This window comes from Novosphingobium sp. KN65.2 (genome assembly GCF_001368935.1).
Lineage (GTDB): Bacteria > Pseudomonadota > Alphaproteobacteria > Sphingomonadales > Sphingomonadaceae > Novosphingobium > Novosphingobium mathurense.
Genome location: NZ_CCBH010000079.1, coordinates 1 through 53804 on the forward strand (window position 1 = coordinate 1; position 53804 = coordinate 53804).

Below are 53804 nucleotides of genomic sequence, written 5' to 3' on the forward strand. Positions count from 1 at the left end.
CCCCCCCCCCCGCCGTTTTTCTTTGCGCTTCCCACAACGGCAGGAAACCGGGACGTAAGGCTCAGCGGCCCGCCATCTTCTTGACTGCGGGCAGGTAGGTCCGGCCGATCCGCAAGGTTTCACCGTCGCCGGTTTCTGCCGACCACACGCCCAGCCCCTCATGCTTGAGACCCATCACGAAATCGCGGCGCAGGATGCAGCTGCGGTGGATGCGGATAAAGTGCTCCGGATCGAGCTTCTGCTCGAGGCTGGTGATGGTCTGTAGCAGCAGGTAACTCTGCCCCGGCACATGCAGGCGCACGTAGTCGCGCTCTGCATCGATGCGCTGCACGTCGCTTGCCGGGATCCGCACCAGTTCGGAGCGGTGAGGCACCCAGAATTCCTCGAGCCACTCGCTCGGCGGGGCATTGCGTTCACCGCGCCTTGCCATGACCCGCCCGATGGCGCGTTGCAGCCGATCGGGCGCAACCGGCTTGAGCACGTAGTCGACCGCATCGAGATCGAAGGCCTCGACCGCAAACTCGTCATGCGCGGTCACGAAGATCACCGCAGGCGCGTCCGCCTTGCCCGACAGCCTGCGGGCGACGGTGAGGCCATCGGTTTCCGGCATCGTCAGGTCCAGCAGCACGAGATCGGGCCTGAGCGCCTCGATCAGACGCAGCGCGGCTTCGCCATCGCTGGCCGTACCGGTCACGGTAATCCCGTCCATGCGCGCACAGATCACCTGCATGCGCTCTACCGCGAGAGGTTCATCATCGACGATCAGCGTTTTCAGTGGGCCTTGCGCAGCGCCGTTGCCCGCATCCATTTCAGCCACGGCGATGCTCCAGCGGCATTCTCAGGACCGTGGCGAAGCCGCCATCGGCCGTCTTTCCGAAATCGATGCTGCCCGCGCTGCCATAGCGGGCCCGCAGCCTGTCACGGACATTACCCAGGCCGATTCCGCAGCCTTGCGTCTTGCCCGCTTCGATGCCGGGACCGTCGTCGCTTACCGAAATCACCAGTTCTTCCCCTTCCCGATGCGCAGCGATGGCGATCGTCACCGGCTTCTGCGTGGCGGCGACCGCGTACTTGACCGAGTTTTCGACCAGCGGCTGGAGGATCATGCCCGGCACCTTCGCATCGACGACGGCATCGTCAATATCGATCTTCGTCAGCAAACGATTGGGAAAACGCACCGCCTCGATGGCGAAGTATAGCTGCTGCAGCTCGATCTCTTCAGCCAGCGGCAGATCGCCGGTCGGATCGCCCGACAGGGTGCGCCGGTAAAACGTGGAAAGCGTCTGGATCATCGTTTCGGCATCATCCTGCCTGCCGGTCATGACCAGCGCCGAAAGCGAGTTGAGCGTGTTGAACAGGAAGTGCGGATTGACCTGATAGCGCAGCGAGCGCAGCTCCGCCGCCTCTGCCGCGCGGCGATATTCACCCTCGCGCCGCTCGGCCGCGCGGGCTTCCTCCGCCTTGGCCAGCGCGAAGTACAGCGCTGCCCAGGCAAGGACGAGGAAATAGCGCCCGAATGCGGTGTCGGCGATCCCGGCCCAGCGCTTGAACGCAGCATCCTTGGGCATTTCGGTGTGAATGGTGATGGCGGATTCGCCGTTATCGCGCCGGGTGGGGTGCACCTGCACATCGGGGACCGCCTCTTCTCCCGCGGCCCCGGTGCCCTCGTCCCCGGGCCCGCCGGTTTCGCGCAGGTTTGGCAGGTCGACCAGGATGTTTCCGGCCTCGTCCCGCGAAATGCGCACGTTGCCCTTTTGCGTCGTCACCGACGTCTCGTGCTTGCCGCCCTGGTCCTCGTCATATTCGATGTCGGAGAAGATCGTGTTGTTGATCAGGCTGAGGACCAGCGACAGGGGCAGGGCACCCACCAACACCACGGCCAGCCGCACCCCCGCGGACTTGCGGTCGAGCATCTGCAGCAGCGGCCACACCGCCACCATGACCAGCATGGACAGAATGCAGATCGTCAGCCGGCGCGAGATGATCGGCCATACGAAATCGAAGCCGATCACCACGCCGCGCAGCGTCGCGACAGTGAAGTAGCACGCCCAAAGGGCCGCCAGCGACAGCAGCACGAGCCGCGCCGGAACCCGGGGTTCGTTGGAAAGATCCGTCATAACCGATCGGAATAGCGCGAAAGTTCCCTTTCGCGCCAGTTCCCCGATCGGATCCGGTGCGCCGTTCGTCGATGCACCGGATCCGGGGGCCTTTGCCTGCCGGAGATCAGTCGGCGAGCAGATGCTCCTTGGCGATCTTTTCCTTCCAGACCAGCGGGGCCAGCTGGTGGACGTTCTTGCCTTCGGAATCGACCGCAACGGTCACCGGCATGTCCTTGACGGTGAATTCGTAGATCGCTTCCATGCCGAGGTCGGCGAAGCCGACGACCTTGGCTTCCTTGATCGCGCGGGCGACGAGGTAGGCAGCGCCGCCGACGGCCATGAGGTAGGCCGACTTGTGCTTGGCGATGGACTCGGTGGCGGCAGGGCCGCGCTCCGACTTGCCGATGCTGGCGAGCAGGCCCTGGCCCAGCATCATGTCCATGAACTTGTCCATGCGGGTGGCGGTGGTGGGACCGGCCGGACCGACCACTTCCTCGCGCACCGGATCGACGGGGCCGACGTAGTAGATCACGCGGCCCTTGAACTCGACCGGCAGTTCCTCGCCCTTGGCCAGCATGTCCTGGATGCGCTTGTGCGCGGCATCGCGGCCGGTGAGCATCTTGCCGTTGAGCAGCAGGCGGTCGCCCTGCTTCCAGCTCTGGACGATTTCCGGGGTGAGCGTGTCGAGGTCGATGCGCTTTGCGCCGGCATCGGGAGCCCATTCGACCTTCGGCCAGTCGTCGAGGTTCGGCGTCTCGAGGAAGCTCGGCCCCGAACCGTCCAGCGTGAAGTGCGCGTGGCGAGTGGCGGCACAGTTCGGAATCATGGCGACGGGCTTGCCGGCGGCATGGCACGGCCAGTCCATGATCTTGACGTCGAGGATGGTGGCAAGGCCGCCAAGGCCCTGCGCGCCGATGCCCAGCGCGTTCACCTTGTCGAAGATCTCGATGCGCAGCGCCTCGATGTCGTTCTGGGGCCCGCGAGCCTTGAGCTGGGCCATGTCGATCGGCTCCATCAGGCTCTGCTTGGCAAGCTTGACGCAGTGTTCCGCGGTTCCGCCGATGCCGATGCCCAGCATGCCGGGCGGGCACCAGCCGGCACCCATCTGCGGAAGCATCTCGATCACCCAGTCGACGATGGAATCGCTGGGATTCATCATCTTGAACTTCGACTTGTTTTCAGAGCCGCCACCCTTGGCGGCAACGTCGACCGAGACCTTCGAGCCCGGGACCATGCTGACCGACAGAACCGAGGGGGTGTTGTCCTTGGTATTACGGCGGGTGAAGGCAGGATCCGCCAGCACCGAGGCGCGCAGCTTGTTCTCGGCATTGTTGTAGGCGCGGCGCACACCTTCATCGACCACTTCCTGCAAGCTGCGGTCGGATTCGAGGCGGCAGTTCTGGCCCCACTCGATGAAGACGTTGACGATGCCGGTGTCCTGGCAGATCGGGCGATGCCCTTCCGCGCACATGCGGCTGTTGGTCAGGATCTGCGCGATGGCGTCCTTTGCCGCGGGGCCCTGCTCCGCCTCGTAGGCGTCGCCCAGCGCGCGGATGTAGTCCATCGGGTGGAAGTAACTGATGTACTGGAGGGCGTCGGCAACACTCTCGATGAGGTCGTCTTCGCGGATTGTCACCATATCTGCCATGGAATTGCGCTCCCGGTTCGCGGAAATCGTGGATTTGCCGGTCCCCATACGGCGGGACGGGGTGATCGTCAAAGCGCTACGACAACTCGACGAGCGTATTGTCAAAGCGCTTGGCCTCGCAGGCGCCTTGTCCTAGAAGGCGCCCCACAAATGCCGAATTTGCAACCCATGCAAATGGCACGCATCGGCCCTGCAAGTATCGAGGGAACAGCACGAAATGACCTTGACCGAGGATCGGTCCGCCCCGTCCGCCCAGAATTCCGTGAGCGCGGCCCGTCGCGCCATGATCACCAGCCAGCTGCGCACCAGCGGCGTCAACGAGCCCTGGGTGCTCGCGGCGATGGCCGGCGTTGCCCGCGAGGACTTCGTTCCCGAAGCCATGCGCGATGCCGCTTATATCGACCGTGCGATCCCGCTGGGCAACGGCCGCTCACTGGCCGCACCGCTCGTCCAGGCCAAGATGCTGGCCGAAGCCGAACCGACCGCGCAGGACAAGGCCCTGCTCGTCGGCGATGGCGCCGGCTACCTCGCCGCGCTGCTGCGTCCGCTGGTCGGCACGCTCGATGCCGTGGATCCCGCCGAAGCCGGCGCCATGGCAGGTGAGGGTGGCTACACGCTCGTCGTGATCGACGGCGCAATCGAGCAACTGCCCGCAAATGTCGCCGCCCAGCTCGGCGAAGACGGACGCATCGTCACCGGCCTGATGACCCGTGGCGTTTCGCGTCTCGCTTCCGGCCGCAAGGCTGCAGGCGTGGTGTCGCTGCTCCCGCTTGCCGAGATCGGCATTCCTGCACTTCCCGAATTGGCGGCTCCGAAACGCTGGAGCTTCTGACCATGACCCGGTTCGTGTGGGGGCGCGCCGGGCTACTGTCGGGAATAGCCTGCATCGCAGCGATGCAGGCTCCGTCTGCGCGCGCCGACACGCTGCGTGAGGCTCTCGTCCTTGCCTATCAGACCAACCCGACGCTGCAGGCGGCCCGCGCCCAGCAGCGCGGCGTTGACGAAGGCGTGCCGATCGCCCGGGCCGCAGGCTTGCCGAGTGTCAGCGCGGATGGCCGCTACACCGAATTCGTGAAGCAGAGCAGCACGGCGTTCAACGCCCCGGACCGGGCGGTCAACGCCAACACGAACCTCAATGTGCCGATCTACTCCGGTGGCCTGGTCAAGAACCAGATCAAGGCCGCCAAGATCCGCGTTGAGGCCGGGCAGGCTTCCTTGCGCGGCTCTGAAAGTTCGGTCTTCTCCTCGGTGGTCGCGGCCTACATGGACGTCATCCGCAACGAGGCCATCGTGGGGCTGAACCATAACCAGGTCGACGTGCTCAAGGTCAATCTGCAGGCGACCAGCGACCGCTACGAGATCGGCGATCTGACGCGCACCGACGTCGCCCAGTCACAGTCGCGACTGGCCCTGGCGCAAAGCGACGCCCGCACGGCCGAAGCCAACCTCGCCGCCGCGCGCGAGACGTATATCCAGCTCGTCGGCAAGGCTCCGGAAGCGCTGGAGACGCCGCCGCCACTGCCGAACCTGCCTGACAGCCCGCAGACCGCGGTCGATCAGGCGCTGGAGCACAATCCGGACCTGATCGCCGCCCGCGAACGCACGCTCGCGGCGGAAAAGGACATTGACGTCGCCGGCGCCGGACGCTTGCCGAAGGTCAGCCTGTTCACCTCCGGTGCCTACAACAATTATCTCGGCACGCTGGTCAGCGGGGGGCAAGGTGGCGGCAGCGCAAGGCAGGCCGAAACGACTGCGCAGGCAGGCGCTTCGATCTCGATTCCGCTGTTCCAAGGCGGCCTGCCTGCCGCCCAGAGGCGCCAGGCGCAGGCCTCGGCCTCGACCGCGCTCGAGAACGAGATCGCCATCGAGCGCCAGGTCATCGCGCAAGTACGCTCCGCCTACACCTCGTGGATTGCCTCGAAGGACCTGATCCGTTCGACCCAGGTCGCCGTCGATGCGGCGAAGCTCAGCCTCGAAGGCGTGCGCGCCGAGAACACGGTCGGCAATCGCACGATCCTGGACATCCTCAATGCCGAACAGGAACTGCTCAATGCGGAAGTCCAGTTCGTCACTGCCAGGCGCAACGCCTATGTCGCCGGATTCTCCCTGCTTGCCGCGATGGGCCGCGCCGAAGCGCGCGATCTGAACCTCGACGGCGGGATTCTCTATGACCCCGACGTCAACTACGAACGGGTCAAGGGCAAGATCTTCGACTGGGAGAACGATCCCGCTCCGGTCGCCCAATCGACACGAACCGTTGACACGCCGCTGCAGGACGGTGAAATTCCACAGAATTAAGCATGCGCGGCGAATCGGGGCCAAAGTGATTCGGCCGCGCGTGTGTCTGCCTTTGTCCTAAGGCATGCTAAGGGGCCTATACGATGCGTCAGAACGGTGAACCCTCGGTCGAGGAGATCCTGCAGTCGATCAAGCAGGTGATCGCGCGCGACAACCGCGCGGGCGCCAAGGTCGAACGCACGCGTCGCGCCACCGCCGGCGTCATCGAGCTTGAGGAAGAAGAGGACGAGGACCTCGAAGACGTCCTCGAGCTGCAGGAAACCGCCGAGCTGGAGCCCGATATGGACGAGGATGACGAGGAACCTTCGCTGATTCAGGACAATGTCCGCGCCTCGATGCGCGAATCCCTGGCAGCCCTGGCGATGCTTTCCGAACCCAGCGCCCCGCCGCAGATCGTGCGTTCGGGCGAAACCTCGCTGGAATCGCTGACCCGCGAACTGCTGCGCCCCGCACTTGCCGAATGGCTGGACAAGAACCTGCCTCCGCTCGTGGAGCGGATGGTTGCGGCCGAAATTTCGCGGATCGTCGGCAAGAAGGGCTGACGCTAAAGGTTCGATGCGACGACGCTCGCACTGGACCTGCGCCCCTTCGGTGCCTACTTGCCGTCCATGAGCAAGCACCGCCACGAACTCGAGAAGGCCGAAGAAGCCCTCGCCAAGGCGGGTGGCAATTCCATCGAACGCCACATCTTCATCTGCGCCGAACCGCAGAAAGGTGAATGCTGCAGCCCGGAAAAGGGCCAGGCGAGCTGGAAGTACCTGAAGAAACGCCTCAAGCAGCTGGGCCTCGACGGCCCAAAGACGACCGAGGGCGGGGGCGTCGCGCGTACCAAGGCGGACTGCCTGCGCATCTGTTCATCAGGCCCGGTTGCCGTCGTCTGGCCGGACGGGGTCTGGTATCACTCCTGCGATGAGGACGTGCTGGAACGGATCATCCAGGAACATCTCATCGGCGGCACACCGGTCGAGGACTATCGCCTGCGTCCTGCGGCAAACTGATCGACTGACTCAGAGATCGGTTTCGTCTTCGAGCGGGTTGACGATCGATTCATCGTGGCCGGTTCCACTGGACAGGAAAACGAGCCCCATCAGCGCCGAAGCCAGCAGCATCGTGAATCCGATTCCCAGCGCGGTCGCAATGTAAAGGTGGACCGAGACCATGCCGTTCGACCGGTAGAGGACAATCACCGAGCCCAGAACGAGGCCGACCGTGATCGTCATCATCCAGCGCATGATACGCCTGAACCGGTTCCAGGCGTGCGCCGCGTTGACCGGATCTTCGAGGGGGGAGCGTGGTATCATTGCGTCTCATTTGCGCCTTGTGGGCCCCTGTCGCAAGGGCCTCGTGACACGCAGCGCGATCTGTCTGTCGAAGTGGCTAGTCCCCGAAACCTGTGGTATTCTGCGCCTGCAAAGCAAAACGGGGAGAATACGACGATGACGATCGGGCGCATTATCGAAGGCCGCGATACTGTTCTTACCTGCCAGGTCAGCAACACGGTGCGCGAAGCCGTGGAAATACTGGCCGAACGTCGTATCGGTGCCTTGCCGGTCCTGGATGGCGAAAGCCTTGCCGGCATGTTCTCCGAACGCGACGTCATCTACCGCTTGCGCGAATTCGGTCCCAGCGTTCTCGACAAACCGGTCAGCGACGTCATGACGGCGCCTGCCGTCACCGTGGAATCCCTGACCTCGGTGATGACGGCACTGGCCATGATGACCCGGCGGCGCATCCGCCACCTGCCGGTCATGGACGGAGAGCGCATGATCGGCATGGTTTCGATCGGCGACCTCGTGAAATATCGCATCGACAAGGTGGAATCCGAAGCCGCGGCGATGCGCGACTATATCCAGATGGCCTGATCGCCGCCCAAACCGGACGATCAGCCGCAATTCCCTGTCCTGAGGCGCCGCGTCGGCTCTGCCCCGACGCCTTGCCGCACGGGGCAGGGACGCCTACATGCGGCATATGGACCAGCAGAATCTCACTCTCAGCCCTTCCGCCGCCGCGCGCGTGGCCACGATTGCCGCCAAGCAGGGCAAGGCCGCGATCCTGCGCCTTTCGGTCGAAGGCGGAGGGTGCTCCGGGTTCCAGTACAAGTTCGGCCTCGCCGATGCTCCCGAGAGCGAAGATTCGGTGACCGAAACCGACGGCGTGAAGCTGGTCGTAGATCCCGTCAGCCTCGATCTCGTCAGCGGCTGCATCGTCGATTACGTGGAATCCTTGGGTGGAGCGGCTTTCCGGGTGGAGAATCCCAACGCCGCCGCCGGATGCGGATGCGGATCGAGCTTCAGTATCTGAGCTTGACGAACCGGCGCCTGACTGCCGAGAAGGCGCCATGAAAATCGCAACCTTCAATATCAACGGCGTCAAGGCGCGCCTGCCCCGTCTGCTCGAATGGCTCGAGGAAACCCGCCCGGCTGTCGCCTGCCTGCAGGAAATCAAGTCACAGGACGAAGGCTTCCCGATCGCCGAGTTCGAGAAGCTGGGCTACAAGGGCATCTGGCATGGCCAGAAGAGCTTCAACGGCGTGGCCATCCTTGCCGACGGCGAAGCGCCGGTCGAAGTCCAGCGCGGCCTCGACGGGGAGCCCGAGGACGATCATTCGCGCTATCTGGAAGCCGATGTCTTCGGCATCAGGATCGTGTGCATCTACTTGCCCAACGGCAACCCGGTGCCCGGTCCCAAGTTCGACTACAAGCTGCGCTGGATGAAGCGCCTGCGGGAACGCATGGCCGCAATCAAGGCCGAGGAAGTCCCCGCCATCGTCACCGGCGACTTCAACGTCATTCCGCACGACCGCGATATCTGGTCGCCGCCGGCCATGGCCGCGGACGCCCTCATGCAGCCGGAATCGCGCGATGCCTACTTCCGCCTGCTCGGCGACGGCTGGACCGACGCAATCGCCACCCACAACCCGCGCGGAGGCGTCTGGACCTACTGGGATTACCAGGCCGGGGCCTGGCAGCGCGACCACGGCTTTCGCATCGACCATGCCCTACTTTCGCCCGAACTGGCCGATCGTCTGGTCGCCTGCGGCGTCGACAAGGCGCATCGCGGCCGGGAGAAGGCCAGCGACCATGCACCGGTGTGGGTCGAACTGCGGAAGTGATGCGCGGGGCCCGCCCGAAGGGGCGGGCCGTCCGTCAGCGATAGAAGATGTGGTTGTCGACCTGAGCGAGGCGCTTGAGACGCCAGTTCGGCGACACGCGGGCGGCGTGGAAGAACAGCGCACCTTTGGCCGGGCTTTTCCAACTGCCGTCGATCGCGATGGTGGCGATGGCCAGCGCCCGGCGCCAGTCCTTTGAACGCTCACGGATCTTTGGCATGCGGTTGCCGCGCACGAAGGAAAACTGCGAGCGCTGGAACACGACGTCGCAGAAGTTGTCGGGAAAACGATCCGATTTGGTGCGATTGACGATCACCCGTCCGACGGCAAGCTGCCCTTCGAGCGATTCACCGCGCGATTCGAAATAGATCGCACCGGCAAGGCAACGCAGCTGCCTGCCGACTGCATCGGGCATGCTCTGCTCTGCAACAAGTTGCGCGAGAGTGTCGGCCTCGATGACCTGATCGTCGCTGTCGTCTTCCACTTCGATCCCGTCATCTTCGGACGGAAACGCCTGAATTACCGGTTCGGAGACGAAATTCACCTGGGGTTCCGGTTTCGCCAGGATCGGAACGATGTCCGACGTGGCTGCGCCCGACCCCTGGGCGCTGAACAATGCGGTAAACACCGTTGCGGTCAGCGCTATAGCGCTGGCCCACTGCAATTTAGTTCGCATCAAGCCTTGGTCTAAAGCGGTGGACCCATCTGATACAGGCTGAAACAGAATGCCGTTTCGGGCATTGAAGTTCTGTCAGCGCCTGCCGACGATCCCCCGGCTGCGTGCTAGCTGGTGTGGCCGAAATGCCTCCCGCGCCGCCTTCGCGTTTGCGGCCCCATTACCTTGCATTCCTTGCAAGTCAACCGGATTCGTTACCCGATTCCGATGAAACGCTCACCATCCGCGATATCAAGCTCTACAACCCAGATATCCGGGTCCTGTTCGGCCCTACGAGTGATAAACTCTGAAATTTCCCATGGCTTTTCAGTGTCTTGTCTCTTTGAACAAGTCCACTGGCGGGTTCCATCCAATTGCGGCATGCGCTCGTAAGCGCGTGTATTCGCTCCGTTTTCGGTAAGGACGACCATGATCGTTCCAGCGTCGCGTTCACCTTTATTGATAACGGTTGCGAAACCACCTTCGGCCTGGACCCGACGAATCAGACCCGAAACCTCGAGGTGTGCAGGCAGGCGCGCTTCCATCGGTCAGGCCGGGGCCGTGAAGGCGGCGGAATATCCGGGAAGGCCGGAGAGAGGAATGCGCGAGCGCATGAAGGTGCCGGTCCCGCGTCCCACCTCGTCGCCTTCCTCGTCGATCAATCGCGATTCCGCCACGAGCACGCGGCGGCGGCCGCTGACCCAGCGCCCTTCGGCACGGACAGTCCCTCCCTTGATCGGCTTGCTGAGCAAGAGGTTGAACGAGGTGGTAAGCAGGAAGCGATCGGTGATCAGCGTGTTCGCGGCATAGAAGGCCGCGTCGTCGAGCATCTTGAAATAGATCGTGCCATGCGCGGCTCCGGCTGCGTGAAAACAATCGGGCCCGACATCGAACGTGATGCACGAATGCCCTTCACCGGTGATCTGGAGAACCGAACGAAACTTCTCGTTGATGGCGGCTGAAGCATAGAGGCTTTCCAGGGCCCGCCAGTGAAGGTTCGCACCGGCTGCGTCGGCGTTGTCAGCCTCGGTCATGTCAGGCAGCGTCGCGGTCGATGACGTTGCTCAGGAGGCTGTAGAGAACTTCCGGCCCCGGGGCTTCGATCAGGTCGTCGTGCATGCGCTCATCGCGCATCATGCGCGAGATCGCGGCGAGGGCATGAAGGTGCGCGGCGCCGGCGCCGTCCGGGGACAGCAGGCCGAAAACCAGATCGATCGGCATGCCGTCGGCGGAATCGAACTCTACGGGAGCTTCAAGCCGCATGAACGCAGCAACCGGACGCTTGAGGCCGGAAATGCGGGCGTGCGGGATCGCAATACGGCGACCGAAGCCGGTACTGCCCAATTCCTCACGTTCGAGCATGCGTTCCAGCACCTCATCGCGCTGAAGGTCATAGACCTGCGCAAAAAGGCCGGCGAGCTCGCTGAGAATAAGATCCTTGCTGTCTGCGACAGTCGTAACGACGGCCTCAGGCAGAAGAGTAAAAAGACCATTCATGCCAAATCTGATTCTAGTCTTGACCGGTTGCCATTTATTATACGCTCATAACCCCCGGAATATCCGGGGGTTACGTCCTCTCCTCCGATCAGGAATTCAAACGCCTGGTGACGTCACTGCTCGGCGTCAGTGAGGTTCGACCCAGCCGATCGAACCGTCGCCGCGGCGGTAAACCATATTATGCCGACCAGTACCAGCGTTTTTGAAGAACAAAGCCGTGGTATTGCGCAGGTCAAGCATCATGACCGCATCGGAAACGGTTGCTTCGGGAACGTCCACACGAGTCTCGGCGATGACCAGCGGCGCATCGGCCTCGATCTCGTCGTCGTTCTCGACCGGCGTTTCCTCGAAGATGGTGTAGGCCGCTTCCTCGGCAGCCATCGCATGGGCAGACTGCTCGTGGCGATCCTTCAGACGGCGCTTGTAACGGCGCAGCTGCTTGTCGATCTTTTCCGCAGCCTGGTCGAGAGCAAGGTGCGCATCATGGGCAAGGCCGGTGGCCTTGAGAACCAGGTTCTGCATGACATGCATGATGATATCGCACCGGAAAGCGCCGGCAGGCGCTCGGCCGAAGGTCACGTGCGAGGACAAGGCCCGACTGAAATACTTCTCGATGATCGCCGTAAGACGTTCACCGGCGTGGACCTGAAGGGCCTCGCCAGTATCGACCTGGTGACCGGAGACGCGGATATCCATGGGCGTATTCTCCTCTTGCTAGAGTTTAGGCACCCCAGAGCGGGGTATCGACCGACTTGAGAAATTCCGCATGTGCTGCGAGTTCCTCTTCGGTGGCCGCGTGGGAACGCGGCTGACGGAAAGGTCGATCCCTTCGTGTGAGGATCTTCGTTTCCATCACGATCTCGGTGATTTCGGCTCCCAGCTCGAGGCCAATCTGGCGGCCTCCGCGGAGCTCGACATAGACCTGTGCCAGCAGCTCGGCGTCAAGCAGCGCGCCGTGCTTCGTGCGGTGGCTGCGATCGATGCCATAGCGTGTGCACAGCGCATCGAGCGAGAGCTTCGCGCCGGGATGGCGAACCTTGGCCAGGGCCACGGTATCGACCATCCGGTCGCGGCTGACTTCCGGATGACCGCAGGTCTGCAATTCGAAATTGATGAAGTTGAAGTCGAACCCGGCGTTGTGCGCCACCATCGGGCTGTCTTCGATGAAATCGAGGAACTCGTGCGCACGCTCTGCGAACAGCGGCTTGTCGGCAAGGAAAGCATCGGAAAGACCGTGCACGGCTTCGGCCTCGGCCGGCATCGACCGTTCGGGATTGAAGTAGGCGTGGAAGGTGCGCCCAGTGAGCACTCGGTTGACCATTTCAATGCAACCGATTTCGACCATCCGGTCACCGTTTTTGGGGTCGAACCCCGTCGTTTCGGTATCGAAGATGATCTCTCTCATCACTTCCCATATCTGCCTGCTGAGCCCGGTGTGCAAGGGGCTGACGAAGGAAATTATGCGCTACCCAACGCAGCAACCAATCGGGCGACCTGTTCGCGCGTTTCGGCAAGGCTCGTACCGGTTTCGATGACATGATCGGCCCGCGCGCGCTTTTCAGCGTCGGGTACCTGCAGGGACAGGATCTGCTCGAACTTTTCCTCGGTCATGCCCGGCCTCGCGAGGACCCGCTCGCGCTGGGCCTCGGCCGGGGCGGAAACGACGGCAACGGCATCGACCCCTTGCGCCCCGCCTTTTTCATAAAGGAGAGGGATATCGAAAACGATCAATGCCTTGCCTGCATTCTTCTGCAGGAAATCCTGTCGCATTTCGGCCACGGCGGGATGCACGATGGCTTCCAGCCGGGCCAGCTTTTCCCTGTCCCCGAAGACTGCGGCGCCCAGTTTCGGCCGGTCCACGCCCTGCGCCCCGGTGGTTCCGGGGAAGGCTTCCTCGATCGCCGGAAGCAGGCGACCGCCCGGACCCTGCAGTTCGTGCACCGCGGCGTCCGCATCGAACACGGGAACGCCCAGGTCGCGCAGCATCTGCGCCACTGTCGACTTGCCCATGCCGATCGAGCCGGTCAGACCGAGAATCCGGGGTCGAGTCGCAATCACTTGAGCAGGATCTCCCGAAGCTCGCCGTCCGAGTCGCGCGGTGGAAAGGTGCCGAAGAACTTCTCGAAGGCGAATGCAGCCTGGCCGATCAGCATGGACAGCCCGTCCACCGTCTCGAACCCGGCCTCGCGCGCCTCCTTCAGAAAAGGAGTCTCCAGCGGGCTGGTAACGATGTCATAGATGACGCTGCCGGGCGGGACATGACTGAAATCAAATTCCAGTGCAGCCTGTCCGGTCATCCCCAAAGGGCTGGCATTGACGACCAGATCCATGATGCCCTTGCGATCGTCAAAGGCAAAATCGGTGGCTTGGGCGAAATGGGCGAGATCGATCGCGTGGTGATCGTCCCCCGTCGCCAGTTCGTCGAGCAGTCCGCGCGCCTTATCGGGGTTGCGACCGGCCAGGACGAGCACGAAGCCCTTGCGCGACAGCGCGGCGACGATCGCACGCGCAGCTCCACCGGTGCCGAGGATACGCGCCATGCGGAACAGGTGTTGCTGGTCGAGCCGATCCTGAAGCGGTTCGAGAAAGCCGGGGGCATCGGTATTGTAGCCGACCAGCGTTCCATCCTCTTCACGCACGACGGTGTTGACCGCGCCGATGGTCTGCGCAAGCGGATCGAGCCGGTCGAGCAGCGGAATGATGTCCTGCTTGTGCGGCATGGTGACGTTGCAACCGCGCCACCCGGTATCGGCGCGACGGGCCGCCAGATATTCGGGCAAGCCGCCAGGTGCCACGCGGCAGGCTTCATAGCGCGCATCGATGCCCAGCTTGCCGAGCCAGAAATTGTGGATCGCCGGAGACTTCGACTGGGCAATGGGATCGCCGATGACTTCGGCATAGGGTTGGTCCCGGGTGAACGAGGTCATTTCTTCATCACTCCCAGTTCGCGCAGTGCCGCCTGTACCTTGAGCAGCGGCATGCCGAGAATGGTAAAGTAGTCGCCTTCGACCTTCTCGAACAATTGCACGCCGCGGCCTTCGAACCGGAAGACGCCAACGCAGCCCGACACTTCGGGCCATTCAGCCTCCAGGTAATCGGCAATGAAGCCATCGGACATGGCGATCACGTGCAGTTCGGCAAGACCGCCATCGGCCCAGACCACTTCGCCATCGCGGGCAAGGGCAGCAGCGCTGTGGAGCTTCATCACCTTGCCGGAAAAGAAGCGGAGATGTTCGGTCGCCGCCTCGCGCGTTCCCGGTTTGTCGAACCGGAAGCCGTCGCAGGTAACGAGAGAGTCGCTGCCCAGCACCAGCGTGCAGGGTGCATTCTGCGATACCGCAAGGGCCTTGGCCTTCGCGAGGGCAAGAGCGACTTCGCCGGCCGGAACTGCGCCGAGCTCAGCCTCGATCGCCCGTTCGTCGACATGGGCAGGCTGTGTGCAGAAGGGAATCTGGGCAGCTTCCAGCATCGCGCGACGCGATGCACTCTTGGATGCGAGAACGATCATTGTCTTTGCTGTGCTTCCCGAAAAATCAGATCGGCTTGGGTCCGACCGGGCCCTTGATGCCCGAGGCCTTGCGCTCGTTGTAGAGGTTGATGATCGCCGCTGCCGTTTCCTCGATCGAGCGGCGGGTAACATCGATGACCGGCCACGAATTGTCGGCGAACATGCGACGTGCGTATTTGACCTCGCTCTCGACCTTTTCCGCCTGCACATAGTCGGTATCGGGCGACTGGCTCAGGGAGAGCAGCCGGTTGCGGCGCACCTGGATCAGGCGCTCCGGCGCCGTCGTCAGGCCCACCACCATCGGCCGGCGCAGACCGAACAGGGCCTGGGGCGGCGGACTTTCCACGACGATGGGGATATTCGCGACCTTGTAACCGCGATTGGCAAGATAGATGCTCGTCGGAGTCTTAGACGTGCGCGACACGCCCGCGAGGATAATGTCGGCGTCTTCCCAGTCTTCCCATGCGATCCCGTCATCGTGGGCGATGGTGAACTGGATCGCATCGACCCGCGCGAAATAGGCATCGTCGAGGCGGTGCTGACGGCCGGGACGCCCTTTCGCCTCCTGCCCCAGATGCGCCTCAAGCGCATCGGTCACGTTATCGAGCACCGCAAGCGCGGGGAGCCCCAGCGAGTGGCACCGCTCTTCCAGCCTCCCGCGCGTCTCCTCATTCACCAGCGTAAAAAAGACGAGACCGGGATTGGCGGCGATTTCCCCCATGATGCGGTCGAGGTGCTGCTGTGAGCGGACCATCGGCCAGAAATGGCGCAAGACGTCGCTGTCATCGAACTGGGCCAGCGCCGCCTTGGCAATCATTTCCAGCGTCTCGCCGGTGGAGTCCGAAAGCAGATGTAGGTGAAATCGCGCCATGAATGCGGTCTCGCGAGGTCCTTGTGGCGGCCTGTGGATATGTAGCGGCATAAACCACGGGAGCGTTCCGGTGACAACTCGCGAGGCCGATTCCGTCCCCATCCTCCAGATTCCACAGGGGGTACTTGTGGACAGTCTGGAGAGTCATTCCACAGGCTGGGGATAAGGGGCAAAACGATTCATTGACTCTGAACCGAGCGAGAGTCGCATCGGCGACTTCACCCTGTTCAATCCGGGACAAATCGGGCAAGGGACGCCCGTCCCCGATATCCACAGGGCCAACAGACTCCATCATCCCTTTATAAAATCTTTTATTTTTTTGATCGGATCCGAAACGCGATGCCAGGCCTCCTTCTGAACACGCTCCGTGGCGAAAATTCCGGCAAGCGGCCGATCTGGCTCATGCGCCAGGCTGGACGCTACCTTCCGGAGTATCGGGCCTTGCGTGCAGAGAAGGGCGGATTCCTCGCGCTGGTCTACGATACCGACGCCGCGGCCGAGATTACCCTGCAACCGATCCGCCGGTTCGGTTTCGATGGAGCGATCCTCTTTTCCGACATCCTCATCGTGCCTTACGCGATGGGACAGAATCTCGAGTTCCTGGCAGGCGAAGGCCCGAAACTGAGTCCGCGCCTTGTCGATCATGCGCTTGAAGGACTCACTGCAGTGCCCGAACGGCTTTCCCCGATCTACGACACGGTCGCCAAAGTTCGGGCCTCGCTCGATACCGACAAGACGATGTTGGGCTTTGCAGGGAGCCCCTGGACCGTCGCGACGTACATGGTCGCAGGCGAAGGGAGTCGGGACCAGCATGAGACCCGGGCCATGGCCTATCGCGATCCTGCGGCCTTTCAGGCGATCATCGACGGTATCGTCGACGTAACGGTCGAATATCTCAGCGGCCAGATCGCGGCCGGCGCCGAAGCTGTCCAGCTGTTCGATTCATGGTCGGGCAGTCTTGCCCCCGCACAGTTCGAAAAATGGGTCGTGGCGCCCAATGCGCGCATCGTCGAGCGGGTCAGGGCCCTGCACCCGCAGACCCCGATCATCGGCTTCCCAAAGGGTGCTGGCGAGAAGCTGGCCGCCTATGCGCGCGAGACCGGAGTCGATGCCGTGGGTGTCGACGAGACGATAGACCCGATCTGGGCCGCGCGCGAATTGCCGGAAGGCATGCCGGTGCAGGGCAATCTCGATCCGCTGCTGCTGCTTTCGGGCGGCGCGGAACTCGAAAAGCAGGTCCACGCGGTTCTTGATGCCTTTGCCGCGCGTCCCCACGTGTTCAACCTCGGCCACGGGATCGGCCAGCACACGCCGATCGCGCACGTCGAAGACCTGCTGCGGGTCGTTCGTACCTGGCAGCGCCAAGCGTAAGTGTAGAAGGAAGGAGGGCGCGGCTTTCACGCGCCAGAGGTGACTCATGGAGCAGATTTTGCAGACCACCTACCTTTGGCTGAAAGCCGGCCACATCATCTTCGTGATCTTCTGGATGGCAGGGCTCTTCATGCTGCCGCGCTACTACGTCTACCATCAGGAATCGGCGCCCGGCTCCGACGAAGAGGCGAAGTGGATCGATCGCGAAGCCAAGCTGCGCAAGATCATTCTCACCCCCTCGCTCATCATGGTCTGGCTCCTGGGCCTGGCGCTGGCCAGCTCGATCGGGGCATGGAGCCAAGGTTGGCTGCACACCAAGTTGCTCTTCGTCGTGGCGCTGAGCGGCTATCACGGCTGGCTGGTCGGCTACGGCAAGAAGCTGGCGCGCGGCGAGCGGACCCTGTCGGGCAAGGCCCTGCGCCTGCTCAACGAGATTCCCGGGCTGGCGGCCGCGATCATTGTCGTCCTCGTGGTCGTCAAGCCGTTCTGAATCGCATTTCCGAATGATGGTCCGGCGTGCAGGCGAGGCAGTTTGTCCCGCTTGCGCAGCCGCACAGAAGTGTGCCGTTGACCGGGGGCCGCGCAGGCCTTATCTGGACAGACCACCGGCATTGGGCCGCGACGCCCGTCCGCAAGCCCGGATCTGCTTTCCCCAAGCCCCTCGATCAGCCGGCCATATCCAAACTTTTCCATTCGGAAACCAAGCAAGATGCATCTGAAAGAACTGAAGAGAAAGACCCCGGCCGAGCTCGTGGAGATGGCCGAGGAAATGGGAGTAGAAGGCGCTTCGACGATGCGCCGCCAGGACCTGATGTTCGGCATTCTCAAGGAAGTCGCCGAAGACGGGGAAGAAATCATCGGCCAGGGCACGATCGAAGTGCTGCCGGACGGTTTCGGCTTCCTGCGCAGCCCCGAAGCGAATTACCTCGCCGGCCCGGACGATATCTACGTCTCGCCAAACCAGGTCCGCAAGTGGGGCCTGCGCACCGGCGATACCGTGGAAGGTGAGATCCGCGCTCCCAAGGACGGTGAGCGTTACTTCGCCATTACCAAGCTCATGAGCGTCAACTACGACGATCCCGACGTGGTTCGTCATCGCGTCAACTTCGACAACCTGACGCCGCTCTATCCTGACGAACGCCTCAAGCTCGACAGCCTCGACCCGACGGTCAAGGACAAGTCGGCCCGCGTGATCGACCTGATCAGCCCGCAGGGCAAGGGCCAGCGCGCGCTGATCGTAGCGCCGCCGCGGACCGGCAAGACCGTGCTGCTGCAGAACATCGCCAAGGCGATCACCGACAACCATCCGGAAGTCTTCCTGCTGGTGCTGCTCGTCGACGAGCGCCCGGAAGAAGTTACCGACATGCAGCGCTCGGTGAAGGGCGAGGTCATCTCCTCGACCTTCGACGAACCGGCCCAGCGCCACGTGCAGGTCGCGGAAATGGTGATCGAGAAGGCCAAGCGTCTCGTCGAACACAAGCGCGACGTAGTCATCCTGCTCGACTCCATCACCCGCCTCGGCCGCGCCTACAACACCGTAGTGCCCAGTTCGGGCAAGGTGTTGACGGGCGGTGTCGATGCGAACGCCCTGCAGCGCCCCAAGCGCTTCTTCGGCGCCGCTCGCAACATCGAGGAGGGCGGATCGCTCTCGATCATCGCCACGGCCCTGATCGATACCGGCAGCCGCATGGACGAAGTCATCTTCGAAGAGTTCAAGGGCACCGGTAACTCGGAAATCGTCCTCGATCGCAAGGTGGCCGACAAGCGCATCTTCCCGGCGCTGGACGTCGGCAAGTCCGGCACCCGCAAGGAAGAGCTGCTGGTTCCCAAGGACCAGCTCTCCAAGATGTGGGTCCTGCGTCGCATCCTGATGCAGATGGGTACTGTCGATGCGATGGAATTCCTTCTCGACAAGATGAAGGATTCCAAGACCAACGAAGACTTCTTCGCGACGATGAACCAGTAAGACCGTCGAAGGGGGCTATCCGTGAGTATCCTGATGACTCTTGTCGCCAGCGGTTCGATCGGTGGACCGGCCGAGATCTGGCAACATATCGTCAACGACTTCTCGAACATCACCGAGGCGGCAGCCCTTGCCGCCTTCGGCCAGGTACTGATGATCGACCTGCTGCTGGCCGGCGACAATGCCATCGTTGTCGGCGCGCTGGCGGCGGGCCTTCCTGCGGCTGATCGCAAGAAGGTGATCCTTATCGGCATCGGCGCTGCGCTCGTTCTGCGCATCGCCTTTGCGCTGGCGGTGACGTGGCTGCTCGGCATTGTCGGGTTGATTTTCGCAGGCGGCCTGCTCCTCCTCTGGGTTGCCTGGAAGTTCTGGCGCGAATTGCGGGACGGTGCCGGTGAAAGCGGCGGCTCTCCCGAGATCGAGGGTGACGAGCACAGTGGCCTGCGCTCGGCCAAGAGCTTTGCGGGCGCCGCCTGGGCGGTTGCCATCGCCGACGTATCGATGAGCCTCGACAATGTGCTTGCCGTAGCCGGTGCGGCACGGGAGCATCCCGGCATCCTGATTGTCGGCCTGCTGCTCTCCGTCGTCCTGATGGGCGTCGCGGCCAACATCATTGCCCGCTACATCGAGCGTTACCGCTGGATCGGCTATGTCGGCCTGGCCGTCATCCTCTACGTTGCGCTCAAGATGATCTACGAGGGCTGGATCGACCCGCACCTCGGCATCGTCTCTCTCGTCTGAGAACCGTTTTGCCTTAGCCTTCAGGGAAGGAGGACCGTCGACCCCGTCGTCGCGCGGCTCTCCAGCGCCCTGTGGGCTTGGGCGGCATCGCTCAGGGCGAAACGCGCTCCGATCTGCGGCTTGAGAACGCCGCTGCTGATGCGGCTGAACAGCTTGGCTGCATTGGTGGCCAGCATCTCCGGCGTGGCGATGTAGTCAGCCAGTGTGGGACGGGTGAGATAGAGCGAGCCTCCCTTCATCAGGTCCAGCACGGCAATCGGCGGCACTGCACCCGATGCATTGCCATAACTCACCATCATCCCGCGTCGGCGCAGGCAGGCCAGTGAGGCGGACCAGCTGGCAGCGCCGACACCGTCATAGACGACATCGCACATCCTTCCCGCGGTCAGTTCCCGTACCGCCTCCGGCAATGCACTGAAGGCGCAAGAGAGCTTGTGTTCACCCGGAACACTTGCTGCCTTTTCAGGCGAACCGGCGTGGGCGATCACGATGACGCCTTTTTCGAGCAGCCAGGGCACCAGTAGCGAACCCACGCCGCCCGCAGCGGAATGGACCAGAGCAATTTCACCAGCCTTGGCTGGATAGGTGTCCTCAGCCAGATAACAGGCAGTCAGACCTTTCAACATTACCGCGGCGGCGATCTGCGGATCGATGTCCGAAGGCACCGGAATGGCCTTGGATGCGGCAATGATGCGATGGGTGGCATAGGCGCCGCCGTTTTGCGTGCACCCGATGCGATCGCCGATGGAGAACCCGGTGACTCCGTCCCCTAGTGCGATGATCCGCCCGACGCTTTCCGAACCCAGGGTAATCGGCAAGGGATCGTCGTAGAGTCCCTTGCGGTAATAAGTGTCGATGAAATTGAGACCGACGGCTTCGGTCTCGATCAACACTTCCTCCGGGCCGGGCGAGGGGACTTCGAAGTCCTCCCGCGCGATGACTTCAGGGCCGCCATGGGCGGGAACGATCATCCGGTAGCCGATTGTCTTTGTCCTGATCCTCGGATCGACTTCAGAAGACGCGGCGGAACGTGTCCGCGCGGGCAACGCGCCAGGCGTGAGCGTATTGGGTGGAATCGGGATCTTCGACAAGCTGGCCGGGCTTCAGGAAACCGTAGACTTCATCGAGAGGACCGGCCTTGGCACTGTCGATACGTTGGTACATGTCATGCTGGGTGAGTTCCCAGGGGCTCTCGTACCCCATGGCGACGACGATCTCGCGAAGGGCCTTGAGAGTCTCGCTCTGGAAGCGTGCGACGCGTTCGGCCTTGTCATCCACCACGAGCCCGCGCTGGCGCCAGGGTACCTGCGTCGCGACACCGGTAGGGCATTCGCCGGTATGGCACTTCATCGATTGCACGCAGCCGAGTGAGAACATGAAGGCGCGTGCGGCATTGCACCAGTCGGCACCGAGCGCGAAGGAACGGGCCATGCCGGCTCCGCTATGGACCTTGCCCGAGGCGCCGACGCGGATGCGGTGCTTTAGGTTGGCGCCGACGAGGGCATTGCGCATGAGGATCAAGCCTTCGCGCAGGGGCATGCCGACGTTGTCGGTCAGTTCCTGCGGCGCCGCCCCGGTTCCGCCTTCTGCGCCATCGACGACAATGAAGTCCGGGGTGATGTCGGTCTCGATCATCGCCTTGACGATTGCCATGACTTCGTGCGGCTGACCGACGCAGAGTTTGAAACCGGCAGGCTTCCCACCCGAGAGTTCGCGCAATTGCGCCACCCATTCGAGCAGTTCGATCGGCGTCGAAAACGTCGAATGACCTGCGGGCGAGATGCAGTCCTCGCCAATCTCCACCTTGCGTGCTTCGGCGATCTCCGGGGTGACCTTCGCCCCGGGAAGCATGCCGCCGTGTCCGGGCTTGGCGCCCTGGCTCAACTTGATCTCGACCATCTTGACCTGATCGTCCTGAGCCTGTTCGGCGAACAGGTCAGGATTGAAATTGCCGTCCCTGGTGCGGCAGCCGAAGTAGCCGCTACCCAGTTCCCAGATCAGGTCGCCGCCGTGCTTGCGGTGATAACGGCTGATGGAGCCTTCGCCGGTGTCATGGGCGAAGCCGCCAAGCGCCGCGCCCTTGTTGAGCGCTTCGATGGCATTGGCGGACAAGGAGCCGAAACTCATTGCCGATATGTTGAGCAGGGCGCTGTCATAAGGCTTGGCGCAAGAGTCGGCTCCGATGCGGACATGCCAGCTCTTTGGTGCTTCCTCATTCGGAGCGATCGAGTGGCCGAGCCATTCGTATTCGTCGGAATAGACGTCGAGCTCGGTCCCCATTGGGTGGGTGGAGATATCGCCCTTGGCCCGTGCATAGACCAGGCTGCGCTCGTCGATAGTGAAGGGCCTTCCTTCCCGGTCGCTTTCGACGATGTAAGTACGAAGGTAAGGCCGCAGGTCTTCGAACAGCCAGCGGATGCGCGCGATGAGGGGATAGTTTCGCCTCAAGGCATGCCGGTTCTGACCGAAGTCCCACAAGGTCAGCAGCAGCACTGGCACCATGACCGCAAGGGCCCAGTGCAGCGGATGAATCAGCCAGCAGGCGGCTGTGACGACCACGACCGCCAATGGCACGAAATAGCGAGGTGCCAGGTGCATGCCGAGCTGACGCGCGATCAGCCGATATGCGCCGCGAAAAATGCGACGGTTCTTTCGTCCGCAAGCTTGGCGCCGGCCTCGTCGCGGCGTGAGCCGATCTCGGCAGCGAAGCCGTGGTCGAGGCCTTCATAGTCATGGAGGGTGACCTTGGGGTGATCGTCGAGGGCTTCGTGGATGGTTTTTTGCGCTTCGGGCGGAACGAAGCCGTCGGCGGTCGGAATGTGCAGCATGAGGGGGCGGGCGATCGCGTGCTTCTCGTTGAGCATCTGGTCGATCATCACGCCGTAGTAACCGACCGAGGCATCGATGTCCGTGCGCGCGGCAGCCATATAGGCGATGCGGCCACCCATGCAGTAGCCTACCAGTCCGACCTTGGGCACGCCCGCTTCGCGGCGGATCCAGTGGATCACGGCCTCGATGTCGCGAATGCCGAGGTCGAAATCGTGGTTCGACATGTATTGGATGGCCTGCTGGAATTCTTCCGGTTTGTCGGCATCCAGCTCGACCCCCGGCTTCTGGCGCCAGAAGGTGTCGGGCGCGACAGCGAGATAGCCCTTGCTGGCCCAGCTGTCGGCCTTCTTGCGGATTCCGGCGTCGACGCCGAAGATCTCCTGCTGGACGATGATCGCGCCGCGGGGTGTGCCCTCGGGCTTGGCCACGTAGGCCGGAATCATGCCGTCGCCGTCGAGTGCGGGAATTTCGGTGTTGGTCGTTGTCATGGAGACTCTCCTCGTGGGCGGTTCTTTGGGAGGAGTTAGGCACGGGCAATGGACTTTGCCAAGCGTATGTGTCAGCTAGGGCAAGTAAAATTCAAGCGGGAGACGCGCATGAAGGTCAATGTCGAGGTGGAATGCTCCCCCGAAGAGGCGCGGCGTTTCCTGGGTCTTCCAGACGTTACGAAGGCCAACGAAGTCTATGTCGATGCCATCACCAATGCCATGCAGGGTGTCGGCAGTTTCGATCAGCTCAACGAGATGGCCAAGCAGATCGCTCCCATGGGTCAGTTCGGACTCAAGCTGTTCCAGCAGCTGCTTGAGAGTGGGGCGCAAATGGCGATGAGTGGATCTGGCCAGAACAAGCCGAAGAAGGACGGCTGATCTAGCCTCTTCCCTCGCTCCGCCTGACGGGGCATGGGCCTTTCATGACCGATACGATTTTTGCGCTTTCGAGTGGTTCGCCGCCGGCGGCCATTGGGGTCCTGCGTGTGAGTGGGCCACAAGCCGGTGAAGCCATTGCAGCGCTGGCCGGTTCCGTTCCGCCCGCGCGCCGCGCCAGCTATCGCAAGTTGCGCGATGGCGAGGGCGCCATTCTCGATCACGCGCTGGTGCTCTGGTTTCCCGGGCCGAATACGGCAACCGGCGAAGACCTTGCGGAATTTCATTTGCATGGGGGCAGGGCAGTCGTGACCGCGGTGGAATCCGCACTGTCCCAAATGGCAAAGTTGCGCCGCGCAACTCCGGGTGAATTTACCCGACGTGCCTTCGCCAATGGCCGAATCGATCTGGCGGAGGCGGAGGGCCTCGCCGACCTGCTTTCGGCCGAGACGGAGCTGCAGCGCCGGAGTGCGCTGGCCATGGCCGATGGGGCCTTCTCCCGCCAGGTCGAGACCTGGCGCGATCGTGTTCTGGCGGCTTCGGCTGCCGTCGAGGCGATCCTCGATTTCGGGGACGAAGACGATGTCGCGGACTTGCCCGAGGATTTCCTCGCTGGCCTTGACAGGTTCCACGTGGAACTCACCGAATGGCTCATGCGTCCCCGCGCCGAACGATTGAAGGATGGATTCCGCGTCGTGTTGGCCGGGCCGCCCAATGCCGGCAAGAGCACCTTGTTCAATGCGCTTGTCGAGGACGAGGCTGCGATCACGGCACCGCTTGCCGGAACGACCCGGGATGTCCTCACGCGTGCGGTCGCCATCGGCGGCGTACCCTTCGTCTTCGCGGACACTGCCGGACTGCGCGATCAAACCGGAGACGAGATCGAAGCGATCGGTATTGCCCGGGCGCGCGCGGCCCTTGACGGTGCGGATCTCGTTCTCTGGCTTGGGCCTGAAGGGGAGGGCCCTACCGGTGCGTGGGAGATTGCTGCGCAGTGTGACCGTTCGGATATCGCAGACAAGTACGCCCCGCGTCATCGGGTCTCTGCCGTAACAGGATCGGGACTGGATGAGATCCGGCGCGACCTGATCGAGACCGCGCGAAGGAGGATGCCTCGGCCCGGTGACGCGGCGCTCAATCGCCGACAGCATTTGCTCGTCAGCGAGGCGGCGTTGGCCATTGCCGCTGCAGGGCAAGAGAGCGATCCTCTGCTGGTAGCTGAGGCCTTGCGTCTTGCCCGCGTCGCTTTTGACGGATTGATCGGCCGCACTACGACCGAGGACATGCTCGATGCGCTGTTCGGACGTTTCTGCATTGGCAAATAGCCCATGTTTCACGTGAAACAGTGCAAGTCGCTTTGACGCGAATCCCGCATTCGAGTAAGCGCATCGCCATGCGTGCATTCGATGTGATTGTGATTGGCGGCGGCCATGCCGGCTGCGAGGCGGCTGCCGTTGCCGCGCGCATGGGCGCGCGCGTTGCGCTCGTCAGTTTCGATCTCGACGCTGTCGGTGCAATGAGCTGCAACCCGGCGATCGGTGGGTTGGGCAAGGGCCACCTCGTGCGCGAAGTCGATGCCTTCGATGGTCTGATTGCGCGCGCAGCCGATGCAGCAGCCATCCACTATCGTATGCTCAATCGATCAAAGGGCAGCGCGGTGCAAGGGCCGCGGATCCAGGCTGATCGTCGCCTTTTCAAAGCAGCGATTCATCGTCTGCTTGGAGAGCAGGGTGATCTGGCTCTGGTCGCCGGCGAAGCAGCGGCGCTGGTCTTCGATGGTGAGCGTGTGGTCGGCATCGAGCTTGCCGATGGTGAGCGACTGATGGCTCGCGCCGTCATTCTGTGCACTGGCACCTTTCTCGGCGGGACCTTGTTCCGCGGAGAGGAACGGATCGTCGGGGGGCGGATCGGAGAAGCATCGGCCCAGAAGCTGGCCGTGCAGATGCGCGAGGCTGACTTGCCGATGGCCCGGCTCAAGACCGGGACGCCGCCGCGGCTCGATGGCCGCACGATCGATTGGTCTCGTCTGGATGAACAGCCATCGGATGGCGAGTTCTGGACGATGTCGGCAATGGGGGATCGGCGTCTTAATCCTCAGGTGTTCTGCGCTATCACCCGGACCAATGCGCGCAGTCACGATGTCATTCGCGAAAATCTCCATCGCTCACCGTTGTTCTCGGGGGCGATCGGGGCCTTGGGTCCGCGCTACTGTCCGTCGATCGAGGACAAGATTCACCGCTTCGCAGATCGCGATGGTCATCAGATCTTCCTCGAACCGGAAGGGCTGGGGACTCACCTTGTCTATCCCAACGGGATCAGCACCTCGCTTCCGGCCGAAGTGCAGCTTGAGATGCTCCGCACGATGGAAGGTCTTGAGACGGTCGAGATGGTCGTGCCCGGCTATGCCGTCGAATACGATCACATCGATCCGCGTGCCTTGCGTTCAAGTCTGGAGCTGCGCGACATGCCCGGGCTCTACTGCGCAGGCCAGATCAATGGAACGACGGGTTATGAGGAAGCGGCCGCCCAGGGGCTCGTGGCAGGTATGCATGCCGCTGCCGTTGTCCTGGATCGGGAAGCGCCGGGGCTCGATCGTGCCAACAGCTACTTGGCGGTGATGATCGACGACCTGACCCTCCACGGGGTCAGCGAACCTTACCGGATGCTCACCGCGCGCGCGGAGTATCGCTTGCGCCTGCGGGCGAACAATGCCTCGACCCGCCTGACGCCGCTAGGTCTTGCCGTCGGTGCGATCGGTGAGTTGCGGCGCGACTGGTTCGCGCGGCGCGAGGAGGCGAGGGCGGCCCTCAACGACGCCATGGACCAGAAGCCCTCGGCTTCGGAACTCGTGGCTGCGGGCCTGCCGGTTCGCAGCGATGGCGGGCGCATGCCGATCCGGGAGTGGCTGCGCTTCGATGGCGTGGAGATAACCGGACTGTCCGACTGGGTCGATCCCGCGCTGCTGGACGACCTGTCGCTTCTTGAGGAAGTCACCGAGGATGCGGCCTATGCCCCGTATCTCGAACGGCAAGAGCGCGAACTGCGCGAGCTGCGGGCAAGCGATGCCCTGCCGCTGCCCGAAGATTTTCCTTATGCTGAAATTCCCGGGCTATCCCGCGAGATGGTCGAGCGCCTGACGCGTGCCCGTCCAGAGAGCTTGGCCGCGGCTGGACGCATACCTGGAATTACCCCTGCAGCACTGGCTGCTCTGCTTGTTCATGCCCGTCGGGAGGCTGCTTGATTACCACGGAAGACGAGGCGCGCGCGTGGTTGCGTGCGCTGCCCGAGTGCGACGAAGCGGCGATGGCCCGGCTCGAGAAGCTGGTCGAGATGCTCGCGGAGGAGAACCAGCGACAGAATCTCGTTTCGGCGGCCAGTCTCGATCATGTCTGGTTGCGGCATATTGTCGATAGCGCGCAGTTGCTGCCGCATGTTCCACGTGGAACATCGCTGCCATGGATGGACCTGGGAACAGGTGCGGGTTTCCCCGGTCTCGTCATCGCTGCCCTTCGACCTGAGCTTGAAGTGCTGATGGTCGAATCGCGGGCGCGCCGAATCGAGTGGCTCGATCGTGCGCGAATCGCGATGGGTCTGGAGCGCGCACGCATCGTCGGTCAGCGCCTCGAAATGGTCGAGACATGTGAGGTCGGTGTCATTTCCGCGCGTGCATTCGCACCTTTGGACCGACTTCTGACATTATCCGCGCGATTTTCCACAAGTGACACGATCTGGCTGTTGCCCAAAGGGCGGTCTGCACAGCAAGAATTGGATGACCTTCGCAAGTGGCGGCATGTGTTCCACGTGGAACAGTCTCTTACGGACCCGCAGGCGGGCATTATTGTCGGAAATTTGGCCGGCAGGAAGGGTAAGACCAAGTGATCCGTATCGCGATTGCCAACCAGAAGGGCGGCGTCGGCAAGACGACCACAGCGATCAATGTGTCGACTGCGCTGGCGGCCACGGGCTGGAAGACCCTGCTTATCGACCTCGATCCGCAGGGCAATGCATCGACTGGTGTCGGCATTTCAGCATCCGAGCGGGACGCATCGACTTATGATGTGCTGGTCGACAAGGCCCCGGTTGAAAATTGCGTCATTCCCACGCGTATTCCGGGCCTCGATCTCTTGCCCGCGACGGTCGATCTGTCGGGTGCCGAAGTCGAGTTGGTCGGCGCCGAGGATCGCGCTCACCGCCTCCAGCACGCGCTGCGCAAGGATATCGGCTACGACGTCTGCCTTATCGACTGCCCGCCCTCGCTGGGGCTGCTGACGCTCAATGCGTTGACGGCGGCCGATACCCTGCTGGTTCCCCTGCAGTGCGAATTCTTTGCGCTCGAAGGCTTGAGCCAGTTGCTCCAGACGGTTGAGCGGGTTCAGCAGCGTTTCAATCCCGATCTCGGGATCATCGGCATTGCCCTGACCATGTTCGACCGCCGCAATCGCCTGACCGAGCAGGTCTCCGACGACGTGCGTTCTTGCCTTGGTCAACTGGTGTTCGAGACGACGATCCCGCGGAATGTCCGTCTGTCTGAAGCGCCCAGCCATGGCGTTCCTGCCCTGATTTACGATCACGCCTGTGCCGGCAGTCGGGCCTACATGGCGCTGGCCCGGGAACTGATCACCCGACTGCCCGAGAAGAGGAAAGCGGCATGAGCGAAGAATCTGTTGTCCGTATGAGCGTTCCCCAGGGATTGAGCTCCGTCGGAGCCAAGCCGGTGAAGCAGAAGCCGAAGGGGCTTGGCCGCGGTCTGGGCGCCTTGCTGGGCGAGACGCGCCGCGAGGAACCGCTGGCGCATCCGGATGAAGCGGGCGGTTCTGCTGTGGACACGCCGCGCGTCGGGGGCCTCGCCACGCTCTCGATTTCCGATATCATTCCGCATCCGGATCAGCCGCGCCGCATCTTCGAGGAAGAAGCGCTGGAGGAACTGGCTGCGTCGATCGCCCAGCGCGGGGTGATCCAACCGATCATCGTGCGGCCGATGGACAACGGCCGTTACCAGCTCGTTGCCGGTGAACGTCGCTGGCGTGCGGCGCAGAAGGCGCAACTGCACGAAATCCCGGCGCTGATTCGCGATCTGACCGAGCGCGAAGTCATGGCCTTGGCCCTGATCGAAAACCTCCAGCGCGAGGATCTGAATCCGATCGAAGAGGCACGTGCCTACAATCGCCTGTCCGAGATGGAAGGCATGACGCAGGCCGAGATCGCCCGCATGGTCGACAAGAGCCGCAGCCATGTCGCCAACTTCCAGCGTTTGCTCGCACTGCCGGACGATGTGATCGTCATGGTCGAGAAGGGTGATCTGTCGATGGGTCACGCGCGTGCCCTGATCGGATGCGAAGGTGCTGCCGAGATTGCAGAGGCAGCGATTGCCAAGCAGATGTCGGTGCGCGAAGTCGAAAAGCTGGTGCGCAAGAAGGCTCGCGGCGATGCCGCACCGCGCCGGGTCCGCACTGCCCGCAGCGCTTCGGAAGATGCCGACATTGCTGCCGTGCAGAATCATCTCGAGGAATTCCTCGGTCTGCCGGTGAAAATCAACGCCGATGCCGATCCCAAGTCGGGCACGGTGACGATCAAGTATGCAACGCTCGATCAGCTCGATCTGATTTGCCAGCGTTTGACCGGCGGTTCGATCTGACGGTCTTGCTGCCGGCCGTGGCAGGCCGTGATTTGTTGTAATTAAGTTCCTGAATTTATTAAGAACCATGCGGGATCGGATTGTGTATCCGGTCCCGCCTTTTTCTCGTGCCTTCAGTTACTTGATCGGAACGCGCTTGTCGGGAACGATCTTGATGCGCTTATCCGGGGCATGACGCGGGATATACCGCTTCCGGGGCGCGGGGCGCTCCGGCACGTCTTCATAGACATATTCGATCGTCTCGGTGCATTCCGGTTCCGGCCGGGACATCGGTGCGACATAAGTTGCCGGCCCATAGCCGTAGCCGGGTGAATAGTTAGCGCTCCGGGTATACCAGGCGTAGTAGTCGTCGAGGTAGGCTTCGCATTCGTCCCGGTAGCGGCCTGCATCTTCCGCCTTGTCGATTGCGGCTCCGACAGCGGCGCCAACCACTGCACCGGCGATTGTCCCGACGGTCCGGTTGCCGCTCCCCGCAATGCGATTGCCGGCCAGACCGCCGACCGCACCGCCGATCAGCGCGCCGCCCACGCCGGAATCCCGGCGCGATACCCGGCTGCGGCAATCGGCTAGCCAGGCATCGCGTGCGGCTGGATCGAATGCGTATCGCGGCCCGTCCGGACGGGCATGATGCATCGGAGCTGCCTCGGGCATGCCGTGGTCGTACACATCGTCAGGCTGGGCGAGGGCAGGTTGAACGGAAAGTATCAGTGCCGTGCCAACGGCAGCAAGGAAATGCAGACGCATCGGGATTGCCCTTTCGCGAGGACCGGAGTGCTGGCCCGGTAAGTTAACGCGAAATTTAGCATCGTATTGCGCGCAAAACCAAGCGCTTGCTCATACCTCCTTCGATGCTGTCCCGTTTCGACGCATCAGGGCGTGGCACAGATCGCCTTCGCGGCGATCAGGGCAAGCTTCTCCAGTCCCGCAGCATCGGCTTCGTCGAAGCGGCTCGGCGTCGGACTGTCGAGATCGATCACGGCTATGACCTTGCCGTCGACGACCACAGGTACGACGACTTCTGATCGCGTTTCGGCGTCGCAGGCGATATGTCCGGGAAAGGCGTGGACGTCGGGGACGACTTGCGTGCGTGCGCTCGCAGCAGCAGTGCCGCAGACGCCCTGCCCGAAGGGAATGCGGATGCAGGCGGGCTTGCCCATGAAGGGGCCGAGGACGAGTTCGTCGCCGATCGTGCGGTAGAAGCCTGCCCAGTTGAGGTCCGGCAGGAACTGCCAGATCACGGCGGACAGGTTGGCCATGTTGGCAACGGGATCGCTCTCGCCGTAGACGAGTGCCTGTGCCGCTTGCGTAAGGGCTTCGTAAAGCTCGGGCTTGTTGAGCCCGGCATCAGTCTGGAAATCGAACATGGCGCTTCAGTTAACTCAAGACGAGGTTGCCGCATAGCTGGCAGAAGCCTATCTCGCAGCACATGCGCTCCATCCTCATCAAGGCCCTCGTGGTCCTCGCCGTGCTCCTTGTCGTCCTTGTCGGGGCGATAGCCTGGGCGCAGTTCTCGAACAGCTCGGACCTGCCAAGCGATGCGACGGCGGGCAAGGACCCCACGCTGGTCGATCCCGATCCGCAATGGATCCCCAGCGTCAGCCTGCCCAAGACGATTGGCTGGGCCGAGGGTGAGAAGCCGGTCGCGGCCAAGGGGCTGTCCGTCAGCCGATTTGCCGACAAGCTGGACCATCCGCGCACGATGATCACGCTGCCCAATGGCGATGTCCTGGTCGCTGAGACCAATGCCCCCGCCGGGAGCAAGCCGGGCGGCATAACCGGAGCCGTAATGACCTGGATGATGGATCGCGTCGGTGCGGGGGCGCCTTCGCCGGACAAGATCGTCCTGCTGCGCGACGAAGACGGCGACGGGAAGGCGGAGCAGCGTTTCGACTTCCGGACCGCCGACATGCATTCCCCGTCCGGCATGGCTTACGGCAACGGCAAACTCTACATCGCCAATCACGAAGCGGTGCTAGAATTTTCCTTCGAAGCGGGAACCACCAAGCTGGAAGGCGCGCCGAAGAAGCTGATGGACCTGCCGCCGGCAGGCAATCACTGGATGCGCAACCTGCTGCTGAGCGAGGACGGGCTGCATCTCTATGTCGCGGTCGGTTCGGCCACCAACATCGCCGATAACGGCATGGAGGAAGAGGCCGGACGCGCCGCGATCTGGGAAATCGACACCGATACCGGGCATCGTCGCCAATTCGCCGCCGGCATGCGCAATCCCAACGGCATGGCCTGGAACCCCTCGACCGAGGAAATGTGGGCCACGGTTCAGGAGCGCGACATGCTCGGGCCGGATCTCGTGCCCGACTACTTCACGAACGTCCCCGTTGGCGTGCAGTACGGCTGGCCATGGATCTACTGGAAGAATGTCTACGACGATCGCGTGAGCTGGCCGATGCAGTACGGCATGGGCGATTATACCCGTAAGCCCGAATACGCGATGGGCGCGCATACGGCCGTACTGGGCATGGTCTTTTCCAATGGCGGCAACATCATGGGTTCGCAGTTTGCGAACGGTGCGTTCATTGCCCGTCACGGTTCGTGGAACCGCCGTCCGGCTGTGGGCTACGACGTCGTCTTCATTCCTTTCGATGCCAACGGCAATCCCAAGGACGCGAAGCCGGTGCGCGTCCTGACTGGCTTCCTCGACAAGGAAGGGTCAACCCATGGCCGCCCGACATGGGTGTCCTGGGACAAGACCGGGGCGCTGCTGGTGAGTGACGATACCGCGGGTGTGATCTGGCGGGTCATGGCGCCCGGCGCCAAGCCTTCCAAAGCGATCAAGCGGGTCGAGACCGATCACCTCGAGCCCCAGACCGACCTCAAGGACCCGACCCAGCTCACCCCCGAGGCGCTGCTCGGGGGGATGATGGACAACTGATCGCGAAAGGTCAGAGAGCCTTGCCGGCGCGTCCGGCAAGCTCATTGACATATTGCCAGGCGACGCGGCCTGACCGGGCTCCGCGGCGTCGTGACCATTCGAGCGCATCGCCTGAGTCCCACTGCAGTCCGAATTCATCGGCATAGCCGCCGATGATCGCCAGGTAGGCGTCCTGATCGCAGTTGTGGAACCCGATCGACAGGCCGAAGCGGTCGGCCAGCGCGAGGCGATCGTCCACGGCGTCGCGCGGATTGATCGGGTCGTCCTGCTCGGACATCGTGCGCGCGACGATCGCGCGGCGATTGGAGGTCACGGCGAGGCGGACATTGGCCGGGCGTGCCTCGACCCCGCCTTCCAGCCAGGAACGCAGCAGGCGAGGGCCGCTGGTTTCACTCTCCTCAAAGCCGAGATCGTCGACGAAGACGAGGAACTGGCGGTCCACCTTGCCCAATGTCGCGAACAGGCCCGTTACGCCGGAGAGCGCTTCCTGCGCGACCTGGACGAGGGCAATGCGGCCCGGATGTTCCTGCTGCGCGGCCCGGATCGCGGCGCGCAGTACGGCAGACTTGCCCATGCCGCGTGAGCCCCAGAGCAGCATGTCGTGCGAGGCGAAGCCGGCGGCAAGGCGCGCGACATTGGTGACGACGCGCTGCTTCTGGTCGTCGATCCCGCGCAGGAGATCGAGGGCAGGGGCCTCCAGCGTGTTGACGGGGCGTGCCGCTTGCCCGGTCCAGACATAGGCGGGATGGGCCAGCCAGTCGGTCTCGGCGACGGGGGAAGGGGCGATGCGCTCCAGCGCGTCGGCAATGCGGGAAAGCAGGTCGGTTTGCGTCATGACGTCATTTCTTTGCTTCGTTTTGCGATGGAAAGGCCCGGTATCGAGCGCTTTTCCTTGGCATTTTGCGCATCCGCCTATAGCGGCGGTCCATGGCCCAATCCAGCGAGCATAGTCCGGCAGGTCGGCCTGCCCTGCTGCCGTCCGATCCGCAAGGTATCGCCGAGGCGGTGCGCGTGCTGCGCGAGGGGGGCCTTGTCGCCGTGCCGACCGAGACGGTCTATGGACTCGCCGCCCGCGCCGATCGCGATGAAGCGGTGGCTGCGATCTATCGCGCGAAGGGTCGGCCCAGTTTCAATCCGCTGATCGTGCACGTCGCGGACCTGGCCTCGGCCCGGCGACTGGCCGTTTTCGACGAGCGCGCCGTGTTGCTTGCCAGGCGATTCTGGCCGGGCGCCCTGACCATGGTCCTGCCGGTGCAGGAAGGCGCGCCAATTGCCGCTGCCGTGACTGCCGGTCTGCCGACCGTTGCATTGCGCTGTCCGGCGCATCCGGTCATGCGCTCGGTCATTGCCGAGGCTCGCCTCCCGCTCGCCGCGCCTTCCGCGAATCGCAGCGGCGGGGTCAGTCCCACGACACCGGCCCATGTGGTGGAATCGCTGGGGGACAGGATCGACGCCGTTCTCGATGGCGGTGCCTGCGAAGCGGGGCTCGAATCGACGATCATCGCCCTGCGTGAGGGCGGGCGCTGGCAGGTCCTGCGTCCCGGTCCAATTCCGGAGTCAGCGATTTCCGCCGTTCTCGGTTCGAGAAGCGACGCCGTGACGTCACATGCGATCGAGGCGCCCGGCCAGCTTGCCAGCCACTATGCGCCGGGCAAGCCAGTACGGCTCGACGCACGAATCGCTGAAGCGGACGAGTTTCATATCGGTTTCGCGGATGTCGCGGGCCACGTCACACTGTCGGCTTCGGGCGATCTCTCCGAAGCTGCATCGCGGCTTTATGCGTTGCTGCACGAAGGGGCGGCATCGCCACAGCCGAGAATTGCCGTGGCACCTGTACCCGAGGATGGCATCGGCAAGGCGATCAACGATCGCCTGCGCCGGGCTGCTGCCTGACTATTGCCGCGAAGGAATCAGCGGCGTTCGACCGGAACTGTCGGCAGGACCTGCTGGATCTCGGCGTAGTCGTCACGCGCCTTGAGGCACGAGCGGCTGTCGCCTTCGTTGCATTCGCGCAAGTGGCGATCGTAGTCCCGTTGCAGGCTGCCGAGACGTTCCTCGCGCTTGCGCAGTTCCCGGCCGCGCTTCTCGTCGGCTTCAGACTGGCTGGTCGTCATCATGTCCACGCCCTTGCCGGCAACGCGCACGGGGGCGGTCGCTACCTTGGCGACGGTGGACATACAGCCGCCCAGCAACGGGGCCGCGACAAGGGCGAACGGGGCGAATAGCCTGAGGCGTGAAGTCATCGGGGCGGAACCTGTCATGTTCCGTCTGTCATCGCAATGAACGCTGCGCGGCAGGCAACAGAAATTGCGCCGCGCAACTTTGACGCAGCGGATGGCGGTCTGCGGCACCCCGACATGCGAAAAGGGCCGCCTCCTTGCGGAAGCGGCCCTTTCGTCGGCATCGAAACGCCCGATCAGGCGGTTTCGGCGCTCTCGTAGTACTTCGGAGCATACTCGTTGAGGATCGCGAGGATCTTCTGCAGAGCGGCCGGCTCGTCGGTCTTTTCCATGGCCGCGAGTTCGCGCGCCAGTCGCGAGGACGCAGCCTCGAAGATCTGACGTTCGGAGTAGCTCTGCTCCGGCTGGTCGTCGGCGCGGAACAGGTCGCGCGTGACTTCCGCGATCGAGACGAGATCGCCCGAGTTGATCTTGGCTTCGTATTCCTGGGCACGGCGCGACCACATGGTGCGCTTCACCTTGGGCTTGCCCTTGAGGGTATCGAGAGCTTCGCGCAGGGTCTTGTCCGAGGACAGCTTGCGCATGCCGATCGATTCAACCTTGTTCACGGGAACGCGCAGGGTCATGCGCTCCTTTTCGAAACGCAGCACATAAAGTTCGAGCTGCATTCCGGCAATTTCCTGCTTTTGCAACTCGATCACACGGCCTACGCCGTGCTTGGGATAAACGACGTAATCTCCAACATCGAAGGCATCGGCCTTGGTTGCCATGTATCGTCCTTTCACCTGCAGGTCCGAGAGCCATACTTTTGTCGGGAGATAACCGGGGGTGCGACTTGGAAGCGTGTCAGCCGCCTCCGCCGCCCGGTCAGATTACTCCCCCAACCGCTTGCTCTCGAATCCCTGCCTCGCACTGAAACGCCTGCCAAACGGGCAGACGGCCCGGGCAGTTGGACTATTATATAGCATACATGTGACAAAATTGCCAGAGGGGCGCGAACCATTAGGTTCAGCGAGCCCCCGGCATGCCGATTGCGACGTATCCTCAGGCGGATACGTCTGTTTCCGGGGGCGAACCCCCGGAAAGATCAGGCCTCAGTCGCCCTCGCCGGGCTCGGGCGAGAAGAACTTCTCGAACTTGCCTTCCACGCCCTTGTACTCGTCGGCATCTTCCGGCGAATCTTTCTTGGACGTGAGATTCGGCCACTCGGCCGAGTACTTCGTGTTCAGTTCCATCCACTGCTCGAGACCGCTTTCGGTGTCGGGAAGGATGGCTTCGGCTGGGCATTCCGGTTCGCAGACGCCGCAGTCGATGCATTCACTGGGATTGATGACGAGCATGTTCTCGCCTTCGTAGAAGCAGTCCACAGGGCAGACTTCCACGCAGTCCATGTACTTGCACTTGATGCAGGCGTCGGTGACGACATAGGTCATGGAGGCGGTATCCTCTTCATCAGGCCTCGTTACGGAAGGCCGCTGCTATGGGATTATCTGCCCCGCCGTCAAGCACTCTGTAACAGGCTTGCGCTTCCGGGGCGGGGCCGCGGCGGATCGGCAGGGTCACGATCTCGATCACCCGCACCCCGGAAGGGGTCGCAAGGGTGAGCACATCGCCCGTCGAAACCTTCTGGTGCGCGCGCTCCACGCGCCTGCCGTTAAGGCGCATGTGGCCCTCTTCCGCCATGGCCTGGGCGATGGTGCGGGTCTTGGCGAGACGCAGGAACCAGATCAGCTTGTCGATCCTCATGCGGTAGCCTCCATCTCCCCGAATCCCCTCTAGTTGCGCACCATATCCGCAAGAATGGAAAAGGCATTGTCCTTGCGCACCGGCTGAGGTCTTGTTTCTTCGACGTGACGGCGCGGCGGACGCCAGCGCCAGCGCACCGGTGCCGGCGGGCCATGGGCGCCTTCGGCCAGCTGGCGCGGCAAGATCGGCTGGAAGCCTGCAAGCCGAAGCAGCCGGGCATAACTTTCGGTGGTCAGTCCCATCGACACCGCCTTGGCCGGGTCGAGCGCGAAGCTGCGTCCGCTTCCCGCGGGCTTGCCGCCGCCGCGCGCCTCGTGGGCTTCGCGCAGGAGCTTTTCGGCCATGTCGAGACGCACAAGTTGCTTGCCCAGGCTTCGATAGCCCGGCGTGCGCTGGCGGCGCTTGGCGGGCAGGGCGGGTGGCATCGCGTCTTCGGGAGCCCCATCGCGCGGGGACTTGCCGAACACCTGCGCGAGTTCGCGCCACAGCACGATCGGGCCCGGGCGGAGCATCGCAGGTAAGAAAACATCGAGCGCGCCAACGCGCACGCCGAGCCGCGAGAGCATCGTGCGGCGCTGCTTGTCCAGCTTGTCGACTCCCGAATCCTCGCGTGACGTCATGCCGCCAGCTTCGACGAGAGTGATGAGCAGGGCCCTGAGATCGGGGCCAGCTTCCTCGGAACGGCTGGCTTCATCGAGTTTGAGCAGTGGGGCCAGCGGTTGCAGCGCAGCATCGAGCCAGGCTTCGAGCGCGGCGACCAACGCCTTGCGCGAGGGGCCCGGCACGGAATCGAGCGTGCGGTCGGGGACCAGAACCGGCGACAGGAGCGAGCGTCCCGGCGCGAGAGTGCCAAGCGATTCGCCATCCCACATGAGCTTGCCACGATCGAGCGTGATCCCGGCGCTCCCGGCGTGAATCGCTTCGGTCAGTTCGTCGGCACGCTTCTGCAGCAACGAGGTCAGGTGCCTTTCCGCGGCAGCCAGCAGCAGCTTGCGGTCCGACAGGCGGGCGCCGGGATCGACATGGAAGGCAAAGCCGCGCAGCGAGCCGATGTGCTCGCCTTCGACCAGCACTTCCTCGTCTTCCATGCGCACGGAGAGCAGCCCGGTATCGGGCCCCAGTTTCTTCATGAGTACGGCAGTCCGTCGGTTGATGAATCGTTCGGTGAGCTTTCCGTGGAGGGCATCGGAAAGCCGTGCCTCCACGGCCCGGGCGCGGGCGGCCATCTCGTCGCGCGCCAGGACCCAGTCGGGTCGCTGGGCGATATAGGCCCATGACCGGATCGCGGCGATCCGTCCCTGGAGGGTATCGATATCGCCGCCGGTGCGGTCGAGCTGGGCAATGGCATTGGCAACGTAGTCGGCGCCCAGTTCGCCGCGGCGCAGGTCCTGCCACAGGCGGGCAACGAAGCGCGAATGGGTCTCGGCCCCCTGCTGGCGGAAATCGGGCAGGCGGCAGACTTCCCAGAATCTTTCCACCATCGCCGACCCATGCACCGAATCCGCGACTTGCGGATCGTCCGACAGGCGCTTGAGTACGGCAAGGTCGATGGCTTCGGGGGCCGGAACCAGTTCGGGCAGATCCGGCGGGCTCTCAAGGTCGCCGATCAGAGTGGCGATACTGTCGAATCGGGGCTCCGCCTCGCGCCAGAACAGTTTCGTCAGCGGCGGGAAGCGGTGCTCCTCGATGGCGAAGATCTCTTCGGGGTCGAATTCCGAATCGTGCGTGCCAGATCCGGTGAGGGTGCCGAAAGTGCCGTCCTTCTGGTGACGTCCGGCGCGTCCGGCGATCTGCGCCATTTCCGAGGTGGTGAGGCGGCGATGGCGCACGCCATCGAACTTGGACAGGCCGGCGAAGGCGACGTGTTCGACATCGAGGTTGAGTCCCATGCCGATGGCGTCTGTGGCGACCAGATAATCGACTTCACCGGACTGGTAGAGCGCGACCTGGGCATTGCGTGTCTGTGGGCTGAGCGCCCCCATGACGACGGCCGCGCCGCCGCGGAAGCGCCGCAGCATTTCGGCGATGGCGTAAACCTGCTCGGTCGAGAAGGCGACGATGGCGCTGCGCGGCGGGATGCGGCTGAGCTTCTTCGCCCCGGCATGACTGAGAGTCGAGAAGCGCGGGCGAGTGACGATCTCGGCGTGGGGCACGAGCGCCCTGACCATCGGTTCGAGCGTCGAGGAACCGAGGATCATCGTCTCCTCGCGGCCCCGGGCGTAGAGCAGGCGATCGGTGAAGACATGGCCGCGTTCGCGGTCGGCGCCCAGCTGGGCTTCGTCGATGGCCACGAAAGCGAGGCTGCGATCGAGCACCGGCATCGCCTCGGCCGTGCACAGCAGGTAGCGCGCGTTCCGGGGCTCGATCCGTTCCTCGCCGGTGATCAGGGCGACGTTCTGTTCACCCTTGATGGCGCAGACCCGGTCATAGACCTCGCGCGCCAGCAAACGCAGCGGAAAGCCGATCGCTCCGCTGGAATGGGCGCACATCCGCTCGATGGCGAGGTGAGTCTTGCCGGTGTTGGTCGGCCCGAGCACGGCCTTCACCCCTGTTGGAGCGTCACCGCGCGCCGTTACATTCCGGTCCTGAACCATTTCACCACCGAATGTGGCATCGCCGCTGGCCGCGTACAAGGGTCGACTCGTCCTGTATGGGGGCGGAAATCCACAGAGTTAGGGGGGTCTTAACCTTGAGTGGGCATGGTTTCTGCAGAATGTGCCCGAGGTGGGCGCCGGGCTCTGCCTGAGCCTGTGGGTTGCGATGAGGAAGGGGCCTTTGTTCAAGGCGCTTGACGAGAACGGCGGAAATTCGGCCGAAGGGGACTATGCAGGCGGTGCGGCATCGGCTGCCTCGCTTTCGCATGCCCAGGTCCTGCCCGAGATTTCCAACGTCGCAGTTCCGCCTCCTTCCGGTGAGACCCTTGTTGCCGGTCCCGGCCTGCGCGAACGCTTGCAGGCGTGGAGGCAGGACATCGAAGCCTGGTGCGAGAAGATCGAGTTGGCGCCTGACCTTGCCACCGACATCGGCAGCCCGCGCTGGTATCGCGGCCTCGCTACGCTTTTCGGCTTGAGCGCGGCCGCCATTGCTCTTTCTCCAAGCTTTGCTGCTGTAGAGGCGGCGACGCCCATGCCGGTCAACGACCGGGTTCGCGACGAATTCCGCAGCCAGACCATCGCGCCGCTTGCCTTCGGGGCCGACAGCGGCCGTCACATGGGGGCAAGCCCGCTGGTGCGACCGCTGGCGAAAGTGCCCGAACGGCCGATGATCCAGTTGGTCTCCACGCTGGGGCAGGGCGACAGCTTCCGCCGCATGCTGGAACGTGCGGGCGTTGGCAGCAGCGACATTTCGCAGGTATCCGATCTCATTTCCGGTGCGGTGCCGCTGTCCGACATCGCGTCAGGCACACAGTTCGATATCACCTTGGGCAAGCGCCCCGCCGAAGGCGTCTCGCGCCCACTGGACGAGATGGCCTTCCGCGCCCGCTTCGACCTCGATCTCTCGGTCGCACGTCATGACGGCGCGCTGGCCCTGGTGCGCCATCCCATTGCCGTCGATACGACCCCCTTGCGCATTCGCGGCACCGTCGGGTCGAGCCTCTATCGCTCGGCGCGCAATGCCGGGGCGCCGGTCGCCGCGATCCAGGGCTACCTGCGTGCGGTCGACAAGTATCTCTCGCTCGAAAGCGACATTTCGGCGAACGACGAATTCGACCTGATCCTATCCTACAAGCGATCGGCCAAGGGCGAACGGCAGGTGGGCGAACTGCTCTATGCGGGAGTCGAGCGCGAAGGAAAGCCGCGCCTCCAGCTCATGCGCTGGGGCAAAGACGGGCAGATGTTCTCGGCCTCGGGCCTTGCCGAAACGCGCAGTGCGCCGATCGGCATGCCGGTCGCGGGACGGATCACCTCGCGCTACGGGATGCGCCGTCACCCGATTCTCGGCTACACGCGCATGCACGCCGGCGTCGATTTCGGCGCGTCCTATGGATCGCCGATCTATGCCGTGAGCGATGGCACCGTCACTTATGCCGGGCGCCATGGCGGCCATGGCAATTACGTGCGGATCAACCACGGCGGCGGTCTTGGTACCGGCTATGGTCACATGAGCCGCATCGCGGTGAGAAACGGCACCCACGTCAGGGCCGGACAGGTGATCGGCTATGTCGGCTCGACCGGGCTGTCGACGGGTCCACACCTGCATTTCGAAGCCTATCGCGGCGGCAGGACCGTCGATCCCCTGTCGATACGTCTCGTTACCCGGCCGCAGATCGACGGGAAGGAACGCGACGAGTTCAGGCAGCGCATGAAGGCGCTGCTGACGGTAGAACCCGGCGCGGCGCTCGACAGTTTCGCCAAGCCCGATGCGCCGCAGGATGCGGACACGCGCGAAATCGACCGGCTCGAGCCCAAGAAGGTCGGCTGATCGCACGGCTTCGGTCCAACGGGACATTTTGCCCAGATTGAACCTTCGGCGATTTTCCGGCAATCACCGGTGATGACTGGAACTTATCCCCACACCCGACTTCGCCGCACCCGTGCAACGGCCTGGAGCCGTGCGATGCATCGCGAGAATGTGCTGACCCCGGCCGACCTGATCTGGCCGCTTTTCGTGACCGAAGGGCAGGGCGTGGAGGAGCCGATCGCCTCGCTGCCTGGCGTGTCGCGCTGGTCGGTGGACGGTATCGTCGAGCGGGCAAGGGAAGCGGCGGACCTTGGCATTCCGTGCCTGGCCCTGTTCCCCAACACCCAGCGCGAGCGGCGCAGCGACGATGGCAAGGAAGCGCTCAATCCCGACAATCTCATGTGCCGCGCGCTGCGGGCCGTGCGCGATGCGCTGGGCGACCGGGTCGGCCTTCTCACCGACGTTGCGCTCGATCCCTATACCAGCCACGGCCAGGATGGGCTGGTCGATGCGAACGGCTATGTTCTCAATGACGAGACGGTCGAGGTCCTTGTCGGCCAGTCGCTCAACCAGGCGGCCGCCGGGGCAGACATCATTGCGCCCTCGGACATGATGGACGGCCGCATCGGCGCGATCCGCGACGCGCTGGAGGACGAAGGGCACGCCAACGTCCAGATCATGTCTTACGCCGCGAAATACGCCTCGGCATTCTACGGTCCGTTCCGTGATGCCGTGGGTTCGCGCGGCCTGCTCAAGGGCGAGAAGAAGACCTACCAGATGGACCCGGCCAACAGCGAGGAAGCGCTGCGCGAGGTTGAGCTGGACCTGGCCGAAGGCGCAGACAGCGTCATGGTCAAGCCGGGGCTGCCCTATCTCGACATCGTGCGTCGGGTAAAGGAGACCTTCGAGGTTCCCGTCTTCGCCTACCAGGTCTCCGGCGAGTACGCGATGATCGAGGCCAGCGCCGCGGTCGGCGCGGGAGACCGCGACGCGCTGGTGCTGGAAACGCTGATGGCCTTCAAACGCGCCGGGTGCTCGGGTGTGCTGACCTATCACGCCGCTCACGCAGCGCGACTGCTGAATGGCTGACTTTCGCCTCGAGACCGGGCGGCTCGTCCTGCGTTCATGGACGAGGCCCGATCTGGCGCGGTTTGCGCAGATTACCAACACGCCTGTGGTGATGCGATGGCTGGGTGGGCTGCTGTCCGAAGAGCGACTGGAACAGCTCTATGATGCGGTGATCGGCTGCGAACAGGAGCATGGCCACTGCTTCTGGCTGGTCGAACGCAAGGCCGATGGCGGCCACTTGTCCGGCGAGCTGCTCGGCTTTTGCGGACTCAAGCGCGGCAATGCTCCCGACAGTACCTTTCCCGAGGGGTTCGAGATCGGCTGGCGCCTGCGCGAGGAGGCATGGGGAAGGGGCTACGCGAAGGAAGCGGCCATCGCCTCGCTCGATGCCGGCTTCGATCGCTTCGGCGCGCAGGAGATCGTGGCGATCACGGTCAGCGGAAATACCGCAAGCTGGGGACTGATGGAGCGGCTGGGAATGCGTCGCCGCACCGACCTCGACTATGTCGACACTAGGTGGGAGCCGCCGCTTTGCGATACGCTCGCCTGGTCGATCACCGCGGGGGAGTGGCGCGTGCGCCACGATTGAGACGCAGGCGATGGGCAGGTCCGACCGCGCGCTCTTCATCCTGACCATTCTTGTCGGCAGCTTTCTGCTGTTCATGGTCGAGCCGATGGTTGCCCGCATGGCACTGCCGCGGCTGGGCGGTGCGCCCAATGTCTGGAACAGCGCGATGCTGGTCTATCAGGCCCTGCTTCTCGCCGGTTACGGCTATGCACACTGGCTTTCGCAAAAGCCCCTGGGGCATCAGGCCGTCATCCACCTGATTGCCCTGTGCATTGCGGCCACGACCTTGCCGATCGGGCTGGCGCAAGTGGCTTCGCCTGCGCCCGGCTGGGAAGCGATCTGGGTGCCCTGGCTGCTGCTGCTGACGGTCGGCCCGGTATTCTTCCTCGTCGCCGCGCAGGCTCCGCTGATGCAGCGCTGGTTCGCGGCCGATGCCCGCGCGGGTCAACCCTGGGCGCTCTATGCTGCATCGAATCTGGGCAGCTTCGCCGGACTGATCGCCTATCCGCTCGTCGCCGAGCCCTTGCTTGCGTTGCACGGCCAGAGCCTTGTCTGGGCCCTGGGATATGGCCTGCTGGTCCTGCTCGTTGCAGCTTGTGCATGGACCCGTCGGAGGACCGTCGACGCGGCAAGGCCGAGCGAATCGCTGCTGCGCGCCAGCGATGTGACGTCATGGCGTCGCAAGCTGCACTGGCTTGCCCTGGCCGCGATTCCCTCCGGGCTGATGCTCTCGACGACGACGCACCTGACGACCGACATCTTTGCCTCCCCGCTGCTCTGGGTGATTCCGCTGGGTCTCTACCTCCTCAGCTTCGCCGTCGCCTTCGCCGATCGCCGCGCCCAGGCGCGCGCGCTGACATTTGTCGCGCCGGTCGTTCTGCTCTTTACCGGAAGCTATGCGATGCTGGCCGACGGGTCCGGAGCACTGCTGCTGGCGGGCGGGAGCTGCGTCCTGCTCTTCGTGGTGTCCGTCGCGCTCCATGCCCGGCTCTATGACTTGCGCCCGGATGCAGGACATCTCACCGGCTTCTACCTGATCCTTTCGGCCGGCGGGGCCTTGGGCGGCCTGTTTACGGCCCTTGTCGCGCCGCTGGTGTTCGACTGGTCCTGGGAACATCCCTTGCTCATTCTCGGGGCGGCGCTGCTCATCCCGCTCGATGAAATCCTGCGCTGGCGCCGCATGGATGGCCTCGATCCAAGGCTGGCCCGGATTGCGCTGGTGCTGCTCCTGATGCTGGCGCTGTTCCTTTCGGTCCAGCTCTTCGATCTTTTCACCGAACCCGGGACGACGACGATGGCGATGCTGCTGACGGTCTTCCTCACCGGGACGGGCGTCATGGTCATGGGCTGGCGCTGGGCCTTCGTGACGGTGCTTTTGCTGGCGATGCTCGGGCAGGGTGGTCTCGTCACGATCATGTCGAGCTACGAAGGCCAGCGCACGCGCAGTTACTTCGGCATCTATACCGTACGCGATTATCGCTCCTCCGGTATGCGGATCCTCAGCCATGGCACGACGCTGCACGGACAGCAGTCGCTCGATCCGGACAAGCGGCGCATGCCGCTGACCTACTACGGTCCGAGGTCCGGCGTCGGCCTGGCGCTGGCATCGGCCAATCGGATGGAGGGAGATGCGGCGCGGATCGGGGTGGTCGGCCTCGGCACCGGTTCGCTCGCCTGTTACGCCAAACCGGGGCAGGACTGGACCTTCTTCGAGATCGATCCTGTCATCCTCAACTATTCGACCAAGGGGCAGTTCACCTATCTGCGCGACTGCGCACCACAGGCCAAGGTTATCCTGGGCGATGCCCGACTTGAACTGGAATCGGTGCCGCCGCACCGGTTCGACATGCTGGTGATCGATGCCTTCTCCTCCGATGCCATCCCGCTTCACCTGCTCACCCGCGAAGCCATGGAAGTGTATCTGCGCGCGCTGACCAGCCGCGGGGTCCTGCTCATGCATATCTCGAACCGCTACGTGGAGCTGGAGCCGGTGATCGCCGCCCTGGCCCGCAGCGAAGGGCTGACCGCGCGCGTGCGCCAGGACTGGCCGGAGAACCTCTACCTCTATACGCCGTCGCACTGGATCGCTCTCTCGCGCGACAGCTCTTCAATCAACGAGCTTGCGAAGATGCAGCCCGATAGCCCATGGAGTCGGCTGCAAGCACCGGCACAGAGGCCCTGGACGGACGACCACGCCTCCATCCTGCCGTTCATTCGCTGGTCCAGGCTGATAGGATACCCATGATCGAAAACCGCAACGACATCACCGTCGCCGCTATCCACGGCAAGGCTCCGAAGATCCACTCCAGCGCCTTCATCGCGCCGGGTTGCCGGATCATCGGCGATGTCGAGATCGGCCCAGACGTGAGCATCTGGTACAATTGCGTGATCCGGGCCGATGTGAACCGCATCGTCATCGGTGCGCGCACCAACATCCAGGACGGCACCGTCGTCCATTGCGACAGTCCCAAGGCCGGTCGACCCGAAGGCTATCCGACGCTGATCGGCGAGGACGTACTGATCGGACACATGGCGATGGTCCATGGCTGCACGCTGGAAGACAGTGCCTTCGTTGGCCTTGGCGCGATCGTCATGGACGGCAGCCATATCGAGACCGATGGCATGCTCGCGGCCGGGGCGCAGCTCACCGGCAAGCGCATCGGCGCAGGCCAGCTGTGGATGGGGCGTCCCGCCAAGTACATCCGCGACCTTTCCGAAGATGCGATTGTTGCCAACCGCGAGGGCGTTGCCCGTTATGTCATCAACGGTCGCAACCACGCCGAGGCGCTCGGTGTCGCGGGCTGATGGCAAGACCCAGGCCGGCACTGCCCGATGCACAGGCGCTTCGGGCGCTGGTCGATGCGGAGAGTCGGCTCGCGGTCCGTGTGACTCCCGGCGCCAAGGTCGAAGGTCTGGAGATCGCTGAGGGCAAGCTGCTCGCCAAGGTCCGGGCCAAACCGCAGGACGGCAAGGCCAACGATGCCGTGCGCGACCTGCTTGCCGAGGCTCTCGGGCTGGCTCCGTCGCGGCTGGAGTTGTTGCGCGGCGCAACTTCTCGCGAAAAGCAGTTCAGGATTCGCGACTGACGCGGGCGATTCGCCAGCCGGCAACCGATAGCAGCGCTGCGGCGAGTACGGCGAGGGGCAGGCAGGCTGCACCGACCCGCAGGAACATCGTCGCGCCGAGCGCCGCGCCGCCGGCCAGTGCCAGCCACAGGGCGAGGAAGCCGGCGATGCCGTTGGCTCCGCGTCCGCTAAGCAGGCCGCCCAGACCCTGACCGATGCGCACCAGCGCGCCGGTGAGATAGGTCAGCGCTACGGGCGTCTCGTTGCGCTGCATCGTGTTGTTGAGCGCGCCCATGGCGAAGACGAGCATGGCCATCATCGCTTCGAGATATTCCGCCAGTGCCAGAAGCGCGGCCAATGCGAGGAGCGCGGTAACGAGCGAGAGAACGGCGGGCTTGCGCCATCGGCCTGCCTTGTGGGCGACCACGTTGCCCATCGCCACGCCCAGCACGAACCCAAGGATCAGAAGCGCCGGGACGAGCGCGCGATGAGGTCCCTCGGCAATGAGGTCGGTGGCGAGGCGCGTCGTGTTGCCGGACATGAACGACACGAAATAGCGATCAGCGGACAGAAACCCCACGGCATCGACGTAGCCGGCGAGCGCGGCAAGCGCGGTAGCGAGGGCCTGTCGCGGTGGGTCTAGCGAGTTCACCTGCGCAACCTATCGCGCGCCGGTCCGTCTGGCGAGTGCGATCTGAAAGGAGGCGATGTGCGCAGGCGCGATCCGCAGATTCGGCTCAGCGGCCCATGCCGCGCGCGAGATTGCCGAGAACCTCGCCCATCGCCTTGGCCATGTCCGCCGGTTCGGGTGCGACATCGGCGACCGCCCGGTTCATTGCATCGGCCCATTGCTCGGCAACGGCCCTGTTGATGGCGAAGGGTTTGTGCACGCTCATCATGCAGCGTCCGGGGACGGCCTCGAACCAGTCGCGCGGGCCGCCGGCCCAACCGGCAAGGAACTGGGGCAGGGCCTTGCGCATCGGCGCAAGGTCCTGGGCATGCATGGCGCGCAGCTCGGCATATTGCGGGTCTTCGTCCATCAGGTCGTAGAAGCGGTTGCAGATGGCTTCGAACACCGGCGCGCCACCGAGGCGATAGAAAGGGGTATCGGGAGTTTGGGCTTCATCGATGACGGGGGCTTGGCTCGACACTGACATCTTCTCCGCAAGTGGGGGCTATCCTCGTCGCATAGCCGATGCGTTTCACGTGGAACTTGATCGCGGTCAAACCGTGGCGGATCGTCTCGCAGACCGGAACTGGACGAAGTGAGGGGCGCACACGAAAGGGGGCGGGAACCTCTCGGCGCCCGCCCCCTTGCATCGCCCGTGCCGTATAGCCTCAGTCGTCGGTGTTCTCTTCCGGCTGGGGCCCGGTCTTGCGGACCGACTTCTTGGCAGGTGCCTTCTTCTTCCTGGCCTTCGTTTCCTTCGGCGGGGCGGGCGTCAGCTCGAAATTGAGCGCGTCTTCCTTCACCGAGACGTGGACCTCTCCGCCATGGGCGAGCTTGCCGAACAGCAGTTCCTCGGCCAGCGGCTGCTTGACCCGCTCCTGGATGACCCGCGCCATCGGGCGGGCACCGTAGAGGCGGTCGTAACCGCGGTGGCCCAGCCATTCGCGGGCATCGGAGTCGAACTGGATGTGGACGTTCTGGTCGGCCAGCTGCAGTTCGAGCTGGAGGATGAACTTGTCCACGACCCGGCTGATCGTTTCCTTGGCCAGATAGGCAAAGGGCACGATGGCATCGAGACGGTTGCGGAACTCGGGGCTGAACATCTGCTTCACGGCTTCCTCGCCGGCGTCAGCCTTCGAGGTGTCGCCGAAGCCGATGCCCTGTTTCGCCATGTCCGAAGCGCCCGCATTGGTCGTCATGATGAGGACGACGTTGCGGAAATCGACGGTCTTGCCGTGGTGGTCGGTCAGCTTCCCGTTGTCCATCACCTGCAGGAGGATGTTGAACAGGTCGGGGTGCGCCTTCTCGATTTCGTCGAGCAGCAGGACGCAGTGCGGCTGCTGGTCGATGGCATCGGTGAGCAGGCCGCCCTGGTCGAACCCGACGTACCCCGGAGGTGCGCCGATCAGGCGGCTGACCGAGTGACGCTCCATGTACTCGGACATGTCGAAGCGCTGCATCGGAATGCCCATGATCGTGGCGAGCTGCTTGGCGACTTCGGTCTTGCCGACGCCGGTCGGGCCGGAGAACAGGAACGAGCCGATCGGCTTGTCCGGATCGCGCAGGCCGGCGCGGCTCAGCTTCATGGCGGTCGAGAGGACCTCGATCGCCTTGTCCTGGCCGAAGACCACGCGCTTCAGGTCGCGTTCGAGATTCTCGAGCGCCTTCTTGTCGTCCGAGCTGACCGACTTGGGCGGGATGCGCGCCATCGTCGCGATGACCTGCTCGATCTCGCGGGCGGTGATTGTCTTCTTGCGGCGGCTGGGCGGCACCAGCATCTGCATCGCACCGACTTCGTCGATCACGTCGATCGCCTTGTCGGGCAGCTTGCGGTCATTGATGTAGCGCGCCGAAAGCTCGACGGCGGTCTTGATCGCATCGGGCGTGTAGCGCACGCCGTGGTGATCCTCGAAAGCCGTGCGCAGGCCCTTGAGGATTTTGATGGTATCCTCGACGGTCGGCTCGTTCACGTCGATCTTCTGGAACCGGCGCAGCAGGGCGCGATCCTTCTCGAAGTGATTGCGGAACTCCTTGTAGGTGGTCGAGCCGATGCAGCGGATCGTACCGCCCGAAAGCGCCGGCTTGAGCAGGTTCGATGCGTCCATCGCGCCGCCGCTGGTGGCGCCGGCACCGATCACCGTGTGGATCTCGTCGATGAACAGGATCGCGTGCGGCATCTTTTCCAGTTCGGCCACGACCTGCTTGAGGCGTTCCTCGAAGTCACCGCGATAGCGGGTGCCGGCGAGCAGCGAGCCCATGTCGAGCGAGTAGATCACCGCTTCGGACAGGACTTCGGGCACTTCACCCTCGACGATCTTGCGCGCCAGGCCTTCCGCGATAGCGGTCTTGCCGACGCCGGGATCGCCGACATAGAGCGGGTTGTTCTTGGAACGGCGGCACAGGATCTGGATCGTGCGATCCACTTCCGGGCCGCGCCCGATCAGCGGGTCGACCTTACCGGCAAGCGCTTTTTCGTTGAGGTTGACGCAGAACTGGTCGAGCGCCGAGTCCTTTTTGTTGGCGGCCTTGGTCTCGGCCTTTTCTTCCGGTGTCGGGGTCTGCTCTTCTGATCCCTTGGGGCTGCGGTCTTCGATTCGCTTGCCGCCCTTGCCGATGCCGTGGCTGATGTAGCTGACCGCATCGAGACGGCTCATGTCCTGCTGCTGCAGGAAATAGACCGCGTAGGAATCTCGTTCGGAGAACAGTGCGACGAGTACGTTGGCGCCCGTCACGGTGTCCTTGCCCGACGATTGCACATGCAGGATCGCGCGCTGGATCACCCGCTGGAACCCGGCGGTCGGGGCGGGATCGCCCTTTTCCTCGGTTTTCAGCGATTGATATTCCTGGTCGAGATACTGCCGCACGACATCGCCCAGATCGCCGAGATCCACGCCACAAGCCTGCATGACCTGTGCCGCGTCCGGATCGTCGATCAGCGCGAGCAGCAAGTGCTCGAGAGTCGCATACTCGTGGCTCCGCTCGGACGCGTGTGACAGCGCGGAGTGCAGGGTCTTTTCTAGGCTTTGCGCAAAACTGGGCATCTAGGACACTTTCATTGCGAAGTGGGACTCTCCTTGCAGGGGAGTTTTTGGACGAAAACTGGTTTCAGGTTCCATATAGGAACACTCAGGGCGCTTGCGAGGTTCACGTTGGGAACCTGCCGCCATCACGATGTCCTTGGCCTGAACAGGGACTCGGCCGCCTGCATGTGCGCCGAAGCCTTCTGACGGTGCGCCTTTATGCGGTCGATCTCTTCCTGAAGAAGGGCGACACGTGCATCGAGTTCGTCCAGCGAATAGCGATCCAGGCTTTCGCTGGCGAGGAGGCTGGCTGCGCCGAGGTTGTCCTCGGACGACCGCCGCCGCGGTCGATCATCATCGTCCATTGCACTGCAGCATCGGACGGGAATTTCTCCATGTCAATGCATCAAAGTGGTTTCCTTGTGGCCAGTGACTGTGCCAACTAGTCAGCCATGTCAGTTAAACTGCCCAAGACCATGGCCGCCATGGGATTTCTCGAGCCGGGAGGCCCCGAGGTCCTGCAGCCGCAAGAGCTTTCCGTACCCGTTCCAGGCCCCGGAGAAGTGCTCATCCAGGTTGCCTTTTCCGGAGTAAACCGACCTGACGTCGTACAGCGACAGGGACACTATCCTCCGCCGCCGGGCGCCTCGCCGATTCCGGGCCTGGAGATTTCCGGCACGATCGTCGCTGTCGGGGAAGGCGTCGTCGAAATCGGCGAGGGAGACCGCGTCTGTGCACTCGTTTCCGGCGGCGGCTATGCCGAATTCTGCATCGCCCGCGCCGGACACTGCCTGCCCGTGCCGGCCAGCCTGCCGCTCGACCAGGCTGCGGCCTTGCCCGAGACTCTGTTCACCGTCTGGCACAACGTGTTCGAGCGCGGATACGCCTGCGAGGGGGAAACCCTGCTCGTCCATGGCGGGACCAGCGGCATCGGGACGATGGCGACAATGCTCGGCAAGCTATTCGGCCTGACCGTCATCGTGACCTGTGGCTCGGCGGAAAAGTGCGCACAGGCGCTGAAGATCGGCGCCGATCACGCAATCGACTACAAGGCGTCCGATTTCGTCGCCGAAGTTGCCCGGATTACCGATGGCAAGGGTGTGAACCTCGTGCTCGACATGGTTGCCGGCGATTACGTCGCCCGCAATCTCAAGTGCCTTGCCCCGGATGGGCGGCACGTGACCATTGCGGTGCAGGGTGGGGTCAAGGCCGAGATCAACATGGGCATCGTCATGCGCAATCGCTACACGCTGACCGGTTCGACGCTGCGGCCGCGGTCCGACACGTTCAAGGAGCTGCTGGCACAGGAAATCCTGTCGAATGTCTGGTCGCTGGTGGCTGACGGGTCCTTGCGCCCGATCATGGACAGGCAGTTTCCGCTGGCCCAAGCTGCCAAGGCACATGCCCACATGGAATCGGGAGACCATATCGGGAAGATCGTCCTCGCTGCGTGACGTCATGACATCGCGCAGCGGGCAGCGCCGCTTCTCGTAGACAGGAAGGAGGCGGGATTGAGCGGTAATCTGATCCTTCACGAGGATCCGCGCAGCGGCAATTGCTACAAGATCCGCCTTACTGCGGCCATGCTCGGCGTGCCGCTGGAGCGGCGCCTCTACGACATCATGAACGGCGAAACGCGCACGCCGGAGTTTCTGGCAAACGTCAATGCCAACGGCCGGATTCCGGTTCTCCAGATCGGCGACAGGTTCCTGCCGGAAAGCAATGCGGCCTGCTGGTATCTCGCCGAGGGTTCAAGCCTTGTGCCAGTGGACCGGTTCGAACGGGCCGACATGCTGCGCTGGATGTTCTTCGAGCAGTACAATCACGAACCCAATATCGCGACCCTGCGATTCTGGCTCTGCTTCGTCGGCGAGGCCAATCTCACACCCATGCAGCGCGACCAGATCATGGCGAAGCGGGCAGGGGGAGAGGCGGCGCTTTCGGTGATGGAACAGCACCTCGGCGTGCACGACTGGTTTGTCGGCAGCAGCGCGAGTCTCGCCGACGTTTCGCTCTATGCCTATACCCACGTCTGCGAGGCAGGCGGCTTTCGCCTGCACGATTATCCGGCAATCTGCCGTTGGCTCGAACGCATCTCTGGGCTTCCCGGTTACGTTCGGATGGATTGACTTCTGACAAGGCCGACGCCGGCTTGATCGGACCGCCTTGCCGACCTCGCTTGCAGGCCTTGAGCCGAGAATGCGCGATTCTCGGGCATCGTGCTTGCCGAATCCGGAACTTTCACCTAAATCGGGTCCGGAACGGCCGCTCCGCGAAGGGGCGGCCCTTATTATTTGCGCTACTTGCCAAAGTTCGTCGGAGATCCAGAACAATGAGCCAGCCGACACCGCTCATGCCGCATGCGACCGCCTCCTGGCTGGTCGACAATACTGCCCTTACTTTCGAGCAGATCGCCGAATTCTGCGGCCTGCACATGCTTGAAGTGCAGGCGATGGCCGATGATCTTGCCTCCAGCAAGTACACCGGGCGCGATCCCGTTCGCGCTGGTGAGCTGACCATGGACGAGATCGAAAAGGGTCAGAAGAACCCCGAGTACAAGCTCAAGATGCACAAGGTGCCGGTCACCGTCAGCCGCACCAAGGGACCGCGGTACACCCCGGTTTCGAAGCGCCAGGACAAGCCGGACGGTATCGCCTGGATCCTGCGCAATCATCCCGAGGTGTCGGACGCGCAGATCGGCAAGCTGATCGGCACGACGCGCAACACCATCGCCGCGATCCGCGACCGTTCGCACTGGAACATCGCCAACATCACGCCGAAGGACCCGGTTACCCTCGGCCTGTGCTCGCAGCGAGAGCTTGACGCGATTGTAGCCAAGGCCGCCAAGAAGGCCGGCATCGAGGACGAAGTCGTCAGTGACGAGCGTCTGGTCGACGACCGCGAGGCCCTGATCGAGGAACTGCGCGCCGAGCGCGAGGCTGCCGTCAAGGCTGCCAGCGAAGCCGCGCAGGAAGCCGAAGCCGCCGCATGGCTCGAAGCCAAGCGCGCAGCCGAAGCGGAAAGCGGCGAATAAGCTTTCTTCTCCCCCAGGGGATGAGAACAAGAGCAGCGGGGATGACTGACCGGTCGTCCCCGCTGCATTCGTTTGCATAGGCTGCATCGCCCTTGTCGCAGGACCGGTGACGCTTCACACTGCTCTCATGAACGAGAGGATCGGCCCCAAAGTCTGGCGGGAACGTTACGCGCACCCGTGCAACTGGCAGCAGGACTTCGCTCCGCTTGCGATGCCGCAGATGTTTGCCGGCAGTGTGGCCGCCTATGGCCAACGTGTCCTAGCCGACTTTCTCGGGCGCGCGTTCACCTATCGGCAGATCGACGAAGAGGCGCGCCGCTTCGCCCGCGGGTTGCAGTCTCTCGGTCTCGGCAAGGGTGACCGGATCGGTCTGTTCCTGCCCAATGTGCCCTGTTATCTCTCGGCCTACTTCGGCGCGTTCATGGCGGGCGTCACCGTCGTCAACTTCTCGCCGCTCTACACGGCCACGGAACTGGAGGCGCAAGTCGCCGACTCGGGCGCGCGCCTGCTGGTGACGCTGGACGTTCCGGCTCTCCTGCCGACGGCGTGCAAGGTGCACCGGGAATCCGCGCTTGAGTGGCTGGTGGTCGCCCGTCTTTCCAGCATGCTGCCGTTCTGGAAGGGCCTGGGCCTGCGTCTGTTCCGCCGCAAGGACATCGCTGCAATCCCGCGCGAAGACTGCGTGTTCGAATTCAACGACCTGCTGCACGATGGCGAACCCGCGCCGGTCGAGATTGACCCGATGACCGACCTGGCGATGCTGCAATATACCGGGGGTACGACCGGAACGCCCAAGGGCGCGATGCTCACCCACCAGAATCTCACGGTCAACGCCCGGCAGATCGAGGAAATCGATCCCCATGCCCATGCGCGCGACGTGATCGTGGGTGTCCTTCCCTTCTTTCATGTCTTTGCCAATGCGACGGTACTCAATCGCACGGTCTACGATGGCGGGACCATCGCCATGCTGCCGCGCTTCGATGCGGGGCAATGCCTGGCCACGCTGCAACGGGTGAGGGCGACCGCGATGCCCGGTGTGCCGACCATGTACCAGGCGCTGCTCGATCATCCCGACATGGCTCGCACCGATTTCTCCAGCCTGTTCACCTGCATTTCCGGCGGCGCGCCTTTGCCGGGGCCGGTCAAGGCGCGCTTCGAGAAGGCGAGCGGCGCGACCCTTGTCGAAGGCTATGGGCTGACCGAGGCCGCCGGGGTCGTCGCGACCAATCCTTTCGACGGGCCGGAGCGGCCGGGAACCATCGGCCACCCCATGCCCGGCACGGACCTGTGCCTGCTCGACAAGGACGATCCCACGCGCGAGGCGGCATCGGGAGAGCCGGGTGAACTGGCGATCAACGGGCCGCAGGTCATGGTCGGGTACTGGAACCGGCCCGAGGCCGGGGCCAAGGTCTTCGTCGAACTGGATGGCAAGCGCTGGTTGCGCACCGGCGACATCGCGACGATCGACGAGGACGGCTACGTCCACCTCATCGACCGCAGCAAGGACATGATCGCCGTCGGCGGATTCAAGGTCTTTCCCAGCCAGGTCGAGGAAGTGCTCCTCGCTAACCCCGCAGTGCGCGAGGCGATGGTGCTGGGCGTGCCCGACGAATATCACGGAGAGGTCCCACGCGCTTACGTCGTTGCCGAAACGGGTGAGGCGACGAGCGCTGAAGAGATTGCCGCTTGGCTCAACGAGCGGGTCGGCAAGCATGAGCGCGTCGACAAGGTGGTGCTGCGCGATTCGCTGCCCAAGACGATGGTCGGCAAACTCGACCGCAAGGCGCTGCGGGCCGAAGTGCTGGGCAAATAAAAAGGCAGGCGCTCCAGCGGGAGCGGCCTGCCCTGATTCCTGCAATTGCGTTCTTATTCGGCCGCTTCGAGGGCGACCTGCGCTTCGTCTGCGTTGCCGAAAGCTGGCGGCATGTGGCCGCCGCTCGGGCTCAGACGGCCGTCGAGGCGGGCGCCCTGTTCGATGGTCAGGGCATCGTAGGCCACGTCGCCGTCGATCTTCGCGGTCCTGAGAATGACGACCTCGCGCGCGGCGATGGTGCCGCGAACGGTGCCGGCGATGC

59 protein-coding genes and 1 pseudogene (1 of these 60 running past the window's edge) are annotated in these 53804 nt (G+C 63.6%); 29 read left to right on the plus strand and 31 right to left on the minus strand.

Annotated elements, in window-relative coordinates; genetic code table 11:
* Positions 1–61: 61 nt before the first annotated feature.
* From SPHV1_RS03040 to SPHV1_RS03050, 3 genes are all read right to left on the minus strand, one after another.
* Complete coding sequence (locus SPHV1_RS03040) at positions 62–808, minus strand: LytTR family DNA-binding domain-containing protein (protein WP_197277628.1); 747 nt, start codon at positions 806–808, stop codon at positions 62–64.
* 1 nt (position 809) lies between these two features.
* Positions 810–2117, minus strand: a complete 1308-nt coding sequence (locus SPHV1_RS03045) for a sensor histidine kinase (protein ID WP_054944615.1) — start codon at positions 2115–2117, stop codon at positions 810–812.
* Between the two features lie 106 nt (positions 2118–2223).
* Positions 2224–3747, minus strand: coding sequence for a fumarate hydratase (locus tag SPHV1_RS03050; RefSeq protein ID WP_176167972.1), 1524 nt, complete (start codon positions 3745–3747; stop codon positions 2224–2226).
* 217 nt (positions 3748–3964) lie between these two features.
* Here SPHV1_RS03050 and SPHV1_RS03055 point away from each other — a divergent pair, with 217 nt between their 5' ends.
* The 4 genes from SPHV1_RS03055 to SPHV1_RS03070 all read left to right on the plus strand — a co-directional run bounded on the left by SPHV1_RS03055 (position 3965) and on the right by SPHV1_RS03070 (position 7043).
* Positions 3965–4579, plus strand: coding sequence for a protein-L-isoaspartate O-methyltransferase (locus tag SPHV1_RS03055; protein WP_054944617.1), 615 nt, complete (start codon positions 3965–3967; stop codon positions 4577–4579).
* A 2-nt stretch (positions 4580–4581) separates the two neighbouring features.
* Complete coding sequence (locus SPHV1_RS03060; protein WP_054944618.1) at positions 4582–6045, plus strand: TolC family outer membrane protein; 1464 nt, start codon at positions 4582–4584, stop codon at positions 6043–6045.
* Between the two features lie 83 nt (positions 6046–6128).
* Complete coding sequence (locus SPHV1_RS03065; RefSeq protein WP_054944619.1) at positions 6129–6587, plus strand: DUF2497 domain-containing protein; 459 nt, start codon at positions 6129–6131, stop codon at positions 6585–6587.
* 66 nt (positions 6588–6653) lie between these two features.
* Entirely contained in the window at positions 6654–7043 is a 390-nt protein-coding gene (locus SPHV1_RS03070; protein WP_054944620.1) for a ferredoxin, read from the plus strand.
* A 9-nt stretch (positions 7044–7052) separates the two neighbouring features.
* On the opposite strand, the gene SPHV1_RS03075 is transcribed toward SPHV1_RS03070, so the two are convergent.
* Positions 7053–7346, minus strand: coding sequence for a hypothetical protein (locus SPHV1_RS03075; protein ID WP_054944621.1), 294 nt, complete (start codon positions 7344–7346; stop codon positions 7053–7055).
* Positions 7347–7481: 135 nt separating this feature from the next.
* Between SPHV1_RS03075 and SPHV1_RS03080 the strand changes: the two genes are divergently transcribed.
* The 3 genes from SPHV1_RS03080 (at position 7482) to xth (ending at position 9157) form a co-directional block, all read left to right on the plus strand.
* Positions 7482–7907 (plus strand): CBS domain-containing protein, encoded by a 426-nt coding sequence (locus SPHV1_RS03080; protein ID WP_054944622.1) that lies wholly within the window; start codon positions 7482–7484, stop codon positions 7905–7907.
* 106 nt (positions 7908–8013) lie between these two features.
* On the plus strand, positions 8014–8346 hold the full coding sequence (gene erpA, locus SPHV1_RS03085) for an iron-sulfur cluster insertion protein ErpA (protein ID WP_013834555.1): 333 nt from the start codon (positions 8014–8016) through the stop codon (positions 8344–8346).
* 37 nt (positions 8347–8383) lie between these two features.
* Positions 8384–9157, plus strand: a complete 774-nt coding sequence (xth, locus tag SPHV1_RS03090) for an exodeoxyribonuclease III (RefSeq protein WP_054944623.1) — start codon at positions 8384–8386, stop codon at positions 9155–9157.
* 34 nt (positions 9158–9191) lie between these two features.
* Here the strand turns inward: xth and SPHV1_RS03095 are convergent, their stop codons facing one another.
* The 10 genes from SPHV1_RS03095 to SPHV1_RS03140 form a co-directional block, all read right to left on the minus strand.
* Positions 9192–9830: a cell wall hydrolase gene (locus tag SPHV1_RS03095; protein WP_054944624.1), complete on the minus strand. Its 639-nt coding sequence runs from the start codon at positions 9828–9830 to the stop codon at positions 9192–9194.
* Positions 9831–10024: 194 nt separating this feature from the next.
* Positions 10025–10354, minus strand: a complete 330-nt coding sequence (locus SPHV1_RS03100) for a DUF1491 family protein (protein ID WP_054944625.1) — start codon at positions 10352–10354, stop codon at positions 10025–10027.
* Positions 10355–10357: 3 nt separating this feature from the next.
* On the minus strand, positions 10358–10843 hold the full coding sequence (locus SPHV1_RS03105; protein WP_054944626.1) for a PaaI family thioesterase: 486 nt from the start codon (positions 10841–10843) through the stop codon (positions 10358–10360).
* Position 10844: 1 nt separating this feature from the next.
* Entirely contained in the window at positions 10845–11306 is a 462-nt protein-coding gene (locus tag SPHV1_RS03110) for a PTS sugar transporter subunit IIA (protein WP_054944627.1), read from the minus strand.
* Between the two features lie 126 nt (positions 11307–11432).
* On the minus strand, positions 11433–12002 hold the full coding sequence (hpf, locus tag SPHV1_RS03115) for a ribosome hibernation-promoting factor, HPF/YfiA family (protein ID WP_054944628.1): 570 nt from the start codon (positions 12000–12002) through the stop codon (positions 11433–11435).
* A gap of 25 nt (positions 12003–12027) precedes the next feature.
* Positions 12028–12711 (minus strand): DNA polymerase III subunit epsilon, encoded by a 684-nt coding sequence (gene dnaQ, locus SPHV1_RS03120; protein WP_054944629.1) that lies wholly within the window; start codon positions 12709–12711, stop codon positions 12028–12030.
* A gap of 53 nt (positions 12712–12764) precedes the next feature.
* Entirely contained in the window at positions 12765–13364 is a 600-nt protein-coding gene (coaE, locus tag SPHV1_RS03125) for a dephospho-CoA kinase (protein WP_082430777.1), read from the minus strand.
* Positions 13361–14233, minus strand: coding sequence for a shikimate dehydrogenase (gene aroE, locus SPHV1_RS03130; protein ID WP_054944631.1), 873 nt, complete (start codon positions 14231–14233; stop codon positions 13361–13363). Before aroE ends, coaE begins: the two co-directional genes overlap by 4 nt.
* Positions 14230–14814, minus strand: a complete 585-nt coding sequence (locus tag SPHV1_RS03135) for a Maf family protein (RefSeq protein ID WP_054944632.1) — start codon at positions 14812–14814, stop codon at positions 14230–14232. The genes aroE and SPHV1_RS03135 overlap by 4 nt, the downstream gene beginning before the upstream one ends.
* A 25-nt stretch (positions 14815–14839) precedes the next feature.
* A complete protein-coding gene (locus SPHV1_RS03140) occupies positions 14840–15685 on the minus strand; it encodes a pyruvate, water dikinase regulatory protein (RefSeq protein WP_054944633.1) in 846 nt (281 codons plus the stop codon).
* 339 nt (positions 15686–16024) lie between these two features.
* On the opposite strand from SPHV1_RS03140, the gene hemE reads away from it, so the two are divergent.
* The 4 genes from hemE to SPHV1_RS03160 all read left to right on the plus strand — a co-directional run bounded on the left by hemE (position 16025) and on the right by SPHV1_RS03160 (position 19760).
* Positions 16025–17056, plus strand: a complete 1032-nt coding sequence (gene hemE, locus SPHV1_RS03145) for a uroporphyrinogen decarboxylase (RefSeq protein ID WP_054944634.1) — start codon at positions 16025–16027, stop codon at positions 17054–17056.
* A gap of 46 nt (positions 17057–17102) precedes the next feature.
* The gene (locus SPHV1_RS03150; RefSeq protein WP_054944635.1) at positions 17103–17546 is read left to right on the plus strand and encodes a CopD family protein; all 444 of its coding nucleotides are present in this window, start codon (positions 17103–17105) and stop codon (positions 17544–17546) included.
* 219 nt (positions 17547–17765) lie between these two features.
* The gene (gene rho / locus SPHV1_RS03155) at positions 17766–19022 is read left to right on the plus strand and encodes a transcription termination factor Rho (RefSeq protein WP_007012610.1); all 1257 of its coding nucleotides are present in this window, start codon (positions 17766–17768) and stop codon (positions 19020–19022) included.
* A 33-nt stretch (positions 19023–19055) separates the two neighbouring features.
* Positions 19056–19760 (plus strand): YjbE family putative metal transport protein, encoded by a 705-nt coding sequence (locus SPHV1_RS03160; protein ID WP_013831468.1) that lies wholly within the window; start codon positions 19056–19058, stop codon positions 19758–19760.
* Positions 19761–19780: 20 nt separating this feature from the next.
* Here SPHV1_RS03160 and SPHV1_RS03165 read toward each other — a convergent pair whose 3' ends face one another.
* The 3 genes from SPHV1_RS03165 to SPHV1_RS03175 are packed head-to-tail and all read right to left on the minus strand — an operon-like array spanning position 19781 to position 23077.
* Complete coding sequence (locus tag SPHV1_RS03165; protein WP_054944636.1) at positions 19781–20731, minus strand: quinone oxidoreductase; 951 nt, start codon at positions 20729–20731, stop codon at positions 19781–19783.
* Between the two features lie 40 nt (positions 20732–20771).
* Positions 20772–22358, minus strand: coding sequence for an FMN-binding glutamate synthase family protein (locus tag SPHV1_RS03170; protein ID WP_054944637.1), 1587 nt, complete (start codon positions 22356–22358; stop codon positions 20772–20774).
* A 17-nt stretch (positions 22359–22375) separates the two neighbouring features.
* The gene (locus tag SPHV1_RS03175) at positions 22376–23077 is read right to left on the minus strand and encodes a dienelactone hydrolase family protein (RefSeq protein ID WP_054944638.1); all 702 of its coding nucleotides are present in this window, start codon (positions 23075–23077) and stop codon (positions 22376–22378) included.
* A gap of 108 nt (positions 23078–23185) precedes the next feature.
* On the opposite strand from SPHV1_RS03175, the gene SPHV1_RS03180 reads away from it, so the two are divergent.
* The 6 genes from SPHV1_RS03180 (at position 23186) to SPHV1_RS03205 (ending at position 29087) form a co-directional block, all read left to right on the plus strand.
* Complete coding sequence (locus tag SPHV1_RS03180; RefSeq protein ID WP_054944639.1) at positions 23186–23455, plus strand: DUF6489 family protein; 270 nt, start codon at positions 23186–23188, stop codon at positions 23453–23455.
* A 44-nt stretch (positions 23456–23499) separates the two neighbouring features.
* Positions 23500–24777: a tRNA uridine-5-carboxymethylaminomethyl(34) synthesis GTPase MnmE gene (mnmE, locus tag SPHV1_RS03185; protein ID WP_054944640.1), complete on the plus strand. Its 1278-nt coding sequence runs from the start codon at positions 23500–23502 to the stop codon at positions 24775–24777.
* A 68-nt stretch (positions 24778–24845) separates the two neighbouring features.
* Positions 24846–26693: a tRNA uridine-5-carboxymethylaminomethyl(34) synthesis enzyme MnmG gene (gene mnmG / locus SPHV1_RS03190; RefSeq protein WP_054944641.1), complete on the plus strand. Its 1848-nt coding sequence runs from the start codon at positions 24846–24848 to the stop codon at positions 26691–26693.
* Positions 26690–27331 (plus strand): 16S rRNA (guanine(527)-N(7))-methyltransferase RsmG, encoded by a 642-nt coding sequence (gene rsmG, locus SPHV1_RS03195; protein WP_054944642.1) that lies wholly within the window; start codon positions 26690–26692, stop codon positions 27329–27331. Before mnmG ends, rsmG begins: the two co-directional genes overlap by 4 nt.
* Positions 27328–28104, plus strand: a complete 777-nt coding sequence (locus SPHV1_RS03200; RefSeq protein WP_054944643.1) for a ParA family protein — start codon at positions 27328–27330, stop codon at positions 28102–28104. The genes rsmG and SPHV1_RS03200 overlap by 4 nt, the downstream gene beginning before the upstream one ends.
* On the plus strand, positions 28101–29087 hold the full coding sequence (locus tag SPHV1_RS03205; protein WP_176167974.1) for a ParB/RepB/Spo0J family partition protein: 987 nt from the start codon (positions 28101–28103) through the stop codon (positions 29085–29087). The genes SPHV1_RS03200 and SPHV1_RS03205 overlap by 4 nt, the downstream gene beginning before the upstream one ends.
* A gap of 117 nt (positions 29088–29204) precedes the next feature.
* On the opposite strand, the gene SPHV1_RS03210 is transcribed toward SPHV1_RS03205, so the two are convergent.
* Together SPHV1_RS03210 and SPHV1_RS03215 are read right to left on the minus strand one after the other, a co-directional pair.
* Positions 29205–29831, minus strand: coding sequence for a glycine zipper 2TM domain-containing protein (locus SPHV1_RS03210; protein ID WP_054944645.1), 627 nt, complete (start codon positions 29829–29831; stop codon positions 29205–29207).
* 125 nt (positions 29832–29956) lie between these two features.
* Positions 29957–30451, minus strand: coding sequence for a GAF domain-containing protein (locus SPHV1_RS03215; RefSeq protein ID WP_054944646.1), 495 nt, complete (start codon positions 30449–30451; stop codon positions 29957–29959).
* A gap of 62 nt (positions 30452–30513) precedes the next feature.
* Here SPHV1_RS03215 and SPHV1_RS03220 point away from each other — a divergent pair, with 62 nt between their 5' ends.
* Positions 30514–31977, plus strand: a complete 1464-nt coding sequence (locus tag SPHV1_RS03220) for a sorbosone dehydrogenase family protein (protein ID WP_054944647.1) — start codon at positions 30514–30516, stop codon at positions 31975–31977.
* Positions 31978–31987: 10 nt separating this feature from the next.
* Here SPHV1_RS03220 and SPHV1_RS03225 read toward each other — a convergent pair whose 3' ends face one another.
* Positions 31988–32812, minus strand: coding sequence for a DUF815 domain-containing protein (locus SPHV1_RS03225; protein WP_054944648.1), 825 nt, complete (start codon positions 32810–32812; stop codon positions 31988–31990).
* A gap of 92 nt (positions 32813–32904) precedes the next feature.
* On the opposite strand from SPHV1_RS03225, the gene SPHV1_RS03230 reads away from it, so the two are divergent.
* Positions 32905–33870, plus strand: a complete 966-nt coding sequence (locus SPHV1_RS03230) for an L-threonylcarbamoyladenylate synthase (RefSeq protein WP_054944649.1) — start codon at positions 32905–32907, stop codon at positions 33868–33870.
* Between the two features lie 17 nt (positions 33871–33887).
* On the opposite strand, the gene SPHV1_RS03235 is transcribed toward SPHV1_RS03230, so the two are convergent.
* The 5 genes from SPHV1_RS03235 to SPHV1_RS03255 form a co-directional block, all read right to left on the minus strand.
* The gene (locus tag SPHV1_RS03235; RefSeq protein WP_369817859.1) at positions 33888–34238 is read right to left on the minus strand and encodes a hypothetical protein; all 351 of its coding nucleotides are present in this window, start codon (positions 34236–34238) and stop codon (positions 33888–33890) included.
* 155 nt (positions 34239–34393) lie between these two features.
* On the minus strand, positions 34394–34927 hold the full coding sequence (locus tag SPHV1_RS03240) for a CarD family transcriptional regulator (protein ID WP_013831484.1): 534 nt from the start codon (positions 34925–34927) through the stop codon (positions 34394–34396).
* Between the two features lie 324 nt (positions 34928–35251).
* Positions 35252–35590, minus strand: a complete 339-nt coding sequence (gene fdxA / locus SPHV1_RS03245; protein WP_007012628.1) for a ferredoxin FdxA — start codon at positions 35588–35590, stop codon at positions 35252–35254.
* 19 nt (positions 35591–35609) lie between these two features.
* The gene (locus tag SPHV1_RS03250) at positions 35610–35903 is read right to left on the minus strand and encodes an RNA-binding S4 domain-containing protein (RefSeq protein ID WP_054944651.1); all 294 of its coding nucleotides are present in this window, start codon (positions 35901–35903) and stop codon (positions 35610–35612) included.
* A 29-nt stretch (positions 35904–35932) separates the two neighbouring features.
* Positions 35933–38497, minus strand: a complete 2565-nt coding sequence (locus tag SPHV1_RS03255; protein ID WP_054944670.1) for a helicase-related protein — start codon at positions 38495–38497, stop codon at positions 35933–35935.
* A gap of 181 nt (positions 38498–38678) precedes the next feature.
* On the opposite strand from SPHV1_RS03255, the gene SPHV1_RS03260 reads away from it, so the two are divergent.
* The 6 genes from SPHV1_RS03260 (at position 38679) to SPHV1_RS03285 (ending at position 45026) form a co-directional block, all read left to right on the plus strand.
* A complete protein-coding gene (locus SPHV1_RS03260) occupies positions 38679–40325 on the plus strand; it encodes a M23 family metallopeptidase (protein WP_231634485.1) in 1647 nt (548 codons plus the stop codon).
* Between the two features lie 72 nt (positions 40326–40397).
* Entirely contained in the window at positions 40398–41393 is a 996-nt protein-coding gene (gene hemB, locus SPHV1_RS03265) for a porphobilinogen synthase (RefSeq protein ID WP_054944652.1), read from the plus strand.
* On the plus strand, positions 41386–41961 hold the full coding sequence (locus tag SPHV1_RS03270; RefSeq protein ID WP_054944653.1) for a GNAT family N-acetyltransferase: 576 nt from the start codon (positions 41386–41388) through the stop codon (positions 41959–41961). The genes hemB and SPHV1_RS03270 overlap by 8 nt, the downstream gene beginning before the upstream one ends.
* A 10-nt stretch (positions 41962–41971) precedes the next feature.
* On the plus strand, positions 41972–44185 hold the full coding sequence (locus tag SPHV1_RS03275; protein ID WP_054944654.1) for a spermidine synthase: 2214 nt from the start codon (positions 41972–41974) through the stop codon (positions 44183–44185).
* The gene (locus SPHV1_RS03280; RefSeq protein WP_054944655.1) at positions 44182–44745 is read left to right on the plus strand and encodes a gamma carbonic anhydrase family protein; all 564 of its coding nucleotides are present in this window, start codon (positions 44182–44184) and stop codon (positions 44743–44745) included. Before SPHV1_RS03275 ends, SPHV1_RS03280 begins: the two co-directional genes overlap by 4 nt.
* Entirely contained in the window at positions 44745–45026 is a 282-nt protein-coding gene (locus tag SPHV1_RS03285) for a DUF167 domain-containing protein (RefSeq protein WP_054944656.1), read from the plus strand. Before SPHV1_RS03280 ends, SPHV1_RS03285 begins: the two co-directional genes overlap by 1 nt.
* Here SPHV1_RS03285 and SPHV1_RS03290 read toward each other — a convergent pair.
* The 5 genes and pseudogenes from SPHV1_RS03290 to SPHV1_RS26100 all read right to left on the minus strand — a co-directional run.
* On the minus strand, positions 45010–45657 hold the full coding sequence (locus SPHV1_RS03290; protein WP_054944657.1) for a YoaK family protein: 648 nt from the start codon (positions 45655–45657) through the stop codon (positions 45010–45012). The genes SPHV1_RS03285 and SPHV1_RS03290 overlap by 17 nt on opposite strands.
* Positions 45658–45742: 85 nt before the next feature.
* Positions 45743–46162 (minus strand): group II truncated hemoglobin, encoded by a 420-nt coding sequence (locus SPHV1_RS03295; protein WP_054944658.1) that lies wholly within the window; start codon positions 46160–46162, stop codon positions 45743–45745.
* Positions 46163–46343: 181 nt separating this feature from the next.
* Positions 46344–48716, minus strand: coding sequence for an ATP-dependent Clp protease ATP-binding subunit ClpA (gene clpA, locus SPHV1_RS03300; RefSeq protein WP_054944659.1), 2373 nt, complete (start codon positions 48714–48716; stop codon positions 46344–46346).
* A gap of 125 nt (positions 48717–48841) precedes the next feature.
* A complete protein-coding gene (locus tag SPHV1_RS03305) occupies positions 48842–49060 on the minus strand; it encodes a DUF1192 domain-containing protein (protein WP_054944660.1) in 219 nt (72 codons plus the stop codon).
* A gap of 77 nt (positions 49061–49137) precedes the next feature.
* Positions 49138–49200 (minus strand): annotated as a pseudogene (locus SPHV1_RS26100) (hypothetical protein); the annotation flags it as partial.
* Between SPHV1_RS26100 and SPHV1_RS03310 the strand changes: the two are divergent.
* The 4 genes from SPHV1_RS03310 (at position 49172) to SPHV1_RS03325 (ending at position 53542) form a co-directional block, all read left to right on the plus strand.
* A complete protein-coding gene (locus tag SPHV1_RS03310) occupies positions 49172–50149 on the plus strand; it encodes an NAD(P)H-quinone oxidoreductase (protein WP_369817860.1) in 978 nt (325 codons plus the stop codon). The pseudogene SPHV1_RS26100 and the gene SPHV1_RS03310 overlap by 29 nt on opposite strands.
* Before the next feature lie 57 nt (positions 50150–50206).
* Entirely contained in the window at positions 50207–50824 is a 618-nt protein-coding gene (locus tag SPHV1_RS03315) for a glutathione S-transferase family protein (protein ID WP_079729957.1), read from the plus strand.
* Between the two features lie 203 nt (positions 50825–51027).
* Entirely contained in the window at positions 51028–51729 is a 702-nt protein-coding gene (locus SPHV1_RS03320; RefSeq protein ID WP_054944662.1) for a DUF1013 domain-containing protein, read from the plus strand.
* Between the two features lie 127 nt (positions 51730–51856).
* Entirely contained in the window at positions 51857–53542 is a 1686-nt protein-coding gene (locus SPHV1_RS03325) for a long-chain fatty acid--CoA ligase (RefSeq protein ID WP_054944663.1), read from the plus strand.
* A 53-nt stretch (positions 53543–53595) separates the two neighbouring features.
* Here the strand turns inward: SPHV1_RS03325 and SPHV1_RS03330 are convergent, their stop codons facing one another.
* Positions 53596–53804, minus strand: the 3' portion of a protein-coding gene (locus SPHV1_RS03330; protein ID WP_054944664.1) for a polymer-forming cytoskeletal protein. It continues 202 nt past the right edge of the window; only the last 209 of its 411 coding nucleotides appear in the window; its start codon lies beyond the right edge, outside the window; the stop codon is at positions 53596–53598.

Excerpts from the sequence above, each read along its gene's own strand:
- clpA (WP_054944659.1), bottom strand. The coding sequence starts at position 48,716 with ATGCCCAGTTTTGCGCAAAGCCTAGAAAAGACCCTGCACTCCGCGCTG.
- SPHV1_RS03170 (WP_054944637.1), bottom strand. The coding sequence starts at position 22,358 with ATGCACCTGGCACCTCGCTATTTCGTGCCATTGGCGGTCGTGGTCGTC.
- SPHV1_RS03060 (WP_054944618.1), top strand. The coding sequence starts at position 4,582 with ATGACCCGGTTCGTGTGGGGGCGCGCCGGGCTACTGTCGGGAATAGCC.
- hpf (WP_054944628.1), bottom strand. The coding sequence starts at position 12,002 with ATGGATATCCGCGTCTCCGGTCACCAGGTCGATACTGGCGAGGCCCTT.
- SPHV1_RS03210 (WP_054944645.1), bottom strand. The coding sequence starts at position 29,831 with ATGCGTCTGCATTTCCTTGCTGCCGTTGGCACGGCACTGATACTTTCC.
- SPHV1_RS03045 (WP_054944615.1), bottom strand. The coding sequence starts at position 2,117 with ATGACGGATCTTTCCAACGAACCCCGGGTTCCGGCGCGGCTCGTGCTG.
- SPHV1_RS03065 (WP_054944619.1), top strand. The coding sequence starts at position 6,129 with ATGCGTCAGAACGGTGAACCCTCGGTCGAGGAGATCCTGCAGTCGATC.
- SPHV1_RS03070 (WP_054944620.1), top strand. The coding sequence starts at position 6,654 with ATGAGCAAGCACCGCCACGAACTCGAGAAGGCCGAAGAAGCCCTCGCC.
- SPHV1_RS03220 (WP_054944647.1), top strand. The coding sequence starts at position 30,514 with ATGCGCTCCATCCTCATCAAGGCCCTCGTGGTCCTCGCCGTGCTCCTT.
- SPHV1_RS03110 (WP_054944627.1), bottom strand. The coding sequence starts at position 11,306 with ATGAATGGTCTTTTTACTCTTCTGCCTGAGGCCGTCGTTACGACTGTC.
- SPHV1_RS03295 (WP_054944658.1), bottom strand. The coding sequence starts at position 46,162 with ATGTCAGTGTCGAGCCAAGCCCCCGTCATCGATGAAGCCCAAACTCCC.
- SPHV1_RS03240 (WP_013831484.1), bottom strand. The coding sequence starts at position 34,927 with ATGGCAACCAAGGCCGATGCCTTCGATGTTGGAGATTACGTCGTTTAT.
- SPHV1_RS03225 (WP_054944648.1), bottom strand. The coding sequence starts at position 32,812 with ATGACGCAAACCGACCTGCTTTCCCGCATTGCCGACGCGCTGGAGCGC.
- SPHV1_RS03050 (WP_176167972.1), bottom strand. The coding sequence starts at position 3,747 with ATGGCAGATATGGTGACAATCCGCGAAGACGACCTCATCGAGAGTGTT.
- mnmG (WP_054944641.1), top strand. The coding sequence starts at position 24,846 with ATGCGTGCATTCGATGTGATTGTGATTGGCGGCGGCCATGCCGGCTGC.
- hemB (WP_054944652.1), top strand. The coding sequence starts at position 40,398 with ATGACTGGAACTTATCCCCACACCCGACTTCGCCGCACCCGTGCAACG.
- hemE (WP_054944634.1), top strand. The coding sequence starts at position 16,025 with ATGCCAGGCCTCCTTCTGAACACGCTCCGTGGCGAAAATTCCGGCAAG.
- SPHV1_RS03180 (WP_054944639.1), top strand. The coding sequence starts at position 23,186 with ATGAAGGTCAATGTCGAGGTGGAATGCTCCCCCGAAGAGGCGCGGCGT.
- SPHV1_RS03250 (WP_054944651.1), bottom strand. The coding sequence starts at position 35,903 with ATGAGGATCGACAAGCTGATCTGGTTCCTGCGTCTCGCCAAGACCCGC.
- SPHV1_RS03055 (WP_054944617.1), top strand. The coding sequence starts at position 3,965 with ATGACCTTGACCGAGGATCGGTCCGCCCCGTCCGCCCAGAATTCCGTG.
- SPHV1_RS03320 (WP_054944662.1), top strand. The coding sequence starts at position 51,028 with ATGAGCCAGCCGACACCGCTCATGCCGCATGCGACCGCCTCCTGGCTG.
- SPHV1_RS03215 (WP_054944646.1), bottom strand. The coding sequence starts at position 30,451 with ATGTTCGATTTCCAGACTGATGCCGGGCTCAACAAGCCCGAGCTTTAC.
- xth (WP_054944623.1), top strand. The coding sequence starts at position 8,384 with ATGAAAATCGCAACCTTCAATATCAACGGCGTCAAGGCGCGCCTGCCC.
- SPHV1_RS03135 (WP_054944632.1), bottom strand. The coding sequence starts at position 14,814 with ATGATCGTTCTCGCATCCAAGAGTGCATCGCGTCGCGCGATGCTGGAA.
- SPHV1_RS03175 (WP_054944638.1), bottom strand. The coding sequence starts at position 23,077 with ATGACAACGACCAACACCGAAATTCCCGCACTCGACGGCGACGGCATG.
- erpA (WP_013834555.1), top strand. The coding sequence starts at position 8,014 with ATGGACCAGCAGAATCTCACTCTCAGCCCTTCCGCCGCCGCGCGCGTG.
- SPHV1_RS03310 (WP_369817860.1), top strand. The coding sequence starts at position 49,172 with ATGGCCGCCATGGGATTTCTCGAGCCGGGAGGCCCCGAGGTCCTGCAG.
- SPHV1_RS03305 (WP_054944660.1), bottom strand. The coding sequence starts at position 49,060 with ATGGACGATGATGATCGACCGCGGCGGCGGTCGTCCGAGGACAACCTC.
- rho (WP_007012610.1), top strand. The coding sequence starts at position 17,766 with ATGCATCTGAAAGAACTGAAGAGAAAGACCCCGGCCGAGCTCGTGGAG.
- fdxA (WP_007012628.1), bottom strand. The coding sequence starts at position 35,590 with ATGACCTATGTCGTCACCGACGCCTGCATCAAGTGCAAGTACATGGAC.
- SPHV1_RS03075 (WP_054944621.1), bottom strand. The coding sequence starts at position 7,346 with ATGATACCACGCTCCCCCCTCGAAGATCCGGTCAACGCGGCGCACGCC.
- SPHV1_RS03150 (WP_054944635.1), top strand. The coding sequence starts at position 17,103 with ATGGAGCAGATTTTGCAGACCACCTACCTTTGGCTGAAAGCCGGCCAC.
- SPHV1_RS03165 (WP_054944636.1), bottom strand. The coding sequence starts at position 20,731 with ATGATCGTTCCCGCCCATGGCGGCCCTGAAGTCATCGCGCGGGAGGAC.
- SPHV1_RS03280 (WP_054944655.1), top strand. The coding sequence starts at position 44,182 with ATGATCGAAAACCGCAACGACATCACCGTCGCCGCTATCCACGGCAAG.
- SPHV1_RS03040 (WP_197277628.1), bottom strand. The coding sequence starts at position 808 with ATGGATGCGGGCAACGGCGCTGCGCAAGGCCCACTGAAAACGCTGATC.
- SPHV1_RS03105 (WP_054944626.1), bottom strand. The coding sequence starts at position 10,843 with ATGACCGAGGCTGACAACGCCGACGCAGCCGGTGCGAACCTTCACTGG.
- SPHV1_RS03160 (WP_013831468.1), top strand. The coding sequence starts at position 19,056 with ATGACTCTTGTCGCCAGCGGTTCGATCGGTGGACCGGCCGAGATCTGG.
- SPHV1_RS03275 (WP_054944654.1), top strand. The coding sequence starts at position 41,972 with ATGGGCAGGTCCGACCGCGCGCTCTTCATCCTGACCATTCTTGTCGGC.
- SPHV1_RS03205 (WP_176167974.1), top strand. The coding sequence starts at position 28,101 with ATGAGCGAAGAATCTGTTGTCCGTATGAGCGTTCCCCAGGGATTGAGC.
- SPHV1_RS03080 (WP_054944622.1), top strand. The coding sequence starts at position 7,482 with ATGACGATCGGGCGCATTATCGAAGGCCGCGATACTGTTCTTACCTGC.
- aroE (WP_054944631.1), bottom strand. The coding sequence starts at position 14,233 with ATGACCTCGTTCACCCGGGACCAACCCTATGCCGAAGTCATCGGCGAT.
- SPHV1_RS03140 (WP_054944633.1), bottom strand. The coding sequence starts at position 15,685 with ATGGCGCGATTTCACCTACATCTGCTTTCGGACTCCACCGGCGAGACG.
- mnmE (WP_054944640.1), top strand. The coding sequence starts at position 23,500 with ATGACCGATACGATTTTTGCGCTTTCGAGTGGTTCGCCGCCGGCGGCC.
- SPHV1_RS03255 (WP_054944670.1), bottom strand. The coding sequence starts at position 38,497 with ATGGTTCAGGACCGGAATGTAACGGCGCGCGGTGACGCTCCAACAGGG.
- SPHV1_RS03325 (WP_054944663.1), top strand. The coding sequence starts at position 51,857 with ATGAACGAGAGGATCGGCCCCAAAGTCTGGCGGGAACGTTACGCGCAC.
- dnaQ (WP_054944629.1), bottom strand. The coding sequence starts at position 12,711 with ATGAGAGAGATCATCTTCGATACCGAAACGACGGGGTTCGACCCCAAA.
- SPHV1_RS03230 (WP_054944649.1), top strand. The coding sequence starts at position 32,905 with ATGGCCCAATCCAGCGAGCATAGTCCGGCAGGTCGGCCTGCCCTGCTG.
- SPHV1_RS03100 (WP_054944625.1), bottom strand. The coding sequence starts at position 10,354 with ATGGAAGCGCGCCTGCCTGCACACCTCGAGGTTTCGGGTCTGATTCGT.
- SPHV1_RS03270 (WP_054944653.1), top strand. The coding sequence starts at position 41,386 with ATGGCTGACTTTCGCCTCGAGACCGGGCGGCTCGTCCTGCGTTCATGG.
- SPHV1_RS03095 (WP_054944624.1), bottom strand. The coding sequence starts at position 9,830 with ATGCGAACTAAATTGCAGTGGGCCAGCGCTATAGCGCTGACCGCAACG.
- SPHV1_RS03235 (WP_369817859.1), bottom strand. The coding sequence starts at position 34,238 with ATGACAGGTTCCGCCCCGATGACTTCACGCCTCAGGCTATTCGCCCCG.
- SPHV1_RS03285 (WP_054944656.1), top strand. The coding sequence starts at position 44,745 with ATGGCAAGACCCAGGCCGGCACTGCCCGATGCACAGGCGCTTCGGGCG.